Source organism: Streptomyces aurantiaciflavus, assembly GCF_049808595.1.
In the GTDB taxonomy this organism is placed as follows: domain Bacteria; phylum Actinomycetota; class Actinomycetes; order Streptomycetales; family Streptomycetaceae; genus Streptomyces.
In genome coordinates, this window is record NZ_JBNCAQ010000010.1 from 87,067 (window position 1) to 144,737 (window position 57,671).

The 57,671-nt window shown below is 68.9% G+C and carries 50 protein-coding genes, 2 tRNA genes and 1 pseudogene (1 of these 53 running past the window's edge); 19 read left to right on the top strand and 34 right to left on the bottom strand.

The window, feature by feature from the left end; all coding sequences use genetic code 11:
- Positions 1-84 precede the first annotated feature (84 nt).
- The 6 genes and pseudogenes from ACPT94_RS13865 to ACPT94_RS13890 form a co-directional block, all read right to left on the bottom strand.
- Positions 85-840, bottom strand: coding sequence for a class E sortase (locus ACPT94_RS13865; protein WP_360347278.1), 756 nt, complete (start codon positions 838-840; stop codon positions 85-87).
- A gap of 6 nt (positions 841-846) precedes the next feature.
- Positions 847-1,858 (bottom strand): annotated as a pseudogene (locus tag ACPT94_RS13870) (class E sortase).
- Entirely contained in the window at positions 1,855-2,493 is a 639-nt protein-coding gene (locus tag ACPT94_RS13875; protein WP_360347282.1) for an aminodeoxychorismate/anthranilate synthase component II, read from the bottom strand. The pseudogene ACPT94_RS13870 and the gene ACPT94_RS13875 overlap by 4 nt, the downstream one beginning before the upstream one ends.
- Entirely contained in the window at positions 2,490-2,687 is a 198-nt protein-coding gene (locus ACPT94_RS13880; protein ID WP_360347284.1) for a hypothetical protein, read from the bottom strand. The genes ACPT94_RS13875 and ACPT94_RS13880 overlap by 4 nt, the downstream gene beginning before the upstream one ends.
- A 16-nt stretch (positions 2,688-2,703) precedes the next feature.
- Positions 2,704-3,396 (bottom strand): class E sortase, encoded by a 693-nt coding sequence (locus ACPT94_RS13885; protein WP_360347286.1) that lies wholly within the window; start codon positions 3,394-3,396, stop codon positions 2,704-2,706.
- A gap of 30 nt (positions 3,397-3,426) precedes the next feature.
- Positions 3,427-4,215: a DUF881 domain-containing protein gene (locus ACPT94_RS13890; protein WP_360347288.1), complete on the bottom strand. Its 789-nt coding sequence runs from the start codon at positions 4,213-4,215 to the stop codon at positions 3,427-3,429.
- Between the two features lie 154 nt (positions 4,216-4,369).
- Between ACPT94_RS13890 and crgA the strand changes: the two genes are divergently transcribed.
- Positions 4,370-4,624, top strand: coding sequence for a cell division protein CrgA (gene crgA, locus ACPT94_RS13895; RefSeq protein ID WP_360347290.1), 255 nt, complete (start codon positions 4,370-4,372; stop codon positions 4,622-4,624).
- Positions 4,625-4,880: 256 nt separating this feature from the next.
- On the opposite strand, the gene ACPT94_RS13900 is transcribed toward crgA, so the two are convergent.
- Both ACPT94_RS13900 and ACPT94_RS13905 read right to left on the bottom strand, forming a co-directional pair.
- A complete protein-coding gene (locus ACPT94_RS13900) occupies positions 4,881-5,774 on the bottom strand; it encodes a rhomboid family intramembrane serine protease (protein ID WP_360347292.1) in 894 nt (297 codons plus the stop codon).
- Positions 5,775-5,899: 125 nt separating this feature from the next.
- Positions 5,900-6,427, bottom strand: coding sequence for a peptidylprolyl isomerase (locus ACPT94_RS13905; protein WP_360347294.1), 528 nt, complete (start codon positions 6,425-6,427; stop codon positions 5,900-5,902).
- Positions 6,428-6,762: 335 nt separating this feature from the next.
- Between ACPT94_RS13905 and ACPT94_RS13910 the strand changes: the two genes are divergently transcribed.
- Positions 6,763-7,467: a DUF5324 family protein gene (locus ACPT94_RS13910; protein WP_425245941.1), complete on the top strand. Its 705-nt coding sequence runs from the start codon at positions 6,763-6,765 to the stop codon at positions 7,465-7,467.
- Positions 7,468-7,573: 106 nt separating this feature from the next.
- On the opposite strand, the gene ACPT94_RS13915 is transcribed toward ACPT94_RS13910, so the two are convergent.
- Positions 7,574-7,646, bottom strand: a tRNA-Ala gene (locus tag ACPT94_RS13915).
- Positions 7,647-7,830: 184 nt separating this feature from the next.
- Between ACPT94_RS13915 and ACPT94_RS13920 the strand changes: the two genes are divergently transcribed.
- Both ACPT94_RS13920 and ACPT94_RS13925 read left to right on the top strand, forming a co-directional pair.
- Positions 7,831-8,379, top strand: coding sequence for a helix-turn-helix domain-containing protein (locus ACPT94_RS13920; RefSeq protein ID WP_360347298.1), 549 nt, complete (start codon positions 7,831-7,833; stop codon positions 8,377-8,379).
- A 202-nt stretch (positions 8,380-8,581) separates the two neighbouring features.
- Positions 8,582-10,132 carry a protein kinase domain-containing protein gene (locus tag ACPT94_RS13925; protein ID WP_360347300.1) on the top strand — a complete coding sequence of 517 codons (1,551 nt, stop codon included), beginning with the start codon at positions 8,582-8,584 and terminating at the stop codon, positions 10,130-10,132.
- A gap of 3 nt (positions 10,133-10,135) precedes the next feature.
- On the opposite strand, the gene ACPT94_RS13930 is transcribed toward ACPT94_RS13925, so the two are convergent.
- Positions 10,136-11,401, bottom strand: coding sequence for a hypothetical protein (locus ACPT94_RS13930; protein ID WP_425245942.1), 1,266 nt, complete (start codon positions 11,399-11,401; stop codon positions 10,136-10,138).
- Positions 11,402-11,659: 258 nt separating this feature from the next.
- Entirely contained in the window at positions 11,660-11,788 is a 129-nt protein-coding gene (locus tag ACPT94_RS13935; protein ID WP_003999697.1) for a DLW-39 family protein, read from the bottom strand.
- A gap of 349 nt (positions 11,789-12,137) precedes the next feature.
- On the opposite strand from ACPT94_RS13935, the gene ACPT94_RS13940 reads away from it, so the two are divergent.
- Entirely contained in the window at positions 12,138-12,509 is a 372-nt protein-coding gene (locus ACPT94_RS13940; protein WP_360347304.1) for a DUF6344 domain-containing protein, read from the top strand.
- 722 nt (positions 12,510-13,231) lie between these two features.
- Here the strand turns inward: ACPT94_RS13940 and ACPT94_RS13945 are convergent.
- The 9 genes from ACPT94_RS13945 to dnaA form a co-directional block, all read right to left on the bottom strand.
- Positions 13,232-13,308 (bottom strand) — tRNA-Ile (locus ACPT94_RS13945).
- A gap of 124 nt (positions 13,309-13,432) precedes the next feature.
- Positions 13,433-14,317, bottom strand: coding sequence for a DUF3566 domain-containing protein (locus tag ACPT94_RS13950; RefSeq protein WP_425245943.1), 885 nt, complete (start codon positions 14,315-14,317; stop codon positions 13,433-13,435).
- 18 nt (positions 14,318-14,335) lie between these two features.
- Complete coding sequence (gene gyrA, locus ACPT94_RS13955) at positions 14,336-16,945, bottom strand: DNA gyrase subunit A (protein ID WP_425245944.1); 2,610 nt, start codon at positions 16,943-16,945, stop codon at positions 14,336-14,338.
- Between the two features lie 42 nt (positions 16,946-16,987).
- Positions 16,988-19,048: a DNA topoisomerase (ATP-hydrolyzing) subunit B gene (gene gyrB, locus ACPT94_RS13960; protein WP_360347310.1), complete on the bottom strand. Its 2,061-nt coding sequence runs from the start codon at positions 19,046-19,048 to the stop codon at positions 16,988-16,990.
- Between the two features lie 430 nt (positions 19,049-19,478).
- Positions 19,479-20,015, bottom strand: coding sequence for a DciA family protein (locus ACPT94_RS13965; RefSeq protein WP_360347312.1), 537 nt, complete (start codon positions 20,013-20,015; stop codon positions 19,479-19,481).
- A complete protein-coding gene (recF, locus tag ACPT94_RS13970; RefSeq protein WP_360347314.1) occupies positions 20,012-21,133 on the bottom strand; it encodes a DNA replication/repair protein RecF in 1,122 nt (373 codons plus the stop codon). Before recF ends, ACPT94_RS13965 begins: the two co-directional genes overlap by 4 nt.
- 53 nt (positions 21,134-21,186) lie before the next feature.
- Entirely contained in the window at positions 21,187-22,062 is an 876-nt protein-coding gene (gnd, locus tag ACPT94_RS13975; protein ID WP_360347316.1) for a phosphogluconate dehydrogenase (NAD(+)-dependent, decarboxylating), read from the bottom strand.
- Between the two features lie 209 nt (positions 22,063-22,271).
- Complete coding sequence (gene dnaN / locus ACPT94_RS13980) at positions 22,272-23,402, bottom strand: DNA polymerase III subunit beta (protein WP_360347402.1); 1,131 nt, start codon at positions 23,400-23,402, stop codon at positions 22,272-22,274.
- A 925-nt stretch (positions 23,403-24,327) separates the two neighbouring features.
- A complete protein-coding gene (gene dnaA / locus ACPT94_RS13985; protein WP_425245945.1) occupies positions 24,328-26,274 on the bottom strand; it encodes a chromosomal replication initiator protein DnaA in 1,947 nt (648 codons plus the stop codon).
- A 377-nt stretch (positions 26,275-26,651) separates the two neighbouring features.
- Between dnaA and rpmH the strand changes: the two genes are divergently transcribed.
- The 9 genes from rpmH (at position 26,652) to ACPT94_RS14030 (ending at position 33,534) form a co-directional block, all read left to right on the top strand.
- Positions 26,652-26,789, top strand: coding sequence for a 50S ribosomal protein L34 (gene rpmH / locus ACPT94_RS13990; RefSeq protein ID WP_003956500.1), 138 nt, complete (start codon positions 26,652-26,654; stop codon positions 26,787-26,789).
- A 21-nt stretch (positions 26,790-26,810) separates the two neighbouring features.
- Positions 26,811-27,182 carry a ribonuclease P protein component gene (gene rnpA / locus ACPT94_RS13995; RefSeq protein WP_360347320.1) on the top strand — a complete coding sequence of 124 codons (372 nt, stop codon included), beginning with the start codon at positions 26,811-26,813 and terminating at the stop codon, positions 27,180-27,182.
- Complete coding sequence (gene yidD / locus ACPT94_RS14000; protein WP_189931544.1) at positions 27,179-27,532, top strand: membrane protein insertion efficiency factor YidD; 354 nt, start codon at positions 27,179-27,181, stop codon at positions 27,530-27,532. The genes rnpA and yidD overlap by 4 nt, the downstream gene beginning before the upstream one ends.
- A gap of 3 nt (positions 27,533-27,535) precedes the next feature.
- Entirely contained in the window at positions 27,536-28,795 is a 1,260-nt protein-coding gene (yidC, locus tag ACPT94_RS14005) for a membrane protein insertase YidC (protein ID WP_360347322.1), read from the top strand.
- Between the two features lie 15 nt (positions 28,796-28,810).
- Entirely contained in the window at positions 28,811-29,323 is a 513-nt protein-coding gene (locus ACPT94_RS14010) for a Jag family protein (RefSeq protein WP_360347324.1), read from the top strand.
- 117 nt (positions 29,324-29,440) lie between these two features.
- Positions 29,441-30,157 carry a 16S rRNA (guanine(527)-N(7))-methyltransferase RsmG gene (gene rsmG, locus ACPT94_RS14015; protein ID WP_360347326.1) on the top strand — a complete coding sequence of 239 codons (717 nt, stop codon included), beginning with the start codon at positions 29,441-29,443 and terminating at the stop codon, positions 30,155-30,157.
- A 264-nt stretch (positions 30,158-30,421) separates the two neighbouring features.
- Positions 30,422-31,492: a ParA family protein gene (locus tag ACPT94_RS14020; RefSeq protein WP_360347404.1), complete on the top strand. Its 1,071-nt coding sequence runs from the start codon at positions 30,422-30,424 to the stop codon at positions 31,490-31,492.
- A complete protein-coding gene (locus ACPT94_RS14025) occupies positions 31,489-32,589 on the top strand; it encodes a ParB/RepB/Spo0J family partition protein (RefSeq protein WP_360347328.1) in 1,101 nt (366 codons plus the stop codon). The genes ACPT94_RS14020 and ACPT94_RS14025 overlap by 4 nt, the downstream gene beginning before the upstream one ends.
- 327 nt (positions 32,590-32,916) lie before the next feature.
- The gene (locus tag ACPT94_RS14030) at positions 32,917-33,534 is read left to right on the top strand and encodes a GNAT family N-acetyltransferase (RefSeq protein WP_360347330.1); all 618 of its coding nucleotides are present in this window, start codon (positions 32,917-32,919) and stop codon (positions 33,532-33,534) included.
- Positions 33,535-33,663: 129 nt separating this feature from the next.
- Here the strand turns inward: ACPT94_RS14030 and trxA are convergent, their stop codons facing one another.
- The 7 genes from trxA to ACPT94_RS14065 form a co-directional block, all read right to left on the bottom strand.
- Positions 33,664-33,993 carry a thioredoxin gene (gene trxA, locus ACPT94_RS14035; protein WP_360347332.1) on the bottom strand — a complete coding sequence of 110 codons (330 nt, stop codon included), beginning with the start codon at positions 33,991-33,993 and terminating at the stop codon, positions 33,664-33,666.
- A 42-nt stretch (positions 33,994-34,035) separates the two neighbouring features.
- On the bottom strand, positions 34,036-35,004 hold the full coding sequence (gene trxB / locus ACPT94_RS14040) for a thioredoxin-disulfide reductase (protein ID WP_360347334.1): 969 nt from the start codon (positions 35,002-35,004) through the stop codon (positions 34,036-34,038).
- Positions 35,005-35,195: 191 nt separating this feature from the next.
- Entirely contained in the window at positions 35,196-36,104 is a 909-nt protein-coding gene (locus ACPT94_RS14045) for an anti-sigma factor family protein (RefSeq protein WP_425245946.1), read from the bottom strand.
- On the bottom strand, positions 36,101-36,826 hold the full coding sequence (gene sigM / locus ACPT94_RS14050) for an RNA polymerase sigma factor SigM (protein ID WP_425245947.1): 726 nt from the start codon (positions 36,824-36,826) through the stop codon (positions 36,101-36,103). The genes ACPT94_RS14045 and sigM overlap by 4 nt, the downstream gene beginning before the upstream one ends.
- A gap of 27 nt (positions 36,827-36,853) precedes the next feature.
- Positions 36,854-38,575 (bottom strand): protein kinase family protein, encoded by a 1,722-nt coding sequence (locus ACPT94_RS14055; RefSeq protein ID WP_425245948.1) that lies wholly within the window; start codon positions 38,573-38,575, stop codon positions 36,854-36,856.
- A 324-nt stretch (positions 38,576-38,899) separates the two neighbouring features.
- On the bottom strand, positions 38,900-41,170 hold the full coding sequence (murJ, locus tag ACPT94_RS14060; RefSeq protein WP_425245949.1) for a murein biosynthesis integral membrane protein MurJ: 2,271 nt from the start codon (positions 41,168-41,170) through the stop codon (positions 38,900-38,902).
- 43 nt (positions 41,171-41,213) lie between these two features.
- The gene (locus ACPT94_RS14065) at positions 41,214-43,601 is read right to left on the bottom strand and encodes a DUF6049 family protein (protein ID WP_360347344.1); all 2,388 of its coding nucleotides are present in this window, start codon (positions 43,599-43,601) and stop codon (positions 41,214-41,216) included.
- 256 nt (positions 43,602-43,857) lie between these two features.
- Between ACPT94_RS14065 and ACPT94_RS14070 the strand changes: the two genes are divergently transcribed.
- Entirely contained in the window at positions 43,858-45,324 is a 1,467-nt protein-coding gene (locus ACPT94_RS14070; protein WP_360347346.1) for a CCA tRNA nucleotidyltransferase, read from the top strand.
- Between the two features lie 105 nt (positions 45,325-45,429).
- Here ACPT94_RS14070 and ACPT94_RS14075 read toward each other — a convergent pair whose 3' ends face one another.
- The 4 genes from ACPT94_RS14075 to ACPT94_RS14090 form a co-directional block, all read right to left on the bottom strand.
- Positions 45,430-45,942 (bottom strand): LppU/SCO3897 family protein, encoded by a 513-nt coding sequence (locus tag ACPT94_RS14075; protein ID WP_360347348.1) that lies wholly within the window; start codon positions 45,940-45,942, stop codon positions 45,430-45,432.
- A 125-nt stretch (positions 45,943-46,067) separates the two neighbouring features.
- A complete protein-coding gene (locus tag ACPT94_RS14080; RefSeq protein ID WP_425245950.1) occupies positions 46,068-47,330 on the bottom strand; it encodes an MFS transporter in 1,263 nt (420 codons plus the stop codon).
- A 90-nt stretch (positions 47,331-47,420) separates the two neighbouring features.
- On the bottom strand, positions 47,421-48,503 hold the full coding sequence (locus tag ACPT94_RS14085) for an inositol-3-phosphate synthase (RefSeq protein ID WP_360347352.1): 1,083 nt from the start codon (positions 48,501-48,503) through the stop codon (positions 47,421-47,423).
- 44 nt (positions 48,504-48,547) lie between these two features.
- Positions 48,548-49,231: a PadR family transcriptional regulator gene (locus tag ACPT94_RS14090; protein WP_360347354.1), complete on the bottom strand. Its 684-nt coding sequence runs from the start codon at positions 49,229-49,231 to the stop codon at positions 48,548-48,550.
- A gap of 385 nt (positions 49,232-49,616) precedes the next feature.
- On the opposite strand from ACPT94_RS14090, the gene ACPT94_RS14095 reads away from it, so the two are divergent.
- Positions 49,617-52,301, top strand: a complete 2,685-nt coding sequence (locus ACPT94_RS14095; protein ID WP_425245951.1) for a transglycosylase domain-containing protein — start codon at positions 49,617-49,619, stop codon at positions 52,299-52,301.
- Between the two features lie 131 nt (positions 52,302-52,432).
- Positions 52,433-53,932: a glycosyltransferase family 87 protein gene (locus tag ACPT94_RS14100; RefSeq protein ID WP_425245952.1), complete on the top strand. Its 1,500-nt coding sequence runs from the start codon at positions 52,433-52,435 to the stop codon at positions 53,930-53,932.
- Positions 53,933-54,026: 94 nt separating this feature from the next.
- Here the strand turns inward: ACPT94_RS14100 and ACPT94_RS14105 are convergent, their stop codons facing one another.
- The 3 genes from ACPT94_RS14105 to ACPT94_RS14115 all read right to left on the bottom strand — a co-directional run bounded on the left by ACPT94_RS14105 (position 54,027) and on the right by ACPT94_RS14115 (position 56,787).
- Positions 54,027-55,058: an alanine racemase gene (locus ACPT94_RS14105; RefSeq protein WP_360347360.1), complete on the bottom strand. Its 1,032-nt coding sequence runs from the start codon at positions 55,056-55,058 to the stop codon at positions 54,027-54,029.
- Between the two features lie 82 nt (positions 55,059-55,140).
- A complete protein-coding gene (gene femX, locus ACPT94_RS14110) occupies positions 55,141-56,262 on the bottom strand; it encodes a peptidoglycan bridge formation glycyltransferase FemX (RefSeq protein ID WP_360347362.1) in 1,122 nt (373 codons plus the stop codon).
- Between the two features lie 210 nt (positions 56,263-56,472).
- Positions 56,473-56,787 (bottom strand): hypothetical protein, encoded by a 315-nt coding sequence (locus ACPT94_RS14115; RefSeq protein WP_360347364.1) that lies wholly within the window; start codon positions 56,785-56,787, stop codon positions 56,473-56,475.
- Positions 56,788-57,074: 287 nt separating this feature from the next.
- On the opposite strand from ACPT94_RS14115, the gene rpsF reads away from it, so the two are divergent.
- Positions 57,075-57,365 (top strand): 30S ribosomal protein S6, encoded by a 291-nt coding sequence (gene rpsF, locus ACPT94_RS14120; RefSeq protein ID WP_004950685.1) that lies wholly within the window; start codon positions 57,075-57,077, stop codon positions 57,363-57,365.
- Positions 57,366-57,446: 81 nt separating this feature from the next.
- Positions 57,447-57,671, top strand: the beginning of a protein-coding gene (locus ACPT94_RS14125; protein WP_425245953.1) for a single-stranded DNA-binding protein. It continues 354 nt past the right edge of the window; the window shows 225 of its 579 coding nt (coding positions 1-225); it begins with the start codon at positions 57,447-57,449; its stop codon lies beyond the right edge, outside the window.

A 57,671-nucleotide genomic window follows, 5' to 3' on the forward strand; every position in this document is an offset into this window, starting at 1 on the left:
GGGTCGGGGCGTCGCCCACCCCCCCACCTACTTTGTGGGGAGCGGCGTTTTCGACCGGCAGGGCCCCACGTCTTGGTGGCTTGTTCAGCCGAGTTCCTTCGGCGGCGTCCGGTCCGCGTCCACCTTCTCCACCCGCTCGAGCTCGCCCCACACCACGTAGCGGTAGCGGCTCGTGTAGACGGGCGTGCACGTGGTCAGGGTGATGTACTTGCCGGCCTTCTTCCTGCCGGACTCCTCGGGGACTGCGCCGAGGACCTCGACGTTGTACTTCGAGGTCTCGGGGAGGACGGCGTACACCGTGTAGATGTACCAGTTGTCCCGCGTCTCGAAGACGATCGGGTCGCCCTTCTTCAGTTTGTCGATGTTGTGGAACTTCGCGCCGTGGCCGTCGCGGTGGGCGGCCAGGGAGAAGTTGCCGTCCTTGCCGGTCATGGGCAGCGTGGCCTGGACGGGGTCGGTGTAGTAGCCGGCGACGCCGTCGTTGAGGACCTTCGACGAGGTGCCCTTCTCGACCAGGACCTCACCGTTTCTCATGGCGGGCACGTGCAGGAAGCCGATGCCGTTCTTGGTGTCGAGCGCTCCGGGGCCGGTGTCCTCCTGGGCCCAGGTGTCGCGGACCTTGTCACCCTGCTGGTCCGCCTTGCGGTCGGCGACGACGTTGGTCCACCACAGGGAGTAGACGACGAACAGGCCGAGCACCAGCCCGGCCGTGATGAGGAGTTCGCCGAAGACGCTGACGGCCTGGGCGATCCGGCCGCCCCGGCGCCGGGGCGGCGGGGCCGCGGGCGCGTCGGTGTGCTCTGCGTGCTCAGTGTCGTCGGTGGTCGCTGCCACGTTCATCTGCCCCTACTCGACGAGCGCATCCGGCTTGCCCTTGCTGCGCGGCCGTTCCTCGACCATCTTGCCCCAGACGATCAACCGGTACTTGCTGGTGAACTCCGGTGTGCACGTCGTGAGGGTGATGTACCGGCCGGGCCCGGTGAATCCGGAGTCCTTCGGCACGGGGTCGAGGACGCTCACGTTGCTCGGCGAGGTCACCGGCAGCATCGAGGCCATCTTGTAGACGAAGTACTCGTCCTGCGTCTCGACGACGATCGCGTCGCCCGGCTGCAGGCGGTTGATGTACCGGAACTGGTTCGCCGTGCGTGTTGCGGTGGCCCGCGAGCCCGAAGTTGCCGGTCTTCGCGTCGGGCATGGCCGTCCTGAGCGGATCCTCGCCGTAGTGCCCGACCATGCCCTTGTCGAGCACCTTCTTGTTGCTGATGCCCTCGGCGATCGGCACCACCACGTCCAGCTTGGGGATGTGCAGGATGGCGAAGCCCTGCCCGGGTGAGAAGGCGCCCGGGTTGCGCTTGCCGTTCGCCCAGTCGTCCTGGAGGCTGCTGGCCTCCTTGTCCGCCTGTGCGTGCGCCCGGACGTTCGTCCACCACAGCTGGTAGGTGACGAACAGCAGCATCAGCACGCCCGTGGTGATGAACACCTCGCCGACGGCCCGGCTGGCGACCACGGCCGCGCTCGGCTTGCGCGCGCGTGCCTGACGGCGAGCCTCCACGCGGGAGAGGGGCCGCGCCTCCTGCCCGTCCTCCCCGTCCTGACCTTCCGGCTGCCGCGTCGCCTCGGGCGGGCCGCCATGACGCCCGTGGCGACGCTTGGCGGCCTTTCTGCGGGCCGCCCGGCCGCCCGGCGTGGTTCCAGTGGCCGATGAGGCTGCCGGGGCCTCAGAAGCGGTCAGGGGCTCGCCGCCGAACACGGACTCCGGCGGCGGCGGTATCCGCAGCGCCACCGTCTCCTCGTCGATGGGAGGCTCGTACGGCGTGCCGCCGTACAAGTCCTCGCGCTCGGGGCGCAGCGCGGTCACGCCGTGGCCCTGCCCACCACCGGGGCGAGCCCCGCCGACCTCGCCACCGCACCCTGGTCGCCGCACTCCACCAGCCAGTTGGCCAGCATCCGGTGCCCGTGCTCGGTCAGCACCGACTCCGGGTGGAACTGCACGCCCTCGACGCGCAGTTCCCGGTGGCGCAGGCCCATGATGATCCCGTCGTGCGTGCGGGCGGTGATCTCCAGCTCGGCCGGGACGGTCGCCGGTTCCGCCGCCAGGGAGTGGTAGCGGGTCGCCGTGAAGGGCGAGGGCAGCCCGGCGAAAACGCCCTTGCCCTCGTGCTCCACCAGCGACGTCTTGCCGTGCAGCAGTTCCGGCGCCCGGTCCACCACACCGCCGTACGCCACCTGCATCGACTGCATGCCCAGGCAGACGCCGAACACGGGGACACCGGTCGTGGCGCAGTGGCGGACCATGTCGACGCAGACGCCGGCCTCCTCCGGGGTACCGGGGCCCGGGGAGAGCAGGACGCCGTCGAAGCCGTCCTGAGCGTGGGCCGTGGAGACCTCGTCGTTGCGCAGGACCTCGCACTCGGCGCCCAGCTGGTACAGGTACTGGACCAGGTTGAAGACGAAGCTGTCGTAGTTGTCGACGACGAGAATGCGCGCGCTCACTGGTTGTCCACCGTCACATCGTTGAAGGGAAGCAGCGGTTCGGCCCACGGAAAGACGTACTGGAACAGGACATATACGACGGCCAGAATCAGCACGATCGAGATCAGCGCCTTCACCAAGGCGTTTCCCGGCAGATGCCGCCAGATCCAGCCGTACATGCCGTCCCTTCCGTCGCACCACGGCACCAGACTCACGCCGTACCGCACCAGACTAACGGCGTAGAGCCTCAGGTTTGCCTGCCTCCACGGGCTGTGTGGAGTCCAGGTGCGCCCAGACGATCAGCCGGTGACTGTGCCCCCACTCGGGATCGCACGTCGTCAGCGTCAGATAGCGTCCGGGACGCGTATACCCCGACTTACGTGGCACAGGGTCGATCACCTCGACGTCCGTGGGCACGGTTTTGTACGGCCCTTGGTCGATCCGGTACGTGAACCAGGTCGTCCCGTCCGTCAGCACCACCGCGTCCCCGCGCCGCAGCCTCGGGAAGTCCTTGAAGGGGTCGCCGTAGGTGCGCCGATGCCCGGCGACGGAGAAGTTCCCCCTCTGCCCGAGCCGTGCGGTGCCCGCGTAGTGGCCCAGGCCCTTCTTCAGGGTGTCGGTGGCCGTCCCTTCGAGCACCGGCTTGTTCCACGTGAAACCGAGCCGCGGGATGTACATGATCGCGAAGGGCTTGCCCTGCCGGTACGGCGCCGGCGGCGCGGGGCTCGACGAGGCGCGGGCCGGCGAGGCGCCGGGCGCGGGCGGGGGCTGCTGCGCCCACTGGTGCTGGAGGCGGTCGATCTGGTCGTCCATCACATGGTCGGCCTTCACGCCCGTCCAGAACAGCACGTAGACGACGAAGAGCACGATCAGGGTGCCGACGGTGATGCACAGCTCGCTGACGGTCCGGACGATCACGCGCACCGGCGGCTCCCGTAAGGCGGCTACGTGCGGCTACTCCACTGGCTTCGCGTAGTGCAGGTCCACTGTGCCCGAGTAGCCGGGAAGAGTCACCGTCCCGTTCTCGGTGACTTTCCAGCCGAGCCCGTAGACGTTGACGTACACCATGTAGTTCTGGATCGCGGGGGAGTCCGCGAGCGCCCGCTGCAGCTTCTCCGGGTCCCCGACCGCCTGGATCTTGTACGGCGGGGAGTAGACGCGGCCCTGGAGGATCAGGGTGTTGCCCACGCAGCGCACGGCGCTGGTGGAGATCAGCCGCTGGTCCATGACCTTGATGCCCTGGGCGCCGCCCTGCCAGAGGGCGTTCACCACGGCCTGGAGGTCCTGCTGGTGGATGACCAGATAGTCGGGCTGCGGCTCGGGATAGCCGGGGAGCTTGGCGGTGGCGTTCGGCGGCGCGTCGTTGAGCGTGACCGTGATGGCCTTGCCCTTGACCGCCTGGGTGCCCGCCTTGTTCTCCAGCTGGGCGAGCTTCTCGTCCTCGGCCTGTGTGCTGCCGTCGTCGGACTCGGCCAGTGACTCGACGTCGTCGCGCAGGGCCGCGTTGGACTCGTCCAGTTCGCCGTTCTTGTGACTGCGTTCCTGAATCAGGTCGGAAAGCTTCAACAAGGACGTGTCGGTGCGGATATTGGTGCCCTTGGCCGTGTTGAAACTCGTGAAGAAAATGAGACCCGCGAGGGCGAAGACACCCGCGGTGAGCACCCGCACCGGCCGGAAACGGGGTCGGCGGGCGGGATCGGAACCCGTTGAACCCGTCCCGGGGGAGTCGGCAGAATTGCTCAACGTACCCTTATCTCCTTCGGCGCCGTAGAAGCACTACGCTAACGGACGCCCGGGGGAGCGCTGAGTGTCCCCCGATTCGTCCCCTTGGCCCACTGCTCCGAGCCCGACCCAGTACCCTGCGCGGCCACGCAGCGCATCGACAGGAGAGACCCTCGTGCCGAAGTCACGTATCCGCAAGAAGGCCGACTACACGCCTCCGCCGGCGAAGCAGGCGACCGCGATCAGGCTGAACAACCGTGCCTGGGTCGCGCCGGTGATGCTGGCCATGTTCCTCATCGGGCTCGCCTGGATCGTCGTGTTCTACGTGACCGACGGATCCCTGCCCCTCGACGCGCTCGGCAACTGGAACATCGTCGTCGGCTTCGGTTTCATCGCCGCCGGATTCGGCGTCTCCACCCAGTGGAAGTAGCCCCCGGATCACCTCTGCCCAGGGGTATCCACTGAGTTATCCACAGCCTCGGCGGATTTCCACATCTCGCCTGGGGAAAAGAAAGACGATCTGTGGATAACCCGTCGAGGGTTGACACCGATACGACTGCCACACCGGTCGCCGCAAACCTGTTCGCCCCCTGTCTGACCTGGTCAAACGCCGGGTCGATGACAGGGGGCACAGCTGTTCCCGCACGCTGTGCACAAGATCCGCCACACTGTGGAAACAGGGGTGCTCAGGTGAGCTGGCCCGTCCTCAGGAGGGTCAGCACGACGGCCGCGACGAGCACCAGGGCACAGGTACCGAACTGCACCAGCGCGCGCCGCTCACGCGGGGCGTGGACCATGCCGTAGCCGATGACGACGCCGGCGACGAGACCGCCGATGTGGGCCTGCCAGGCGATGTTGCTCCACCCGAAGGTGAAGATCAGGTTGATCACCAGCAGGGCGATGATCGGGCGCATGTCGTAGCGCATGCGGCGCATCAGGACGGCGGTGGCGCCGAAGAGGCCGAAGATGGCGCCGGAGGCGCCCAGAGAGGGCTGGTTGGGCGCGGCGAGAAGGTAGGTCAGCGCGCTGCCCGCGAGGCCGGAGACGAAGTAGAGCGCGAGGTAGCGGACGCGGCCGAGGGCCTGTTCGAGAGGGCCGCCGAGCCACCACAGGCTCATCATGTTGAACAAGATGTGGATGTAGCTGGCGTGCAGGAACATCGAGGTCAGCAGCCGGTCCCACTGGCCCTCCGCGACGCCCTCGAGTGGACCGAAGGCTGAGAACTGCGCCCTGCCGATCAGTTCGAACCGGTCGGTGAAGCTGTCGCCGACGGAGAGCTGGACCAGGAAGGCGGCCAGGCAGAGGCCGATCAGGATCTTGGTCACGAGCCGGGGGTCGGCCGTCATGGTGCCGCCCGCGAGCGTGCGCGGCCGGGACGCCGACGGCGCGTGCCCCGTGCCCGAGCCGCCCCGGACGCACTCCGGGCACTGGAAACCGACCGACGCGCTGATCATGCACTCGGGGCAGATCGGCCGCTCGCAGCGGCTACAGCGCACGCCGGTCTCACGGTCGCCGTGGCGGTAGCAGGCGGGCAGGCCGCTGTGGGCGTCGTCCTGCCGACTGCCTGGCGCCTGATCCATGAGGTCCCCCAACGTCGTCGTGTCGCAGGGCTTTGCCCCGCTCGTCCATACGGACGAGCGGGGCAATTGGTTCCCGGAGGGAACCGTCCGTCGAGCTGTCGGCCCTGCAGAGCCTGCCGGGACGGCTAGCGCTTCTCGACGACGACCGACTCGATGACGACGTCGTTGACCGGACGGTCCGTGCGCGGGTTGGTCTGGGTGCCCGCGATGGTGTCGATGACCTTCTGGCTGGCCGCGTCCGTGACCTCACCGAAGATCGTGTGCTTGCGGTTCAGCCAGGCCGTCGGGGCGACGGTGATGAAGAACTGCGAGCCGTTGGTGCCCGGACCCGCGTTGGCCATGGCCAGCAGGTAGGGCTTGTCGAAGCGCAGGTCCGGGTGGAACTCGTCCTCGAACTGGTAGCCGGGACCGCCGGTGCCGTTGCCCAGCGGGTCACCGCCCTGGATCATGAATCCGCTGATCACCCGGTGGAAGACCGTGCCGTCGTAGAGCCTGGCCGTGGATCGCTCGCCGGTGGCGGGGTGGGTCCACTCGCGCCCGCCGGTGGCGAGGCCGACGAAGTTCTCGACCGTCTTGGGGGCGTGGTCCGGGAAGAGCCGGACCTCGATGTCGCCGTGGTTGGTCTTCAGGGTGGCGTAAAGCTGCTCGGCCACGATCTGCCTTCCGTTGTCTTCCTGTGACCCCCTGATCCTCGCACGCCGGGGCCCAAACGTCGCCCGGCGACCGCTGCGGACGCCGTATCCGCCCACTTCGCGTACGGAAAAGCGCCCGACTCGTCCAGGACGGGAGCGAGCGGAGCCGATCCGTGGCATTGTCGACGACAAGCACACGTTGCCCCGTATTCACCCTCTCTTGTATCCGATCACTACGACTCGGGACGTTCGGCACCCGTATGCCCGTCCGAGCATGCCCAGGCAGCCGTCGGCAGGCATGATCCGTAAAAGGGTGGAAAGTCGAAATACCGTACGCCACCGAGGAGGAGGAACCCGTGACCCGCATCGACAGCGTGCGCGCCGCGACCGGCTCGGCGAAGGACAGCGTGCTGCACGCCGCGGAAGTGGTGGCGCCCTACGCCGACACGGCCAAGGAGAAGGCCGCGCTCTATGCGCATGAGGCCCGCGTACGGCTCGCGCCCAAGGTGTCGCAGGCGGCAGGACAGGCCCGCGTCCAGTACGGCGCCCATGTCGCCCCCCGCCTGGAGCAGGCACGGGCGCACGTGCCGCCGAAGGTCGACCATGCCGCGCATGAGGCGGCCGTCCGGACGCGGCATGCCGCTCGGCAGGCCGCCGACTATTCCCGGCCCAGGATCGAACAGGCGAAGGCCGTGGCCGGGCCCGTGAAGGACGAGGCCGCTGCCCGGGGTGTCGCCGCGCTGGCCGCGCTGCGCGGTCAGGTGACGCCGAAGGAGATCCAGAAACTGGCGCGCAAGCACCGGCGCCGGGCCAGGGCGGGCAAGCTCGCCAAGGCCCTCACCGTGCTGAGCGTCGTCGCCGTGGGCGCTTTCGCGGCCTGGAAGTGGTGGGACAAGCAGGCCAACCCGGACTGGCTGGTCGAGCCGCCCGCCGCCACGGAGGTCCCCGCCGGAGGCGGTCTGACCTCGGTGGACGCCACCAACCAGACGACCGCCCTGGACCCCGAGGTACAGGCGAAGGAGGCCGAGGAGGAAGCCGCGAACCGCGAGGACCGCAGCTGAGGCCTGGCCGAGGCCTTGACCGAGGCGCTCACGCGCTGAAGACCGTTTCACGTGAAACACCCCTCCGATCTCGTTTTCCGAGGTCGGAGGGGTGTTTCCGTTGCTGTGGAGCCTAGGGGAGTCGAACCCCTGACATCTGCCATGCAAAGACAGCGCTCTACCAACTGAGCTAAGGCCCCTCAAAGGAAGCGTCCGGCCGGACAAGCCTTGTACCGGCGGGCGCCGCAGACCAGAGTACCGGGTCACCCCCCGTATCTCGCAAAAAGATTGGGGGTCCCCGCGGATGACCACTCTCCGTAAGATGCTCGGCGTGGTTCGCTACAGCGAACCGCGGTTTTCTGGGGAAGCGATGGGGAGACGCACATGGACGCCGCACAGCAGGAAGCCACCGCGAGAGCGCGGGAACTGCAGCGGAACTGGTACGGGGAGCCGCTGGGGGCGCTCTTCCGTAAGCTCATCGACGATCTTGGTCTCAACCAGGCTCGTCTCGCGGGGGTACTGGGGCTGTCGGCGCCGATGCTGTCGCAGCTGATGAGTGGTCAACGGGCGAAGATCGGCAACCCGGCCGTGGTGCAGCGTGTACAGCTGCTCCAGGAGCTGGCGGCCCAGGTCGCGAACGGCAGCGTCAGCGCCGGCGAGGCGACCGAGCGCATGGACGAGATCAAGAGGTCGCAGGGGGGATCGGTGCTCAGCAACACCACGCAGACGACGAGCGGTTCGGGGGCGCCCACGGTCAAGCGCGTGGTCCGCGAGATCCAGTCGCTGCTGCGCTCCGTGGCCGCCGCGGGCGACATCATCGAGGCCGCCGACAGTCTCGCCCCGACCCACCCGGAACTGGCAGAGTTCCTCCGGGTGTACGGCGCCGGCCGCACCTCCGACGCGGTCGCGCACTACCAGTCCCACCAGAGCTGAGCCCGGCGCCCGGTCATCGAAGGGGGTTCGGCGACCGGGCCGACGGCAGGCAGAGGGGGCCGCGAAGAGCATGGGGTGGCTCTTCGCCGCGGGACGAGCACGCGCGGGGGATCGCGAGGGATCACGGGGGTCGTATCGCTCATCACGGGGGTAGCGAGGGGGTAGTAGGGGGAAACCGCAGGGGGAGGAGCGACGCACTGCCATGGGTGAGGTCTTCGGCGGACGGTACGAACTCGCGGACCCGATCGGCCGTGGAGGGGTCGGCGCCGTCTGGCGTGCATGGGACCACCGGCGCCGCCGCTATGTGGCCGCCAAGGTGCTCCAGCAGCGCGACGCCCACTCGCTGCTGCGCTTCGTCCGCGAACAGGCGCTGCGCATCGACCATCCACATGTGCTCGCCCCCGCCAGCTGGGCCGCCGACGACGACAAGGTCCTCTTCACGATGGACCTGGTCGCCGGCGGTTCCCTGGTCCACCTCGTCGGCGACTACGGCCCCCTGCCCCCCGCGTTCGTCTGCACGCTCCTCGACCAACTCCTGTCCGGGCTCGCCGCGGTCCACGCGGAAGGCGTCGTGCACCGCGACATCAAGCCCGCCAACGTACTGCTGGAGGCCACCGGCACGGCCCGGCCGCGGCTGCGGCTGTCCGACTTCGGCATCGCGATGCGGTTCGGCGAACCGCGCCTGACCGAGACCAACCTCGTGGTGGGCACGCCCGGTTACCTCGCCCCCGAGCAGATGCTGGGCTCCGAACCCGACTTCCCCGCCGACCTGTTCGCCGTCGGACTGGTCGCGCTGTACCTCCTGGAGGGCGCCAAGCCGGACACCAAGGCGCTCGTCCAGTACTTCGCGGAACACGGAACTCCGGGCGCTCCCCAGGGCATTCCCGAGCCGCTGTGGCAGGTCGTGGCCACGCTGCTGCAACCGGATCCCCAGGCGCGCTTCCGTACGGCCACGGGGGCGCGCAAGGCGCTGGCGGCGGCCGTCGAACTCCTGCCCGAGCCCGGCCTGGACGACGAGCAGATCGAGATCTTCGACCAACTCGGTCCGCTGCCCGAGGGATTCGGCCCCGAGGGCCCGCTGAAGCCCGCCTCGGGCATCTCGGTGAGACCGCCGGCCTCCGGGCGAACGGCCCCGGAGCAGGAGCCGGGCGCCGGCTCGGGCACGGATTCCCTTTCGGCCTGGCCCGGCACAGGGTCCGTGGCGTCAGGGGCGGCCGGCACGGGCTCCGTGGCGGCGTACGCCTCGGGGAAGAGCAGCCCTCCGGCGCCAGGCGCCGTGACCCCCACCCCGGATCCACGTCGGCCCGCACGCCAGGCGCCTCGACCAGCCGCCCCCGATGCCACTCCCGTCCCCTCCATGTCGGACACCGGCAGCTTCCACCTGCCGCCTCCGCAGGCCACAGGCTCCTTCCCCTCGGCGACCGCGCCCCCGCAGTCCCCCATGCCTCCTGCCCCCACCCACGCTCCCCCTTCTCCTCCCCATCCGCAGCACCCCGCCCCGGTCCCGGCCGTCTCCCCGTACGAGCCCACCTACGCGCTGCGCTCCCCCGAGCCCCGTGTCGACACGTCCACCGCTTCGTACACTGCTCAGGACCCGCACTCAGCCCCCGCAAAGCCGGAACAAGCCCGTAGGGGTCACCGCCGCGCCCGCTCTGCCCGCCGCCCCGGCCCGCCGGCCAAGGTCGCGCTTCCGCTCCTGCTGCTCGCGCTGGCCTGCTACGCCGTGGGCTTCTGGGCGTGGGCGCGGATCTGAGCGTCAGGCCCGGCGCCGGGCCATGACCGTCCACACGCCGAGCACCATCAGCAGCGCCGTGCCGGTGCCGAGGCCGCCCACGGCGACGGCCTTCATGGCGGTGCCGCCGCCCTCGCCACCGGACGTGCCGCCGGCTGCCGCGGCCGTCGTGCCCTGCGTGCCTTGCGCGCTTTCCGTGTCGGCCTCGAAGACGCCGCGCGGAGCCGACTGCGCCGCGTACCCCGGCCCGGAGTGGGCCGCTCCGCCGATCCCGACGCGCAGCTTCAGACCGTAGGGGCCGTCGCCGAAGCGGTCGGCGACCTTCGCCGCGAGATGCACGACGAGGTAGTGGGAGCCGGCGAACCGCAGGCTCTTCGTCGGGTTGGTGAGGGCGTACCGGTTGGCGTACCGGACCGGCGGCAGCGGGGGCAGCGCGGTCGACGTCTGCCGGCCGCCGTAGCCGATGCTCGTTTCGTCGACCTCGGCGCGCACGGGGTTGTAGAGGGTCAGGTCGAGCGCGGGGACCACGAAGCCGGTGTCCTGCTCGGCGCTGTCCAGGTCGACGGTGGCGTACAGCTGCTGCCCCCAGCCGACGGGCACCTTGTAGAAGAGGGTCTGCCCGGGAGCGATGTCGTCGCGCCAGACGCCCTGGGCCAACGGGGTCGCCCGGGCGAAGCCCGCGCCTCCCGGGCGGCGTACGGGCTCGGCCACGGGCGGCGCGGGGGTGGCGGAGTTCCATGTCTCGGGCACGCTCGTGGCGCCGGCCTTCTCCAGGGGCGGCTCGGTGACGGGCGTGAGCTCGAGCTCCCAGGGCTGGTCGGACTCGTCGCCGCCCGTGCCGGCGCGGTCGACGACGACGTAGTACGTACCGGGCCCCTGGCACAGCTTCTTGCCGGGCCGGATCTCACGTGCCGCCCAGGCCGTGAGCGGGCGCGGGCTCCGGGAGGCCCCGACGGTCACGGAGTCCTGGGAGCAGCCGGTGCCGTCGGCGTCCTGCACGGAGATCTTGATCCCGTCGCCGCTCGTGAGTGTGGCGTCGGCGCGGGGGACGGCCGTCACGGAGACGTACGTGTTCGAGGCGCCGTCGAGTTCGAGGCGGTAGTAGGTCTTCCCACGGCTCGTGAAGGAACTGCGGTAGGTCGTGCCGGGTTCCAGGCGTACGGCGTCCTGGGTGCCCGGCGCGGCGGTGACGCTCCGGGCGTCGGCGTCGAAGCCGTAGGAGGGCACGTCCGCCGCCACGGCGACGGCCCCCGGCAGGACCGCCGGTGCCGCACAGATCACAGCGGCCACGACCGTCACTCGCCGTACGGCACTCCGCACGGCGGCCGTCCACCTCGCACGCCGGCCCACCACACGCCCCCTCGCCCTCGGCACCCGATCCTGCCCGGATCCGACCGTGGGCCATCCTGCCCCGCCGGCCCGCGCACCACCCGCGCATTCCGTACGAGCGTCCGAAACGCCCGCCTCTATCCCGGGCCGGCGTTCCCCGCAACACAAAACCCCGACCGCGGAGGCGGCCGGGGTCTGCTCAGTTTCCGGTGTCGGTACTCACGAACCCGTGGGCACGGAGTCAGTCGCCTCCGTCCACAGATCCTGCTCGGCGCGATCCGCCTGGATCTGGCGGTACACGAGGAGCCCGCCGATGGCGGCCAGTGCGACCAGGAGAAGCTTCTTCACCGCGCGACCTCGTCTTTCCTTGACGTAGGGGACCTCTGGCGCCCGACTATACACACCGACCGATATCAATCGGTGACCTGCGCCGATCCCCGGCTCTCGCCCTCAACTGCGCGCCAGGAGACGGTGACCGGAGCGGATCACGGCCTCCGGCCGGAGGGTGATCACACGCCCACGGAGGGCGATTCACGCCGGGCCTGTCCTCATTTCCATTTTTTCTCCGGGTTTGCGCCCATTCGAGTGGTACTCATCGGAACACAGCCGCGCCACGAGCGTCGGTCCACCACTTCCGAGCCCCCATACACATCATGAGGAAAGTACGCAAATCGCCCGCCTCCGAAAGTGAGGGGACATGGCCGAGAACCGAGTCATGAAGCTGTGGACCGCCATCATCACCGCCTTCCTCGCGCTGTGCACGGCGCTCGGATTCGTCACGACGACCGCCACGACGGCGGTAGCGCAGACCGAGCCGACGCGCAACACCGGCAAGAGCGGCACCACCGCCCACCCGACCGTGTCGACGATGTCCCCCTGGTCCTGGCTCCACGCCCGGTCACTGCCCCCCACGATGAAGCAACGCATCCGCGCCGAGGCCCACGGAAAGTCCCCCAACTGCCGCCACCGCTCCCTCAAGGACGCGGAGCCCGCCGACCACCTCCCGGCGCCCTGCGACCCGGAATCGACCCCACCGGACCCCACGCCGCCGATCCCCCGCCAGCGCTGACCCCGCGCTCCTCCTCTCCCCCCAGCACCACGACGTCCCGCGGCACTGCGACATCCCGCAGCACTGCGACGTCCCGCACCACCACGACGACGTAACGGCGACTTGCGTACAGCCCATACGAAGCAGGCCCGGCAGCTCCCCTGGAGCCCCGGGCCCTCGCCGTGGTCCGACATGACCCATGACCCATGGATGGGCCCCCCGTGGCCTACTGCCGGCACCCTGCCCAGCGTCGCAGCTTCCTGACGGCGCCTGCCTTGTGAAGCCGTGTGTCCGGGATCTCGCCGGAGCTCGCCATGAGGGCTGTGACGGGGGTCCATCTCGTCCGTCCTGTGGGAGCCGTCCATCTGACTGCCGGGAGGTCCGTGATCCCGGTGATGCGGTCCCGGGCGATCACCCGAGTGCGCAGGAAACCTCGTATCACCAGCCTCGAATGCTCGCAGGTCACTCCGAGTCGGTATCCACGCACGGCGAGGACCACGAACCCGATCACGGCGACACAAGCCGTGAGCCGTGCGACGCCTGTACGGGCCTGTGCCGCGTAGGCAAGGCCGGCAGCCGCGGGGACGGCCCCGAGGCTGCTGTTCGCGAGGCGGTTGAGCGCCGACGGCGAGAGTTCCATGAGGCTCCTCGTCCGTCACGGGGCCGACCACAGCCGTTCACCGCTGTTGGTGTCCGACGATGTCAAAAGACCCCCGGTCCTGGTGGACCGGGGGTCTTCTCGCTGGTGGGGCTAACAGGATTTGAACCTGTGGCCTCATCCTTATCAGGGATGCGCTCTAACCAACTGAGCTATAGCCCCGCCGCGCTCTGCGGTGTGTGTCCCGCGCGCTGACTCCTGAAGATTAGCGCACGACGTGGGCAGTCCCAAAATCGGTTCCCGGAGGACCCTCGGCGGAGGTTTGGAACGACCGCCGAGGCTGATGTCACTCGTCCTCGGCCAGCGTCAGCTCGATGCCGCCGACGAAGCCGGCGGACAGGTTGTAGATGAAGGCGCCGAGCGTCGCGAGAGCCGTCGCGAGGACGACGTCGATGACCGCGATGATCGACGTGAACATCAGGACGTGGGGGAGGGAGAGGAACGACTGGAGGTCGAAGCCGTTCGACTCGTTCGAGCCGGTCGCCTCCGAGATCGTGCCACCGACCGTCGAGAAGACGCCCATCGCGTCCATCACCATCCACAGGACGGCCGCCGCGACGATCGTGCAGATGCCGAGCGCGATGGAGAGCAGGAAGCTGACCTTCATCACCGACCACGGGTCGGCCTTCGCCACACGCAGCCGCGCCTTGCGCACCCGGGGCGTGGTGCGGGCGCCGGTGCGCGGACGGCGTACCGCGCCCGCCGGGGCGGCCTGGGTCTGGTAGGCCTGCGGCGGGTGGTAGGGCCCGGAGGGCTGCTGCGGCTGGCGCTCCCCGGGCAGCGGGGAGGCCTGCGCCTCCGCGGCGGCCTGCGGCTGCGCCTGGGCGCCCGGAGCGGCCGGGCCCGCTCCAGCCGCGTGCTGGGTCTGCGGGCCTCGGGTGTCCGTCACAGTTCCCCCCTGGGATCCATGAGTGTCGGGCGAGGGCGAGTCCTTCGCGCCCTTCACGGGCGCCTTGATCGCCTGCAGCCTGGTCGTGTGCTGGTCCGTCACACGGGCGTCGGCCCCGCCGGCGCCCGCCCCCCGCGCGTCGGTCACACGCGCGTCCTTCGCCCCCGCGGCGGAGCCACGGTCTCCGTCGTCCGTTTCCTTACCGGCAGTAGGACCGGTAGAAGGGCCGGAAGAGGTGCCGGCCGACGTACCGACCGAACCGGCGCCCGTGGCTCCGCTCACGATGACTCACTCCTCGTGCTACTCGGCCGAGGGCGCCTCGCCCTCGTCCGTGCCGCTGGTCGTGGCGTCCTCCGCGGACTCGTCCACGGCGATGTCGCCGTCGACCTCCTCCGCCTCACGCCCCGCCTCGGCGTTACGTGCGATGCCGACGACGGCATCGCGCTTGCCCAGGTTGATCAGTTGGACGCCCATGGTGTCACGGCCCGTCTCCCTGACCTCATTGACTCGCGTACGAATCACACCGCCACCGAGCGTGATGGCGAGGATCTCGTCCGTCTCCTCGACCACCAGCGCGCCGACGAGCGAGCCCCGATCCTCGACGATCTTGGCGGCCTTGATGCCGAGGCCGCCGCGACCCTGAACGCGGTACTCGTCGACGGCGGTTCGCTTCGCGTACCCGCCGTCCGTGGCAGTGAACACGAACGTACCGGGTCGAACAACATTCATCGAGAGCAGCTCGTCGCCCTCGCGGAAACTCATGCCCTTGACGCCCGAGGTGGCGCGGCCCATGGGGCGCAGAGTGTCGTCCGATGCAGTGAACCTGATCGACTGCGCCTTCTTGCTGATCAGAAGCAGATCATCGTCGGCCGAGACCAGTTCGGCACCGATCAGTTCGTCGTCGGAACCGTCCTCCCGCTCACGGAGGTTGATCGCGATCACACCGCCGGAGCGGGGCGAATCGTAATCCTTCAGCGGCGTCTTCTTGACCAAGCCGGCCTTGGTGGCCAGCACCAGGTAGGGCGCCGCGTCGTAGTCGCGGATCGCGAGGATCTCGGCGATCGCCTCGTCCGGCTGGAAGGCCAGCAGGTTCGCCACGTGCTGGCCCCGCGCGTCACGGCCGGCGTCGGGCAGCTCGTACGCCTTGGCCCGGTAGACCCGGCCCTTGTTGGTGAAGAACAGCAGCCAGTGGTGCGTGGTCGAGACGAAGAAGTGGTCGACGATGTCGTCTTCCTTGAGCTTCGTGCCGCGCACGCCCTTGCCGCCGCGCTTCTGCGCGCGGTAGTCGTCCGTCTTCGTCCGCTTCACATAGCCACCGCGTGTGACGGTGACGACGATGTCCTCCTCGGCGATCAGGTCCTCGATGGACATGTCACCGTCGTAGGGCACCAGCTTGGTCTTGCGGTCGTCGCCGTACTTCTCGACGATCGCGGCCAGCTCCTCGCTGACGATGCCGCGCTGGCGGACCGGGGAGGCGAGGATCTCGTTGTACTCGTTGATCTTCGCCTGGAGTTCGTCGTGCTCCTGGACGATCTTCTGGCGCTCCAGTGCGGCCAGACGGCGCAGCTGCATCTCGAGGATGGCGTTGGCCTGGATCTCGTCGATCTCCAGGAGCTCCATCAGCCCGGTGCGCGCGACGTCGACGGTCTCACTGCGCCGGATCAGCGCGATGACCTCGTCGATGGCGTCCAGGGCCTTCAGCAGACCGCGCAGGATGTGCGCCCGCTCCTCGGCCTTGCGCAGGCGGAAGCGCGTACGGCGGACGATGACCTCGATTTGGTGCGTCACCCAGTGGCGGATGAACGCGTCCAGCGACAGCGTGCGCGGCACGCCGTCGACCAGCGCCAGCATGTTGGCGCCGAAGTTCGTCTGCAGGTCGGTGTGCTTGTAGAGGTTGTTCAGGACGACCTTGGCGACCGCGTCCCTCTTGAGCACGATGACCAGGCGCTGGCCCGTACGCGACGACGTCTCGTCACGGACGTCCGCGATGCCGCCGATCTTGCCGTCCTTCACCAGGTCGGCGATCTTCTGCGCGAGGTTGTCGGGGTTGACCTGGTAGGGCAGCTCCGTGACCACCAGGCACTGGCGGTTCTGGATCTCCTCGACCTCGACGACGGCGCGCATGGTGATCGAGCCGCGGCCGGTGCGGTACGCCTCCTCGATGCCCTTGCGGCCCACCACCAGGGCGCCGGTCGGGAAGTCCGGGCCCTTGATGCGCTCGATGAGGGCGTCCAGCAGCTCCTCGTGCGAGGCCTCCGGGTTCTCCAGGTACCACTGGGCGCCGGCCGCGACCTCGCGCAGGTTGTGCGGCGGGATGTTCGTCGCCATGCCGACCGCGATACCTGCGGAGCCGTTGATCAGCAGGTTCGGGAAGCGGGCGGGCAGGACGGTCGGCTCCTGGGAGCGGCCGTCGTAGTTGTCCGTGAAGTCGACGGTCTCCTCGTCGATGTCACGGACCATCTCCATCGACAGCGGCGCCAGCTTGCACTCGGTGTAGCGCATCGCCGCCGCCGGGTCGTTGCCCGGGGAGCCGAAGTTGCCGTTGGAGTCCACCAGCGGCATCCGCATCGACCACGGCTGCGCGAGGCGCACCAGCGCGTCGTAGATCGAGGAGTCGCCGTGGGGGTGGTAGTTGCCCATGACGTCGCCGACCACGCGGGCGCACTTGTAGAAGCCGCGCTCGGGGCGGTACCCGCCGTCGTACATGGCGTACAGGACGCGGCGGTGGACGGGCTTGAGACCGTCACGGACGTCGGGCAGCGCACGGGACACGATGACGGACATCGCGTAGTCCAGGTAAGAACGCTGCATCTCCGTCTCGAGCCCGACGGGCTCGACGCGCATCGCGAGTTCGCCGCCCTGTTCAGGGGTGGCTGGGCCAGAGGAAATGTTCGGGGTCTCGTCGGCCATTGCTGGTGAAGATCCTTCCTGGTGCGGTCAGCTGAGACCGACTCAGATGTCGAGGAAGCGGACGTCCTTGGCGTTGCGCTGGATGAACGCGCGGCGGGCCTCGACGTCCTCGCCCATCAGGACCGAGAACAGGTCGTCGGCCTGGGCGGCGTCGTCGAGGGTGACCTGGCCGAGGACCCGGTGCTCCTGGTCCATCGTGGTCACGCGCAGCTCCTCGGCGTTCATCTCGCCGAGACCCTTGAAGCGCTGGATCGAGTCCTCGCGGACGCGCTTGCCGCGCTGCCGGCCCATCTCGATCAGCGCGTCGCGCTCGCGGTCCGAGTAGGCGTACTCGATGTCGTCCCGGCCCCACTTGATCTTGTACAGCGGGGGACGGGAGAGGTACACGTGCCCGGCCTCGACCAGCGGCCGCATGAAGCGGAACAGGAAGGTCAGCAGCAGGGTGCTGATGTGCTGGCCGTCGACGTCGGCGTCCGCCATCAGGATGATCTTGTGGTAGCGGAGCTTCTCGATGTCGAAGTCCTCGTGCACGCCGGTGCCGAAGGCGGAGATCAGCGCCTGGATCTCCTGGTTCTGCAGGATCTTGTCGATCCTGGCCTTCTCGACGTTGAGGATCTTGCCGCGGATCGGGAGGATCGCCTGGTACTGCGGGTTACGGCCGGACTTGGCCGAGCCGCCGGCGGAGTCACCCTCGACGATGAAGATCTCGCACTTGGTGGGGTCGTTCGACTGGCAGTCGGAGAGCTTGCCCGGCAGCGACGCCGACTCCAGCAGGCCCTTACGACGCGTCAGGTCACGCGCCTTGCGGGCCGCCACCCGCGCGGTGGCCGCCTGGATGCCCTTGCGGACGATGTCCGCCGCCTCGACCGGGTTGCGGTCCAGCCAGTCGTTGAGGTGCTCGTAGACCGCCTTCTGGACGAAGGTCTTCGCCTCCGTGTTGCCCAGCTTGGTCTTCGTCTGGCCCTCGAACTGCGGCTCGCTCAGCTTGACCGAGATGATCGCGGTCAGACCCTCGCGGATGTCGTCACCCGTGAGGTTGTCGTCCTTCTCCCGCAGCAGCTTCTTGTCGCGCGCGTACTTGTTGATCAGGTTCGTCAGCGCCGCGCGGAAGCCCTCTTCGTGCGTACCGCCCTCGTGCGTGTGGATGATGTTGGCGAAGGAGTAGACACCCTCGGTGTAGCCGCCGTTCCACTGCATCGCGACCTCGAGGGACAGGCTCCGGTCCTTGTCCTCGGCCTCCAGGTCGATGACGGAGGGGTGCACCACGTCTCCCTTGCGGGAGTTGAGGTACTTCACGAAGTCGACGATGCCGCCCTCGTAGTGGTACGTGACGGTCTTGACCTCGTCCTTCTCGTCCGCACCGGCCTCGTCGGCACCCGTCACGGCCTTCGCCGACTCGCGCTCGTCAGTGAGTTTGATCGTCAAACCCTTGTTGAGGAACGCCATCTCCTGGAAGCGCCGCGAGAGCGTCTCGAAGGAGTACTCGGTGGTCTCGAAGATGTCGCCGTCGGCCCAGAAGGTGACCGACGTGCCAGTCTCCTCCGTGGCCTCGTGCTGGGCGAGCGGGGCGGTCGGGACGCCCATCTTGTAGTCCTGCGTCCAGCGGTGACCGTCGGTCCTGACCTCGACGGAGACCTTGCTGGACAGGGCGTTCACGACCGAGACACCGACGCCGTGCAGACCACCGGAGACCGCGTAGCCGCCGCCGCCGAACTTGCCGCCCGCGTGAAGCACGGTCAGCACGACCTCGACGGCCGGCTTGCCCTCGGACGGGACGATGCCCACCGGGATGCCACGGCCGTTGTCGACGACGCGGACACCGCCGTCGGCGAGGATCGTCACCTCGATCGTGTCCGCGTGCCCGGCCAGCGCCTCGTCGACGGAGTTGTCGACCACCTCGTACACGAGGTGGTGCAGGCCGCGCTCACCGGTGGAGCCGATGTACATACCGGGTCGCTTGCGGACCGCGTCCAGACCCTCGAGGACGGTGATGGCACTGGCGTCGTACGAGGCGGTGACCTCGCCATTGGAGGTGATCGCCTCGCTGTTCACGCCAGTGTCGGTGGACGGGATGTTCTCGTTGGGGTTGCCGGAATCGGCCACGAAGCGCCCTTTCTGGCACAGCACGAGCCGGGCTCGTCGGCGGGTTGCCGGAGCGGCTGCGGCATGTTGCGTTGGTAAGCCTTGATCAGCGTTGCTCAGCTTTTCCCGGACGGTCCCCACGTTTGGGGCGGGATTGGCTTCCAGTCTACCGGTAGCGCCGACAGTGATGGGGGTTTGCCGGTACCTGAGTCCTCATGTGCCGCCCTCAACCGGTCTCGGCCGGGTCCCCATATGCGGAGCGGGGCTCCAAGAGGCTCACAGAGGCACTCAGCGCTTCCGGGTGTCAACCCTTGGCTACCGGGGAGTCACGGCCGGATTCGCAACCGCGTGCGGGCCGTTCACGACGCGCACGCGGGCCGTCCACGGGCCCGTACGACAACGGCCGGGACGGTACGACAGGCCCGTCCCGGCCGAAGATACGTGATGCACATCACCCGTAGGTGTCGCCGGGACCCGTGCTGCCGGGGGCCCGCAGGGGGCCGTAGCGGCGGGCGGGGCCACCGGGGCCCTGCACCCTGATCTGCTTGACCCTGCCGTGGCCCAGGTCCTCGTTGAGACGGGCGACCAGCGTCGGCGCGAGCAGCCGCAGGTTCGTCGCCCAGGCCGTGGAGTCGCAGCGCACGACCAGCACGCGCTCGTCCTCGTCGTACCGCTCGGGCACACAGTGCTTGGCCACGTCCTCGCCGACGATCTGCGGCCAGCGGCCCATCACCCCGCCCACCGCGGCCGGCGCCTCCCAGCCGCGCTCGGTCAGCAGCCGGTTGATCGCGGCGCCGAGCGCCATCGGGTCGCGGCCGTCCGCGCGGGCACCGGAGCGCAGGCCGCCTCCGCGCCGGGCCTGCTTCTTCTGCCGCGCCGCGTCCCCACGCGCGCGTGCCTGCTCGCGCGCCGCCCGCAGCGCCACGCGCGCGAGGTCGACACCGGAGGGCTCGGGGGTCTTCTCCGGACCGGGCTCGTCCGCGCTCATACGCGCTGCACCGTCCCCTCCGACACCGTGTACCGCGCGCCGGTGAGCACATGCGGTACGTCGTCGTCGACCGCGGCCGTCACCAGCACCTGCTCACCGGGCGCGACCAGCTCCGCCAGCCGCTCGCGGCGCCGGGCGTCCAGCTCGGCGAAGACGTCGTCGAGAACCAGCACCGGCTCGTTGCCCTCGGCCCGCAGCAGGTCGTAGGAGGCCAGCCGCAACGCGAGCGCGTAGGACCAGGACTCGCCGTGCGAGGCGTATCCCTTGGCGGGCAGCTGACCGAGTTTGAGCATCAGATCGTCCCGGTGCGGGCCTACGAGGGTGACGCCCCGCTCGATCTCCTGCTTGCGGACGTCCGCGAGCGCCGCCATCAACTGCTCGTAGAGGTCCTCGCGCGTGTGCGCCTCACCCGGCGCCGACGGCCTGTACTCCAGGGCGACCGGGCCGCCGCCGGGGGCCAGCTGCTCGTACGCCTTGTCGGCGAGCGGCTGGATCGCGGCCACCAGGTCGAGGCGCTGGGCGAGCAGCTCGGCGCCCACGCGCGCGAGGTGCTGGTCCCACACGTCGAGCGTGGACAGGTCCATGGAGCGTCCCCCATGGCGACGGGCCAGCGCGGCCGACTTCAGAAGGGTGTTGCGCTGCTTGAGGACGCGCTCGTAGTCGGAGCGCACACCGGCCATGCGCGGGGAGCGCGCGGTGATCAGCTCGTCCAGGAAGCGGCGCCGCTCCCCGGGGTCGCCCTTCACGAGGGCGAGGTCCTCGGGCGCGAACAGCACGGTCCGGACGATCCCCAGCACATCACGGGGCCTGACCTGCGAGGACCTGTTGATGCGGGCGCGGTTGGCCTTGCCCGGGTTCAGCTCCAGCTCGACCAGCTGCTGCCGCTCGCCCTGGCGGACCTGCGCCCGGATGACCGCGCGGTCGGCGCCCATGCGCACCAGCGGCGCGTCGGAGGCGACGCGGTGGCTGCCGAGGGTGGCGAGATAGCCGACGGCCTCGACGAGGTTGGTCTTGCCCTGACCGTTCGGGCCCACGAAGGCCGTGACGCCCGGGTCGAGCGGGACTTCGACCCGGGCGTAGGAGCGGAAGTCGGCCAGCGACAGATGCGTGACGTGCATGGTCGTTTCGCCGACCTCCCCCAGCGTTGTGGACCGACGGACGGCCCTGTGGACTACTTCTTCTCGACCGCGTGCCCGCCGAACTGGTTGCGCAGCGCCGCGATCATCTTCATCTGCGGCGAGTCCTCCTGACGGGAGGCGAACCGCGCGAACAGGGACGCGGTGATCGCCGGAAGCGGTACCGCGTTGTCGATGGCGGCCTCCACGGTCCAGCGTCCCTCGCCGGAGTCCTGTGCGTAACCGCGCAGCTTGTCCAGGTGCTCGTCCTCGTCGAGGGCGTTGACCGCCAGGTCGAGCAGCCAGGAACGGATGACCGTGCCCTCCTGCCAGGAACGGAAGACCTCACGGACGTCGGTGACCGAGTCGACCTTCTCCAGCAGCTCCCAGCCCTCGGCGTAGGCCTGCATCATCGCGTACTCGATGCCGTTGTGGACCATCTTCGCGAAGTGGCCGGCGCCGACCTTGCCGGCGTGCACCGAGCCGAAGTCGCCCTCGGGCTTGAGGGCGTCGAAGATCGGCTGCACCTTGGCGACGTTCTCCGCGTCTCCGCCGTACATCAGCGCGTAGCCGTTCTCCAGGCCCCAGACACCGCCGGAGACACCGCAGTCGACGAAGCCGATGCCCTTGGCGGCGAGCTCCTCGGCGTGCTTCTCGTCGTCGGTCCAGCGGGAGTTGCCGCCGTCCACGACGACGTCACCCGGCTCCAGCAGCTCGGCGAGCTCGTCGATCGTCGACTGGGTGGGGGCTCCGGCCGGGACCATCACCCACACGACGCGCGGGCCCCTGAGCTTGCCCACAAGCTCAGAGAGGCTGTGGACATCGGCGAGGTCCGGGTTGCGGTCGTATCCGATGACGGTGTGGCCTGCGCGGCGAATCCGCTCGCGCATGTTGCCGCCCATCTTGCCGAGGCCGACGAGACCGAGCTCCATCAGTTGTTCCTTAGGTCGCTGTGTGGCGTGTGGGGCACCTTCGTACCCGTGTCCGAGCCTAAACCCGGACGGTCACGCACACCTGTGGGCATACGCGCTCATCCGTACACCCCCGACGCCCGCTCTCACCTGCGGGTTTCCCCAACGACCGGGCCGGTTGTCCACCGACTGTGGACAACCGGCGAGAGCGCGGCACCGGCGTCAGTCGATCAGCCGCTCAGCCGGACCGGCATGATCAGGTACTTGTAGGCCTCGTCCGCCTCGGCGTCCATCGCCGGCTTGCCGCTGAGCAGCGCGGGCTTGGTGGACGTCGTGAAGGACAGCTGGGCGACCGGGGAGTCGATGGCGCTCAGGCCGTCCAGCAGGAAGGTCGGGTTGAAGGCGATGGAGATGTCGTCGCCCTCGAGCTGGGCGTCGACCCTTTCCACAGCCTGTGCGTCGTCGCTGGAGCCGGCCTCCAGGATGAGCACGCCCTTCTCGAAGCTGAGCCGCACCGGGGTGTTGCGCTCGGCGACCAGGGCCACACGCTTGACGGCCTCCACGAAGGGGGCGGTCTCGATGACGGCGATGCTGTTGAACTCGGTCGGGAACAGCGTGCGGTACTTCGGGAGGTCGCCCTCCAGCAGTCGCGTCGTCGTCCGCCGGCCGGCGCCCTCGAAACCGATCAGGCCCTCACCCGCGCCCGAGCCGGACAGCGCCAGCGTGACGCTGTCACCGCTGGTCAGTGCCTTGGCGGTGTCCAGGAGCGTCTTGGCGGGCACCAGGGCGACCGCGGAGGCGTCCGGGTTCTCCGGCTTCCACAGGAACTCGCGGACCGCGAAGCGGTAGCGGTCGGTGGAGGCCAGCGTGACGGTGTCGCCCTCGATCTCGATGCGCACACCCGTGAGGACGGGCAGCGTGTCGTCACGGCCGGCGGCGATGGCGACCTGGGCGGCCGCCGAGGCGAAGACCTCGCCGGGGACCGTGCCCGTCGCGTTCGGCATCTGCGGCAGCGACGGGTACTCCTCCACAGGCAGTGTGTGGAGGGTGAAGCGCGAGGAGCCGCAGACCACCGTCGCCCGTACACCGTCTGTGGAAATCTCCACCGGCCGGTTGGGGAGGGCGCGGCAGATGTCCGCGAGCAGGCGGCCGGAGACGAGCACCGTGCCCTCCTCCTCCACCTCGGCCTCCACCGACACACGCGCGGAGACCTCGTAGTCGAAGCTGGAGAGGCTGAGGGCACCGTCCTCGGCCTTCAGCAGGAGGCCGGCGAGGACAGGCGCCGGCGGACGGGCCGGGAGGCTGCGCGCCGCCCAGGCCACTGCCTCCGCGAGTACGTCGCGTTCCACCCGGATCTTCACTGTTGCCGCCTCCTGCTGTTGCCGGCGCTTCTCGCCCTGCCTGGCCTTCGTCGTCTGTCTCGGTGTCGTCGGTCCCGGTGTGGGGAAGGACCACCGGGGACCAGTCTGACGCACCGCACTGACAGTAGGTGCCTCTCGGGGTCAAGTCGTGACGAGAGGCAGCCGGGCCGCGAAGAGCGAGTTGTGCACAGGGCCCCCTTCGAAACGGATTCCGGGCTCTCTCTAGTCGGGAGTAGTAGTAGGGCCTGTGGATACCGTGGATAACCGCGTTGTCGCAGCTCAGAGGCGAGATTTTGTCCACGGGCCCTGTGGGCGGAGGCGGTGGACAACCGGGGTCCTCTGTGGAGAACGGAAAGTTCTGCACACCCCGTACACAGGCAGGGGCGACTTCTCCCCAGAGCCGTCCCCAGGTTTACCCGTCTTTCCCACAGCCCAACCCGGCAGCTTCGTGTGACGGCTTTCACTCGAGCCGGTGAGGAGGCGCGCCGGGTTGCCGAACAGTGGACAGGGATGTGGAGAAGCGGGCGATCGCTGGGGACAACCGGCGAGATCCTGTGGGTTGCCCGTGGACAACTTCGTGCACAGGGTGTGGATCGGCGCGCTGTCCACAGTCTGTGGAGATCCTTCGTCCACGAATCCACAACCAGGTGACCTGGCCTGATGGCCTTTCAACAGAGGGGCCTGTGGACACGATCTGGACAACGCGGCAGTCCCCAGGCTGTGGAGGGGAAAAAGTCGGCGAATCTGTGGAGAGTGGCCGTAACGCGGCGGCTAATCGAACAGCGGATGACCGGCGGGCTTCCGCGCGGCGCCCGGTCCGCCCCTCCGCGGCACGGAAAAGGGCGCCTCCGGATCCCTCCGGAAGCGCCCTCGGGCGTCTCTGCGGTGCCTCAGCCGTCGTTGTCGGCCGGTCTTTCTGCCGTCCTCAGCCGGCCTTGATGCGGTTGGTGAGCTCGGTCACCTGGTTGTAGATGGAGCGCCGCTCGGCCATCAGATTGCGGATCTTGCGGTCGGCGTGCATCACCGTCGTGTGGTCGCGGCCGCCGAACAGCGCGCCGATCTTCGGCAGCGACAGGTCCGTCAGCTCGCGGCACAGGTACATGGCGATCTGGCGGGCCGTGACGAGCTGGCGGCCGCGCGAGCTGCCGCACAGATCCTCGACTGTGAGGCCGAAGTAGTCGGCGGTCGCACTCATGATCGCCGTGGAGGTGATCTCGGGTGCCGAATCCTCGCCGCCGGGGATCAGGTCCTTCAGGACGATCTCCGTCAGGCCCAGGTCCACCGGCTGCCGGTTGAGCGACGCGAAGGCCGTCACCCGGATCAGCGCGCCCTCCAGCTCGCGGATGTTGCGCGAGATGCGGGAGGCGATGAACTCCAGCACCTCCGGCGGCGCGTTCAGCTGCTCCTGCACCGCCTTCTTCCGAAGGATGGCGATACGGGTCTCCAGCTCGGGCGGCTGGACGTCGGTGATCAGACCCCACTCGAAACGGTTCCGCAGCCGGTCCTCCAGCGTCACCAGCTGCTTCGGCGGCCGGTCGCTGGACAGCACGATCTGCTTGTTCGCGTTGTGGAGCGTGTTGAACGTGTGGAAGAACTCCTCCTGCGTCGACTCCTTGTCCGCCAGGAACTGGATGTCGTCGACGAGCAGGATGTCCATCTCGCGGTAGCGCTTGCGGAAGCTGTCGCCCTTGCCGTCGCGGATGGAGTTGATGAACTCGTTGGTGAACTCCTCCGAGCTCACGTAGCGCACGCGCGTGCCCGGGTACAGGCTGCGCGCGTAGTGCCCGATCGCGTGCAGCAGGTGCGTCTTGCCGAGCCCCGACTCCCCATAGATGAAGAGCGGGTTGTACGCCTTCGCGGGCGCCTCGGCGACGGCGACCGCGGCCGCGTGCGCGAAGCGGTTGGAGGCGCCGATGACGAAGGTGTCGAAGAGGTACTTCGGGTTCAGCCGCGCCGTCGGCTCACCGGGACCGCTCGCCGACGCGGGCTGCGGGCCGGGCGCGCCGGCGCCGGGCTGACCGGGACCACCTGGACCGCCGCGGTGCGGATGTCCTTCCGCCGTCGGCTCGGGCAGCTCACGACGAGCCGGGTCGCGCTGGTCGTACTCGGGGCGCGAGGGCTCGTAGTCGGAGCGCTTGGGGGCGTACGGCGACGGGTCGTAGGACGGCCGGTCCATCGCCTGGGGGCGGTAGTCCTGGGAGGGCGGTCCGTAGGCGTCCTGGGCGGGAGAGCCGTAGGAGTCCGGTCCGGACGGGCCGCCGTAGGTGTCCTGGGAGGGCGACGCGTACGGGTCGCGCTCGGGGAAGCCGAGGCGTTGCTGCTGCCAGCCGTACTCGTCCTGCGTGGGCCGCGGCCAGGCGCCGGGCTCGGGGCGCTGGTACTCCGACGGGTACGCGGGCCGGGCGGTCGGCAGCTGGTCCTGGCGGGAGCCCTGGTCGCCGGAGGGCCCCGGACGCTGCTCGGCGCGGTGCCGGCCGTAGCCGTCGTACTGGCTCTCGTAGGGCTTGTCGTACGGGCTGTCGTACTGGCCGGAGGGGAGCTCGGGCTCCTCGTAGCGCGGCTGGGCGGGGGGTGCGGGCGGGGCCGGCGGCTCGCCCGCGGACTCGTCGACGGTGATCGCGATACGGATCGGGCGGCCGCACTCACGGCTGAGGGTCTCGCTGACGATCGGGGCGAGCCGGCCCTCGAGTACGCCCTTCGCGAATTCGTTCGGTACGGCGAGCAGGGCGGTGTCGGCGACCAGCGCCAGCGGCTGGCAGCGCCGGATCCAGCGCTCGTCCTTCGCCTCGACGCCCTGTCCGCGGCCCTCTCCGAGGAGATGCTCCAGTACGCGTGGCCACACTGCGGCAAGATCGGCAGGTACGTCAGCCACAGGGCACGCTCTCTCACAGGTCCCACGAACGTGTGACGGTGGGACGGGTCGGTTTCACATCGGGTGGGGGCAGGGACAAGGGAACGAATCGGAGTTCAGCCACGGTAGTCAGCGCGGCGGGTACGGTTCAAGTTGTTGTCCCCAGGCTGTGGACAGTGTCTCCCAGTGGCCGCCGGTTTGACCGGATGGCGTAGCCCCGCGTACCGTAACCAGGTCGAGTTGTCGATGGCTGCTGCCGCCTGCCTCCGATGGGCACAGATCGCGTCAAGGTGATCGGGAAGCGGTGCACTCGGGCGCTGAACGCGAGCTACTCGTGGGCGCACGGTGACAGCCAGGACGGCACCCCGCCACTACCGATTGATTTCTGGAGCCCCCGAGTGAGCAAGCGCACCTTCCAGCCGAACAACCGTCGTCGCGCGAAGACCCACGGCTTCCGGCTGCGTATGCGCACCCGTGCCGGCCGCGCGATTCTCGCGTCCCGCCGTAGCAAGGGTCGCGCCCGTCTGTCCGCCTGATCCCGGTCAGGTCATGCCGTCGTGCTGCCCACCGAGAACCGGCTGAGGCGGCGCGAGGACTTCGCGACCGCGGTACGACGGGGCCGTCGGGCCGGACGCCCGACTCTCGTCGTCCACCTTCGAAGCGGTGCCACGGACCCGCACGCGCCTGGGGAGAGCGCTCCCCCGACGCGTGCGGGTTTCGTCGTGAGCAAGGCCGTGGGTGGTGCGGTCGTGCGCAACACGGTCAAACGCAGACTGCGCCATCTGATGCGCGATCGAGTCGCCCTGTTTCCCCCCGGTAGCCTGGTAGTCGTACGGGCGCTGCCCGGTGCGGGTGACGCCGACCACGCACAGCTGGCCCAAGACCTGGATGCCGCCCTTCAACGGCTGCTGGGAGGGGGCGCGCGATGAAGTACCCGCTGCTGGCCCTGATCAAGCTCTACCAGTGGACGATCAGTCCGCTGCTCGGGCCGGTGTGCAAGTACTACCCGTCGTGCTCCCACTACGGCTACACGGCCATCGACCGGCACGGTGCGATCAAGGGCACGGCTCTCACCGCCTGGCGCATCCTGCGGTGCAACCCGTGGTCGCTGGGAGGCGTGGACCATGTCCCGCCGCGCAAGCGCCCGCGGTGGCACGAGATGCTGCGCGACGCCTGGCGCGCACGCAAGGGCGGGCCCTCCGCCGCCGAAACGGCCACCGAGGAGAATCGTCCTTCGAGCCCGGCCGCAGAGACCCCGTCCCATGCCCAAGGAGCATGATTAGTGGACACGATTGCAAGCCTCTTCAGTTTCATCACGACACCTGTCTCCTGGGTCATCGTCCAGTTCCACACGGTGTACGGCGCGATCTTCGGCCCTGACACCGGATGGGCCTGGGGCCTGTCCATCGTGTCCCTGGTGATCCTGATCCGTATCTGCCTGATCCCGCTCTTCGTGAAGCAGATCAAGTCGACGCGGGCCATGCAGACGCTCCAGCCGGAGATGAAAAAGATCCAGGAGCGCTACAAGAACGACCGGCAGCGTCAGTCCGAAGAGATGATGAAGCTGTACAAGGAGACGGGCACCAACCCGCTCTCCTCGTGCCTTCCCATCCTGGCGCAGTCCCCGTTCTTCTTCGCCCTGTACCACGTGCTCAACGGCATCGCGACGGGCGACACCATCGGCGTGATCAACAAGAGCCTGCTGGAGAGCGCGCAGAAGGCGCACATCTTCGGCGCTCCGCTGGCCGCGAAGTTCACCGACAGCTCGTCGAAGGTGGAGGCGCTCGGTGCCTCCCTCACCGATGTCCGCATCGTCACCGCGGTCATGATCGTCCTGATGTCGGCGTCGCAGTTCTACACGCAGCGCCAGCTGATGACGAAGAACGTCGACACCACCGTGAAGACGCCGTTCATGCAGCAGCAGAAGATGCTGATGTACGTCTTCCCCATCATGTTCGCCGTCTTCGGCATCAACTTCCCGGTCGGTGTACTCGTCTACTGGCTGACCACCAACGTGTGGACCATGGGCCAGCAGATGTACGTCATCCACAACAACCCGACCCCGGGTTCCAAGGCCCAGGCCGCCTACCTGGAGCGCCTGCACAAGCGGGTCACGCACCACGGCAAGACGCGCGGCCGCGGCGAGAAGGCCATCGTCAAGGCCATCGTGGCCAAGGGCCGTGACCGCAACGAGTCCGAGCGCAAGTTCATCAACGGTCTGAGCAAGGCGGGCCTCGCGGCCCAGGCCGACGGCACCGTCGTGAAGGGCGAGGCCCAGACCGCCACCCTCACCGAGGACGGTGCGCCCACGACGGCCGCGGCCAAGCGGCAGCAGCCCAAGCGCCAGAGCAAGGCCCAGCGCCAGTCCGGAAGCCCGAAGGCGGCCGGCGAGACCACCTCGCTGAGCAAGTCCGACGAGCCCCAGGACACCAAGCCGGCCGGCTCCGCCAACCCGAAGTCCGGTGCCGGTGGCCGCAGCAGGGCCCAGTCCGGGCAGCGCAAGGGCGGCCCGCAGCGCCCCAAGTCCCCGTCCAAGAAGTAAGAAGGAGCCCATCCCGTGACGGAAGGCACCACCTCCGCCGCCGCCGAGGGTGCAGACACCCTGACCCGCCTGGAGCAGGAGGGCGAGATCGCGGCGGACTACCTCGAGGGTCTGCTGGACATCGCCGACCTCGACGGCGACATCGACATGGACGTCGAGGCCGACCGTGCCTCTGTGTCGATCATCAGCGACACGGGCAGCCGCGACCTGCAGAAGCTGGTAGGCCGGGACGGCGAGGTGCTGGAGGCACTGCAGGAGCTGACGCGCCTGGCCGTGCACCGGGAGACCGGCGACCGCAGCCGGCTGATGCTGGACATCGCGGGCTACCGCGCCAAGAAGCGCACCGAGCTCTCCGAGTTGGGTGCCAAGGCCGCGGCCGACGCGAAGAACAGCGGTGAGCCGGTGAGGCTGAAGCCGATGACGCCCTTCGAGCGCAAGGTCGTCCACGACGCGGTCAAGGCGGCCGGCCTGCGCAGCGAGTCGGAGGGCGAGGAGCCGCAGCGCTTCGTCGTCGTGCTCCCCGACTGATTCGGTACGTACGTTCCTCCGGCCCCGTCTGTTGCGCAGGCGGGGCCGGTCTTTGTCAGCCTGTAGTTCTGGTGGTCGGCGCCGAACGCGCCGATGCGGTACGGAAGGACGGTCCCCGTGACGGAGGCAGCGGAGCTCCCCCCTGCGCCCGAGCAGGCACGCGAGGTATTCGGTGGTCGCTTCGCGGATGCGGTGCGGTACGCCGAGCTCCTGGCCGAGGCCGGTGTGCAGCGTGGGCTCATCGGTCCACGGGAGGTGCCCCGCCTCTGGGAACGGCATCTGCTGAACTGCGCGGTGCTCTCCGAGGTGGTGCCCGAGGGGGTGACGGTGTGCGACGTCGGCTCTGGTGCCGGCCTGCCCGGTATCCCCCTGGCCCTGGTACGCGAGGATCTCAAGATCACCCTGCTGGAGCCGCTCCTTCGGCGCACCAATTTCCTGACCGAGGTCGTCGAGCTCCTCGGTCTGGATCATGTGACTGTCGTCCGTGGCCGCGCCGAGGAGGTCATGGGCAAGCTGCCGCCGGTCCATGTCGTGACCGCCCGTGCGGTGGCACCGCTGGACCGCCTGGCCACCTGGGGCATCCCGTTGCTGCGTCCCTACGGTGAGATGCTCGCGCTCAAGGGCGACACCGCGGAGGAGGAGCTGAAGAGCGCGGCCACCGCGCTGAGTAAGCTGGGCGCGGTCGGCACCTCGATCCTTCACGTCGGGGAGGGCATCGTCGATCCGCTCTCCACGGTCGTGCGAGTGGAGGTCGGGGAGAGCCCCGGTGGTGTGCGGTTCGCGGCCAAGCGGGCCAAGGCAGCCCGGACGGGCCGCACACGTCGCCGTCGCTGATCCGGCCCGAAGACCGGCCTACTCCACACAAGCTGCCAAACCTACGCACGACGGAGTGTCGCGACAGTTCGGCCGCGGGCGCTGTGCATCGTGTTTCACGTGAAACGTCGCTCACTGCTCCACGGCATCATCAGTCGGGGCCGCGCCGCGGCCGAACCCCGTGACCGGAAGCCTCGCGGCTCACTCGACAAGGGATCGGAGTTGTCCACAGAGGTGGATTTCTCCACAGAACGCCAGGCCTCACTGGTTCGCGACCCCGAAGACATGGGAGGCTCTGTTCATTGCGAGCTTGAAGTCGAGGAGAGTGAATCCTTGCGGTCCGACGCCAACATCGCGGGACCGATGACCGATCCGGTCCCCGGTCCCCGTACCGAGTCGATGGGGGAGGATGTTTCACGTGAAACACCGCCCCCGATGGACGACACTCCGATCGGTCGTGCGGCCCAACTGGCGGTGGAGGCTCTGGGCCGCGCCGGCGAGGGCCTGCCACGGCCCGAGCAGACCCGTGTCATCGTGGTCGCCAACCAGAAGGGTGGCGTGGGCAAGACGACGACGACCGTCAATCTTGCCGCTTCCCTGGCCTTGCACGGTAGCCGCGTCCTGGTGGTCGACCTCGACCCGCAGGGCAACGCGTCCACTGCCCTGGGGATCGACCATCACGCCGAAGTCCCGTCCATCTACGACGTGTTGGTCGAGAGCCGCCCGCTCGCGGAAGTCGTTCAGCCGGTTCCCGATGTCGAGGGACTCTTCTGTGCTCCCGCCACGATCGATCTCGCCGGTGCGGAGATCGAGCTTGTGTCCCTGGTGGCACGCGAGAGCCGACTGCAGCGAGCGATCCAGGCCTATGAGCAGCCGCTGGACTACGTCCTGATCGACTGCCCGCCCTCCCTCGGCCTGCTGACGGTCAACGCGTTGGTGGCGGGCCAGGAAGTCCTCATCCCGATCCAGTGCGAGTACTACGCGCTGGAGGGACTGGGCCAGCTGCTGCGCAATGTCGACCTGGTGCGGGGACACCTCAATCCCACACTGCATGTGTCGACCATCCTGCTCACCATGTACGACGGCCGGACGCGTCTCGCGTCGCAGGTCGCGGAGGAGGTGCGCACCCACTTCGGCGACGAGGTGCTGCGGACGAGCATTCCCCGCTCGGTCCGTATCTCCGAGGCGCCGAGCTATGGGCAGACGGTGCTGACTTACGATCCTGGATCGAGTGGTGCCCTCTCCTACCTTGAGGCGGCACGAGAGATCGCGCTGAAGGGCCTCGGTGTCAGCTACGACGCCACCCACGCCCATATCGGCGCACAGAACAACCCGAGCATGGAGGGGATTCAGTGAGTGAGCGACGGAGGGGGCTGGGGCGTGGTCTCGGTGCACTGATCCCTGCTGCTCCGACCGAGAAGTCGCCGGCTTCGGCCGCGGTGGGAGGTGGGGCATCCACGTCCCCTGCAGCGGTCCCGCTGCTGGCGTCCGACCGCGGGGTGGCCGCAGCGAAGGTGGCGACGCTGCCGTCTGTTTCACGTGAAACCGAGGAGCCGTCGGCAATCGGCGCTGAGGAGACGCCCGCTCCCCCCTTGGGCGCTCACTTCGCTGAGATTCCCCTCGATGCCATCACACCGAACCCCCGGCAGCCGCGTGAGGTCTTCGACGAGGACGCGCTGCAGGAGCTGATCACCTCCATCAAGGAAGTCGGTCTTCTCCAGCCGGTCGTGGTCCGGCAACTCGGCCCCGCGCGTTACGAGCTCATCATGGGCGAGCGACGCTGGCGTGCCTGCCGTGAGGCGGGCCTGGAGGCGATCCCCGCGATCGTGCGGGCCACGGAGGACGAGAAGCTTCTTCTGGACGCTCTGCTGGAGAACCTCCACCGGGCGCAGCTGAACCCGCTTGAGGAGGCAGCTGCCTATGACCAGCTGCTGAAGGACTTCAACTGCACGCACGACCAGTTGGCGGACCGCATCGGCCGGTCCCGTCCGCAGGTCTCCAACACCCTGCGCCTGTTGAAGCTCTCTCCGGCGGTCCAGCGTCGCGTCGCGGCCGGGGTTCTCTCCGCCGGCCACGCCCGGGCACTGCTGTCCGTAGAGGACTCGGAGGAGCAGGACCGGCTGGCCCATCGGATCGTGGCCGAGGGGCTCTCGGTGCGGGCCGTCGAGGAGATCGTGACCCTCATGGGCTCCCGGCCTCAGACGCCGCAGCGCTCCAAGGGGCCTCGTGCCGGGGGCCGGGTCTCCCCGGCGCTGTCCGACCTCGCCACGCGGCTCTCCGACCGCTTCGAGACACGCGTGAAGGTCGACCTGGGGCAGAAGAAAGGCAAGATCACCGTCGAGTTCGCCTCCATGGAGGACCTCGAGCGCATCCTCGACACGCTTGCCCCCGGTGAGGCCCCCGTCCTCCAGAAGGGCCTTGTGGAAGGCGAGTCCGCGGAAGCGGAAAGCTGACCCGCCCAGCGGCCGGGGTGCTCCCACCCTGCCGACCGCACGAGCGAGCCGTGTCCGGTGAGTACCGGAACACGGCTCGCTCTTTGCTTTCATGCAGTGTCGATGGAATCGCATGGTGGATACGATGCGTTCGGGTATGGCACATCCACCTGGCAGCACCTCGGAGTGGGAGGCGGGGGCCATGCGAACGATGAGCCGGGCCGGTCTGGTGAGTGCGGGACTGGGGGTGGGCGCGGTCGGAGGCTTCGTCGGCAGCCTGCTCAGGGAACGGAGTGCTCTGACAGCCGCTCGTGATGCCGCGGGCGAAGGAAGCGAGGAACAGCCTTCATGGGGCGTCGGCTCGTACCGCTCACGCTGGACAACCTTCAGGACCTTCCCCAGCGCTGCCGCTCGTGCGTCTTCTGGGAGCTGGACCCCGTCAGCGGTGAGGCCGCGGTAAGAGCGGGCACGGCGGCCCTCGAGAAGGAGGCCTGGATCTCCGCCGTCCTTCTGGATTGGGGTTCCTGCGGCAGGGTCGTCTATGTCGACGACGTCCCCGTGGGCTTCGTGCTCTATGCCCCGCCCGCGTATGTGCCTCGCTCGACGGCGTTCCCCACCAGCCCGGTGGCTCCGGACGCGGTGCAGCTGATGACGGGGTTCATCATGCCGGGGTATCAGGGCCAGGGGCTCGGCCGGGTGATGGTGCAGACGGTCGCCAAAGATCTGCTGCGCCGGGGGTTCAAGGCGATCGAGGCATTCGGCGACGCCCGCTGGAAGGAGCCGGCCTGTCTGCTACCCGCCGACCATCTCCTGGCGGTGGGCTTCAAAACGGTGCGGCCGCACCACTCCCACCCTCGGCTGAGACTGGAGCTGCGCACCACACTCTCCTGGAAGGAAGACGTGGAGATGGCGCTCGACCGGCTTCTGGGGGCGGTACAGAAGGAGCCGGCGCTGCGACCGCTGTGAGCGGTGCTGTGGCCACTTGAAGGACTCGGGCCCGCACCCGCTCCGGCAGCACGAACGGGCCAGCCCGGAAGGACTGACCCGTTCGTGTTTCACGTGAAACATCGGCCGCCGCAGCGACGGCTCGCATCGTCACTCAGCGATGAAGTCCTCAAGGTCGCGCACGATCGCGGCCTTCGGCTTGGCGCCGACGATGGTCTTGGCGACCTCGCCGTTCTGGTAGACGTTCAGGGTAGGGATGGACATGACGCCGTACTTGGCGGCCGTACCCGGGTTCTCGTCGATGTTGAGCTTGACGACCTCGATCTTGTCACCGTACTCGCTGGCGATCGCCTCGAGGGACGGAGCGATCTGGCGGCACGGACCGCACCAGGCGGCCCAGAAGTCCACCAGGACGGGCTTGTCGCTCTTGAGGACTTCCTGCTCGAAGGAGTCGTCGGTCACGTTCTTCAGGTCGGCCACGGCGGGCTCCTTTAACTGGTGTGCGGTGGGGGCGGGAGGAGGTCAGACGGCGGTCTTCTCGGGCTCGGCCTGCTCCTCGTCCGCCAGGGCGGCGAGGAAGCGCTCGGCGTCCAGAGCGGCGGAACAGCCGGTACCGGCCGCGGTGATCGCCTGGCGATAGGTGTGGTCGACCACGTCACCGGCGGCGAAGACTCCGGTCAAGTTCGTCCGGGTGGAGGGCGCGGCGACCTTCAGGTAGCCCTCCTCGTCCAGGTCGAGCTGACCCTTGAAGAGCTCGGTGCGCGGGTCGTGGCCGATCGCGATGAACAGGCCGGTCACCGGCAGGTCGGAGAGCTCACCGGTCTTGAGGTTGCGCAGCTTCAGGCCGGCCAGCTTCTGGTCGCCCTGGATCTCGGCGACCTCGCTGTCCCAGACGAACTTGACCTTCGGGTCGGCGAAGGCGCGCTCCTGCATCGCCTTGGAGGCGCGCAGGGTGTCCCGGCGGTGGACGATCGTCACGGACTTGGCGAAGCGGGAGAGGAAGGTGGCCTCCTCCATCGCGGTGTCGCCGCCGCCGATCACGGCGATGTCCTGGTCCTTGAAGAAGAAGCCGTCGCAGGTGGCGCACCACGAGACGCCCCGGCCGGAGAGGGCGTCCTCGTTCGGCAGGCCGAGCTTGCGGTGCTGCGAGCCCGTGGCGACGATGACGGCCTTGGCCTGGTGGACGGTGCCGGCGGTGTCCGTGACGGTCTTGATCTCACCGGAGAGATCGACGGAGACGATGTCGTCCGGAACGAGCTCGGCGCCGAACCGCTCCGCCTGGGCGCGCATGTTGTCCATGAGCTCGGGGCCCATGATGCCGTCCTGGAAGCCGGGGAAGTTCTCCACCTCGGTCGTGTTCATCAGCGCGCCGCCCGCAGTGACGGCACCTTCGAACACCAGCGGCTTCAGCGACGCTCGCGCGGTGTACAGCGCCGCCGTGTAGCCGGCGGGCCCGGAGCCGATGATGATCACGTTACGGACGTCGCTCACGGCTTGATTCCTCGTCTCTGGTCTGCGTCGTTCGACCGGTGGGAGCCTCTCTGAACTCTCACCCCACCCAACGGATCCTAAGGGGCGTGCATTCCCGGTGTGTCCGGGCACACGGAGGGGTCGGCACCGGACGGGATACCACGCAGGACGGAGACGAAGCCTGAGCTGCAGAGGTGCGCTTGCCTGGGCCGTCAGCGACGCGTGTAGGAATCCTTCAATAGGACCTTGGCGGGGCCCACCGACCGGTTCGCCACACAGGTTGCGTCCATGAGGTAGGCGTTGACGCGGGTGCTGTCGGACGGGTTGGGCAGCACGACCAGCAACGCGTCCTTCCCTTCGTAGGTGCCCTGCTCGGTGGCGAGGGCCGCGTCGCTCTGACCGATCCCCTTCTGGACGCAGGGTGGGACCACCGGTACCCGCAAGGTCTTGGTGGGGCTTCCGGGTTCGCTCGCTGTCCCCACAGTGTCCCGGCTCCTGGAATGCGGCGCCTTGGCGAGGAGATCCGTGACCTGCCGCTCCAAGGTGGATGCGGCGAAGGTGTCGACGGCGGGAGACTTCTGCTTGTGCGCCGAGGTGCCGGATCCTTCGTCGTCCGTCAGCGACGACACCACGACGGAGCCGAGCCCCAGTGCGGCGACAGCGAAGACGGTTCCCAGGACGGCGACCTTGCGGCGGCCACTGCGCCTGCGCTCTTTACGGCCCGGACCGGTGGTGGAGCTGCGGGCGCGCCCCATGGGGCGGACCGTTCCTGTCGATGTTTCACGTGAAACATCCGCGGCACGGTCCGGATCGGACTCGGACACCGTGGAGTCCTTCGCAGCGGCCGCCGTGGTCTCTGGTGCCGTGGCATGGAGAAGGGCCTCAGCGGCGAGTGCGGCGTCGATGCGGTGGGCGACGTCGTCCGGCATTCGCGGCGGTCCGGACAGGGTGCCCAGGAGACCGCGGATCTCCTCCAGCGACGCGTGAACGTCCGCGCAGAGCTCGCATCCGTCCAGATGCCGACGTACATCGGCGCTGCGGGAGGGCGGAAGCAGGCCCTCGGTGAGGTCGGAGATCTCCGCGACGTCCGGGTGCCCGGTCATGTCCGTCGTCGATGTCACGCTCGCCCACCTCCGCCCTTCACAGCAGCTGAATCGCCCGTCCCGGCGCCGTCCGGTCCCCGTTTCTGAGGTCCCGCTGCGGGTGGGACGGATGTCCCCAGCGCTTGGTTCCGTCCCGCCACGTTTTGTCTCTCTTCGCCGGTGTTCTCCGGCCGAAGATGGGTGAGCAGGGGCAGTAGCTTGGCTCTGCCCCGGGCACAGCGGCTCTTCACCGTCCCGGTCGGCACGTCGAGCATCCGGGCGGCCTCGGCGACGGGGTAGCCCTGCATGTCCACCAGGACGAGCGCGGCGCGCTGGTCGGCCGGGAGCGTCCCCAGCGCCTCGAGGAGCTGGCGGTGCAGATCGGCGCGCTCCGCGGGGGCCGAGGCCGACTCGTGCGGCTCCAGCAGCTGCTCCAGACGCTCGGTGTCGTCGACCGGTGAGGTCTTGCGGGAGGCCGCCTTCCGGGCCCGGTCCAGGCAGGCGTTCACGGTGATGCGGTGCAGCCACGTCGTGACGGCGGACTGGCCGCGGAAGGTGTGGGCGGCCCGATAGGCGGAGACGAGGGCGTCCTGGACCGCGTCAGCGGCCTCCTCACGGTCTCCCAACGTCCGCAGGGCCACCGCCCACAGCCGGTCGCGGTGACGCCGCACAAGCTCACCGAAGGCGTCGGGATCGCCCTCCACATGACGGGCGAGGAGGTCCTGATCGCTTGCGTCGCCATAGGCGGTGCCTTCTGCCATCGGACCCCCTCCCCCTTCGCTGAGACGTCAGCCCATGAACTTCAGGTCGGTGATGGCCTGCTTGTAGCCGGGGTCGCTGTACTCGTCGCCGGGTGCCTTCGGCAGAGCCGTGAGCCAGACGAGCACGTACTGCGTCTTCACCGGCTTGGTGACCTTCACCGTGGCGGTGGTTCCGGTTGTCGTGATGGTGCCGAGCTTCTGCATCGACGTCAGCGCGCTCGCCGGCGGCGTCAGCGAGTTCGCGGCGTACAGGTTGACGGTTGTGTGATCGCCGCCGTAGTAGAGCCCTATGGTCGCCGCGGAGATCTCCTTGGCCGAACCGAGGTCGTAGACGATCCCCACGCCTGGCTTGTACGGCGCCAGCACGGGGCCGCCTCGGAAGCTCGAGGTCCGCCAGTACGTCGAGCTGTCCCCGTCGTACGTCTTGTCGACATCGTCGGGGTGCTGGGAGTCGCCGCTCACGACGTACTCCTCCGCGCCCTGGATCTTCAGCTGCTGGACCGGCTTCGGCGCGGCGCTGTTCTTGTCGCCCTCGTCGGTCGTCTGCGTCTGGTTGGAGTCCTCGGACTTGTTGCCCTGGTCCATCAGGGCGTCCGCGAGCTGCCAGCTGCCCAGGCCGAGGGCGGTGATGAGCAGGGCGGAGACCGCCCACTTCAGTGCCTTGCCGGTCCGGCTCTGCAGCGGGGGCGGCGGGGCCGGGACGGGCTGGGTGACGCCCGGGTGCGGGGCGGGGCGGCCGTAGGTGCCCTGTTGGTACGTCGTGCGCTGGTACTCCGGGGGAGCGGTGAACGCGGGCTCCGGCGGGCGGATGCGCGGCATCTCGCCGATCGCCTTCACGAGCTCCTCGGGCGTGGTGCACGCGGACTCGTGCCGCGAGGCGGTCGCCCCGTCATTGGCGAGAGCACGCATGGCCAGCTCCGACAGACCCCGGTGGATGCCGGCACGGACCTGGTCGGGAGCGATCAGCCCGATGTCCTTGGGCAGTCCGGACAGACCGTAGGCGTCGCTCTCGTACGGCCAGCGCTGGGTGAGCGCCGCGTACAGCAGGGCGCCGATCGCTTCGGTGTCGGTGCGCTGCGGGGTGTCGGAGCCGATGCCGCGCAGCGCCGCGTTCACGGCGAGGCCGCGGATGCGCCACTGGCCCGTGGAGGTGCGCAGCACGGCGTTGGGATTCAGGCGCAGATGCGCGAGGCCTTCACGGTGGGCTGCGGCCATGGCGGAGGCGATCTGGCTGACCATCTGGTAGGCCTCGTGCGGCTCCAGCGGCCCGGAGGCGAGGAGCGTGGTCAGCTCGGTGGCGTCCGGCAGCCACTCGTGGACGACGTAGACGAGGTCGTTCTCCTCGACGGCGTCCAGGACCTGGACGAACCGAGGATCGCCGAGGAGTGCGGAGGAACGGGCCGCGGCCAGCACCGAACGCGCCCGGGTGTGATCCGCGGGCAGGACATGGACGCCGACGGCGCGACGGAGTTTCTCGTCGACCGCGCGCCAGCTGCTGAAACCGTCCAGACGGGTAACGCAGTCCTCGAGGCGGTAGCGTCTGGCGAGCTTGTGACCGCTGTGCAGTTCCGGCGCCGAGGTCTTTCCGGGACGCTCCGCCCCGCCACTCCCCTGTGCCTCGTCGCTGTCCGTGTCCCGCTCCCGGTTCTTGGCCACCCCGTCGGCCGTGGACTGGTCCGCCTGTGCGGTCAGCGGCTCGTCACCGCTGTTGTCTGCCACGTCGACGGCAGCCGTACTCCGTTCCGCCACCGTCGTCCCTGCCTCCCCATTCGTTGCGCGCCGTCCGACCTCGTGCGCGCCGTCCGACGCCGAAACCAATTGTGCCCACAGTCCGCCGCTATGCACGACACGCGGCGGCCGACGATGGTTGTGCGCCTACCCCCCGCCCTGGGGCCTGTTCAGCGGATCATGCCGCAGACGCGGGGTTGGGCACACACATCTGCGGCGTTGCCGTCGGTTCCCGCGGCTCCGCATCGACGCCTTCCTCCGCCTCGCGACTGCAGGCACCGGACCCCGCTCACCCTCGTTCATCAGGTGCTGCTCCTTTCCTGCGACCTGGTCCGCCGGACAGGCCTAGCGACCCAGGCGTCCGCGCACCATGCCGACGAGCGAGTTGAGCTCCTCGATGCGCATGCGGCGCGCCGCGACGTAGAAGATGCCGAGCAGAACGGCCCCACCGACGAGCAGCGCGGCGAAGGAACCGAGGACGCCCTGGCCGAGGCTGTGGCCGATGCCGTAGCAGGCCGCGCCGCTGAGCAGGGCGGCCGGCACGGCGGCGATGGCCAGCCGTGCGTACGTCCGCAGGACGCGGGACCCGTCGAGGTCGCCACCGAGCCGCTTGCGCAGCCGGTTCCAGGCGACGCCGACGCCGATGGCGTAGGCGAGGCCGTAGGAGGCGGCCATGCCGACCACAGCCCAGCGTGAGGGGAGCACGAAGTAGCACACCGCCGAGGCGCCCGCGTTGACCGCGGCCACGATGACCGTGTTGTAGAAGGGGGTGCGGGTGTCCTCGTAGGCGTAGAAGGCGCGCAGGACGACGTACTGCACGGAGTACGGGATCAGGCCGAGGCCGAAGGCCATCAGCATGAAACCCATGTTGGTGGCTTCGCTGGTGCCGGAGGAACCGAAGATCAGGGTGCACATCGGGATGCCGAGTGCGAGGAATCCGAAGGCGATGGGCACGATCGCGACGGCCGTGGTGCGCAGCCCCTGGGAGATGTCGTCGCGGACCGCGCCGCCGTCGCCCTCGGCCGCCGAGCGGGAGAGGCGGGGCAGCAGGGCGGCCATCAGGGAGACGGTGATGATGGCCTGCGGCAGGCCCCAGATCAGCTGGGCGTTGGCGTACGCGGCGAAGCCGGTGCCGTCGACGGGCGAGTCCTTGCCGGCCGCGGTGGACAGCTGGGAGACGACGATCGCGCCGGCCTGGTTGGCCAGGACGAACAGGAAGGTCCACTTGGCGAGCGTCACGGCCTTGCCGAGGCCGTGGCCCTTCCAGTCGAAGCGCAGCCGCGGCCGGAAGCCGGTCTCGCGCAGGTAGGGAATCATCGCCAGGGCCTGCACGACCAGGCCGAGCAGCACGCCGATGCCGAGGAGTCGCTGGCCCTCCGGCGGGATGGTCGTGACCTTCATGCCGGAGTCGGCGGCGGTGCCGTAGACCCACATGAACATGCCCAGCGTCACGATGATGACGATGTTGTTCAGGACCGGCGTCCACATCATCGCGCCGAACTTGCCGCGCGCGTTGAGGATCTGCCCCATCACGACGTGGATGCCCATGAAGAAGATCGAGGGCAGGAAGTAGCGGAGGAAGGTGATGCCGACCTCGTTGGCCGCCGGGTCGCTGGCCACCGAGTCGGACAGGAGGCGGATCAGGACGGGAGCCGCGGCGATCGAGGCGAACGTGAGCACGCCGAGCGCCACCATGACCAGCGTCAGCAGCCGGTTGGCGTAGGCCTCGCCGCCGTCCTCGTCCTCCTTCATGGCCCGCACCAGCTGCGGCACGAAGACGGAGTTGAGGCCGCCGCCGACGGTGAGGATGTAGATCATCGTCGGCAGCTGGTAGGCGACCTGGAAGGTGTCACCGAGGAGGCCGACGCCGAGCGCCGAGACGATCAGCGCGGAGCGGATGAAGCCGGTGAGGCGCGAGACCATCGTGCCCGCCGCCATCACGGCACTGGACTTCAGCAGGCCGGCGGCCCGCCCGCCCTTCTTCGCGGCGGGCGCGGGGGCCGGTTCGGGGGTGGTGGGCTCGGCGGCCGGCGCCTCGTACTGCGCAGGGGCCTGGTACTGCGGCGTCTGGTAGGGGGACGCGGCTTCCTCGCCGCCCGGTGCCCGGGTCGGTCCCGGCACCGCCGGGTGCTGCGTCGTCGGACGGCCGACGCCCTGCTGCTGGTCCCGGAAGAGGTGTGCGAAGGCGTCGGGCTCGTGCCGCTCCTCGCCGGAGTGCGCGACCAGGTCGTCCACGCCCACGAACTGGGTCGTCCGGGGATCGTCGCCGTACGGCAGGTACTGGGTCGGGCCCTCCGGCTCGGGCGGCGGCGTCTGGGCCCACACCCGCGGGTCCGGGGCGTACGGGGACTGCTGCGGCTGGCCGTACAGCGGCTGCTGCGGCTGGTAGGTGCCTGGGGGCGGCGGGGGGTGCGCGGCACGGTCGTAGAGCGCCTCGGCGACCGGGTCCTGCGCGGTGAGGTCCTGGGACCGGTAGGGGTCCTGGTCGTAGGCGTCCTGGAGGTACATGTCCGCGGGGTGCTGCGGCGGCACCTGGCCGTGCTCGGGCGGCGGGCCCTCGGGATAGCCCGAGCTGCCCGCGGCCTGGCCGCGGTCACCGTCGTACGGCGCGTTCATGGTTACCCCACCTCATCGTCCCGGGCCCACGGCCACGACATCCTCAACGGTCCACTCTCTCACCCGTCCCGGACGGGTCGGCGCTTTCCGCTGCGGTGTCCGGGGTCTCGTCACTCGGCTGCACCGGGTCGTCTGCCCCGGACCGGGCACCGGATTCTTCGGCGAGACGGTCCGTGGAACGCTGGGGGGCCACCGGGGTGTCGGCGGTCTCACCCGCCTCGTCACAGGCGTCCTGCCCGGCCTCGCGGGCCGCGGCACGCTTGCGCTGGGTGTACATGCGGAAACCGGCCAGCACCAGGAGCAGGACACCGCCGCCGATGACCAGCATGACGGTTGCCGTGATCTCGGTGACCTTCACGTCGAACGTGACGGGTGCGCCGTACGCCCGCCCGTCCTCCGTGTACAGCTGGGCGACCACGGTCGTCTGACCGTTGACGTTGGCGGACGTGGTGAACTTCACCGTCGTGCTGTGCCCGCCGGAGACCGCGATGCGCTGCTCGGCGAAGTTGTGGCCGCCGATCTCGAGACGGGTCTCGTTGGTCGAGGTGAGTCGCAGCACCAGGTGGTCGACGCCCTGCACGAGGTTGTTCTGCACGGTCACGGGGATCATGGCACTGCGCCCGGAGAGCTTGGTCTCCGACTTCTGGATCAGTTTGACCTGGGCGGCGAGGGTGTCGATGTGGTCCTGCACGCCCTGGCGGAAGGAGCTCGCCGCAGTGTTCCGGCCCCGCCACGACGTGGACATCTCACGGTTGATCGCCCGCCCGAAGGGGGTCACCACCCGGGATTCGTCGGTGAGGATCACCTTGAAGTTGTCCAGCTTGTCCTGCGTGGTCGCGATCTTCTGGAAGGCCGACCGGGGCAGCTCCCGCTTGGTCAGCGAGGAGGGGTACTCGGACCGCGACGGCACCTTGGTGGTGGCGCCGGGGTCGGGCTTGGCCGTGGCGGCCGCCGTGAGCTGCTGGGTCTGCGACCAGGTGCTGGTCTGGAGGGCGGTGACCGCCTCGGCCATCACCTGGGCCTGGTCGGCGGTCGGCATCCGCTGCGGAGCGACGACGATGCTGCGTTGCCTGCCCGTCTGCAGGTTCAGCGCCAGGCTCTGCGCGAGGAACTCCTGGACGGCGAGCGTGGACGCGGAAGCCTTCGTCAGATCCCCCTGAAACGCCGTCGACAGCCGTGAGTCCGCGACCACCGCCGTGGTGCCACCGCCGATCGGGCGTGGTGCGGAGGGCGTGTACGACAGGTCGCCGGTCTCCTGCAGGCTGTCGCTGCGTGCGATCACCTTGTCGGCTCCGGCGGAGGTGGCGACCTTCACGATCGACGGGTCGACGGCGCCCTCCACCGGCCAGGCGAAGTCGGTGTTCGGGGTGACATGGAGCACCGTCTCCACCGTGGTGGCGGCGACGTCGGTGGCCGCCTTGAGCTGGCTGAGCGAGCCGGTGACACCGGTGCCGTTGTGGGCGAGGGAGGCCAGGTCGGGATCGGCGAAGGGCAGGGCGACGACCTCCTTGCCCTGGACCGCCTGCTGCAGCTCGGCGAGCCACTGCTTGGCGACCGCCTGATGCGTTCCGGCCGTGGTGGTGCCGCCGTCGCCCCGGACGTCGTAGCGGCCGGCCATGGCATCTACGGACGCCAGCAGGTCCGGGTCGATCACCCAGGTGACGTCGAGTGCGTCGCCGAGGCTCACCAACTGGTCGAGGCGGCCGCCGGGGGAGATCTCCTCGGCGAGGTCGTCATTGAGGAAGACAGGCGTCTGCTGCTCGTTGGAACCGGTCTCGGCCGTCATGTGGACGGTGGAGACCAGGGGCCACAGCACGGTCGTCTTCGTCGCGGTGTCCGCCTCCTCGGGCTGCCACGGCAGGAACGTCCGCTGGATGCCCAGCACCTGCTCCCACGGCTTGGCGGCGGTCTCGCCCGAGAGGGAGACACCCACGGGGTAGACCCCGCCGTCCCCGAGGTCGAGCTCGGCGACCGGTACGGAGATGCTGAACTGCTGGGCGACGCCCGGCGTGAGCTTGGCGAACTTGGCGACGTACTTGCCGCCCACCGCGTCGCCCACGGAGCCGGAGAGATCGTCGGCCCGCTTGGCCACGCCGTCGATCGCCGAGCGGGTCGTCAGCTCCGCGCCCACCCGTAGATCCACGCGCGCGTCGGTGACCGCCTGCTTGCCGTTGTTGGTGACCGTGCCGGACACGGTCAGCGTGTCGCCGTCGGTCGGAGCACTGGGGCTGAGCGAGTCGACCGCGACGGCCACCGTGCCCGCGCCGGAGGCCTCCCTGGCGGAGGCCTGGCCGACGGCTTGCGCCGAGGAGGTGGGCAGCTGGAGCAGACCGGCCAGCAGAGGCGCTCCCGCGAGCAGTGCTCCGGTGCGCCGCAGCCACCGGCGGGCAGGTGAGGGAGTCATCCCCGGGGTGTCTGCCGCCTCGGCCACGCGTTCGTCCGTCCCTCGTCGTCGTCAGTGGTCGTCGGAATGTGCGTCCACGCATGGTAACGATGCGCGCTGAGGGTAAGTGCCGCGGACTGCTCCACAAGATCGGGGGAGCTGCCGGGCCGTCCTCTATGTGTACCTGTGAAGGGGAGCGTTCGCGTACGTCACGAGCGCTGATCTTCAGCCGCTGTCGGGGCAGGTGTCGGCCCGCCTTAATCGGCGCGCCCGCGGTTCGCCGGGCCACGTACTCTCTTCTGTTGTGCCGAACGCCAACGAAGACAACCTCAGTGCCCTGAGCCAGGTGCAGCACCGCGCGGTGAGCGAACTCCTGCGGGTCGCCCCTGTCGCCGACGACCTCGCCCGCCGCTTCCAGGAGGCCGGGTTCTCCCTCGCCCTGGTCGGCGGCTCGGTCCGGGACGCGCTGCTCGGCCGGCTCGGCAACGACCTCGACTTCACGACGGACGCCCGCCCCGAGGACGTCCTGAAGATCATCCGGCCCTGGGCGGACGCCGTGTGGGAGGTCGGGATCGCCTTCGGCACCGTCGGAGCGCAGAAGGATGCCCGCGTCGGCGACGTCGACAGGTGCTTTCAGATCGAGGTGACGACCTACCGGTCGGAGGCCTACGACCGGACCTCGCGCAAGCCTGAGGTGTCGTACGGCGACTCCATCGAGCAGGACCTCGTCCGGCGTGACTTCACCGTGAACGCGATGGCCGTGGCGCTCCCGGAGAAGGAGTTCATCGACCCGCACGGTGGCCTCGAGGACCTCGCGGCGCGGGTGCTGCGGACCCCGGGCACGCCCGAGGAGTCCTTCTCGGACGACCCGCTGCGGATGATGCGCGCCGCCCGCTTCGCCGCCCAGCTCGACTTCGAGGTCGCCCCCGAGGTCGTCACAGCGATGACGGAGATGGCCGGCCGCCTGGAGATCGTCTCCGCCGAGCGGATCCGGGACGAGCTGAACAAGCTGCTCCTGTCCGCTCACCCGCGCAAGGGCCTGACGCTGCTCGTCGAGACCGGCCTCGCCCAGCATGTCCTGCCGGAGCTGCCCGCCCTGCGGCTGGAGAGTGACGAGCACCACCGGCACAAGGACGTCTACGAGCACACGCTGATCGTTCTGGAGCAGGCGATCGCGCTGGAGGAGAACGGCCCCGATCTCACGCTCCGCCTGGCCGCGCTGCTGCATGACATCGGCAAGCCGCGGACCCGCCGCTTCGAGAAGGACGGCCGGGTCTCGTTCCACCACCACGAAGTGGTCGGCGCGAAGATGACGAAGAAGCGCATGACGGCGTTGAAGTACTCCAACGAGCTGGTGAAGGACGTCTCACGGCTGGTCGAACTCCACCTGCGCTTCCATGGGTACGGCACCGGCGAATGGACCGACTCCGCCGTTCGCCGCTATGTGCGGGACGCGGGACCGCTCCTTGAGCGGCTGCACAAGCTGACCCGGTCGGACTGCACGACGCGGAACAAGCGCAAGGCGGCCGCGCTCTCGCGCGCGTACGACGGGCTGGAGACGCGCATCGCTCAGCTGAAGGAGCAGGAGGAGCTGGACGCGATCCGTCCCGACCTCGACGGCAACCAGATCATGGAGATCCTGGGTGTCGGCCCCGGCCCCGTCATCGGCAAGGCGTACAAGCATTTGCTGGAGCTGCGGCTGGAGAACGGGCCGATGGCGTACGACGTGGCGGTGGCGGCGCTCAAGGAGTGGTGGGCCGAGCAGAGCTGAGGCCGTGAAACGCGGGGCATGTTTCACGTGAAACATGCCCCGTTCGCATACGCCGAGGGGCGATGTTTCACGTGAAACACCGCCCCTCGAAGCAGTTGGGTCAGATCAGACGTCCTTGAGGCACAGCAGGAACTCGTCGCCGTCGCCCGTCTCGGCGTAGTAGCTGGTGGCTCCGCTGACCTTGCGGCACTCGGTCTCGGCGGTGAGCTCCGTGTAGTGGCCCTTGACCTTCTTGAGGACCTTGACCTCGGCGCCGGACGAGGAGCAGTCCACGACCTCCAGGACGTCGTCGGAAGCCGACGACGACGGGGACTTCAGGCAGTCGCCCACCTCGGCCCGCTTGGCGTCGTCCTGGCTGGTTATGTAACCGACGATGGCCATGACGGCGACGGCCACGACGAGCAGGATGTTCTTGATCGTCTTGAAGCTGACCTTGCGGCGCGGCTGCTGCGGCGGTACCGGAGCGTACGGAGCCGCCCCCTGCGGGGGAAAGCCCGGCTGGCCAGGCTGCTGCGGGTAACCGCCCTGGGGCGGGTACGGGACCTGGGCCTGGGGCTGGCCGTAGGGCTGCTGACCCTGGGCGAACGGGTTCTGGCCCTGGGGCGGCGGAGTAGTCACTTGGGGGTCCCCCTAGAAGAGCATGCGTGAGTGCGCGCATAAGGAGCGCGTAAGACCCAGGTAAGTTATCGGTCCCCACTGACAAGCCTGTAGCCAGGAGTGACTCTGTGTCCTTGATGTGACACTTATCGGCGCTCGAATCGGGCCATAGCCGTAGCAATCACCGCGTAGATCACGGCGACCGTGATCACCAGGGCCGCGGAACGACCGTCAGGCGGCAGCATCAGGGCGGCGACCGCCGCGGCGCCGACGAAGGCGATGTTGAAGAGCACGTCGTAGACGGAGAAGATCCGGCCGCGGAAGCCGTCGTCGACCGAGGACTGCACGATCGTGTCCGTGGCGATCTTCGCCCCTTGAGTGGTCAGACCGAGGACGAACGTCGCGACCAGCAGAGGAGCGGCGGCGAACGGCAGGCCGAGGGCGGGCTCCAGTACGGCGGCGGCCGCGGCACACACGACGATCCAGCGGCCGGGCCCGAGCCGTCCCACCGCCCACGGTGTCACGACGGCCGCGGTGAAGAAACCGGCGCTGGAGATGCCCAACGCCAGCCCCAGCAGGGCGAGTCCGTCGCCGGGGTCGGAGGTCAGGGCGTATCGGCACAGCATCAGCAGCATGACCAGCAGGGCGCCGTAGCAGAACCGCATCAGCGTCATCGCGCCGAGCGCCCAGGCGGCCTCGCGGCGCGCCGGCTCGGCGAGATGCCGTACGCCCGCCACCAGGTCGCGGGCGGTGCCCGTGAGCGCTGTCATGAGCCGGGGCTGCACCATCACCTCGTCGGGTCCCAGCAGTTCCCGCGCCATGCGCAGTGACGCGAGCGCCCCGCAGAGGTACAGGGTGGCGCCCAGCACGACGACGGTCGCGTCGGAGTCCGCGCCCACCAGCCGTACGGCGAAGGCGAGGCCGCCGCCCGCGGCCGCGGCCAGTGTTCCGGCGGTCGGAGAGAGGGAGTTGGCCATCACCAGCCGCTCGGCGTCGACCACGCGTGGCAGAGCGGCGGAGAGGCCCGCGAGGACGAAGCGGTTGACCGCAGTGACGCACAGCGCGGAGACGTAGAAGAGCCAGTCGGGGACGTGGCTGATCATCAGGACGGCCGTCGCCGACGCCAGCAGGGCGCGCAGCAGGTTGCCGTAGAGGAAGACCTGACGGCGGCGCCAGCGGTCCAGCAGGACGCCGGCGAAGGGGCCGACCAGGGAGTAGGGCAGCAGCAGGACCGTCATCGCGGAGGCGATCGCGGCGGCAGAGGTCTGTCTCTCCGGGGAGAAGACGACGTACGTGGCGAGCGCGACCTGGTAGACGCCGTCGGCGCACTGCGAGAGCAGCCGTACGGCGAGCAGGCGCCGGAAGTTGCCGAAGCGCAGCAGGACGCGCAGATCGCGGACGACGGGCATGAGGCACAGCCTCACATACGGAGAGAACCCCCGGGTCATGCGACCCGGGGGCCCTCTTCAGCCCTGGCAGGAGCGACTCAGCGACGAGCTCTAGCGCTCGACCTCACCCTTGATGAACTTCTCGACGTTCTCGCGGGCCTCGTCGTCGAAGTACTGGACCGGCGGGGACTTCATGAAGTAGCTCGACGCCGACAGGATCGGGCCGCCGATGCCGCGGTCCTTGGCGATCTTCGCGGCGCGCAGGGCGTCGATGATGACACCTGCGGAGTTCGGGGAGTCCCAGACCTCGAGCTTGTACTCCAGGTTCAGCGGAACGTCACCGAAGGCGCGGCCCTCGAGGCGGACGTACGCCCACTTGCGGTCGTCGAGCCAGGCCACGTAGTCGGACGGGCCGATGTGGACGTTCTTCTCGCCGAGGTCCCGGTCGGGGATCTGGGAGGTGACGGCCTGCGTCTTGGAGATCTTCTTGGACTCCAGGCGCTCGCGCTCGAGCATGTTCTTGAAGTCCATGTTGCCGCCGACGTTCAGCTGCATGGTGCGGTCCAGGATGACACCGCGGTCCTCGAACAGCTTGGCCATGACGCGGTGCGTGATGGTGGCGCCGACCTGGGACTTGATGTCGTCACCGACGATCGGGACGCCCGCCTCGGTGAACTTGTCCGCCCACTCCTTGGTGCCGGCGATGAAGACCGGGAGGGCGTTGACGAACGCGACCTTGGCGTCGATGGCGCACTGGGCGTAGAACTTCGCCGCGTCCTCGGAGCCGACGGGCAGGTAGCAGACGAGGACGTCGACCTGCCGGTCCTTGAGGATCTGGACGACGTCGACCGGCTCCTCGGCGGACTCCTCGATGGTCTGGCGGTAGTACTTGCCGAGGCCGTCGAGGGTGTGGCCGCGCTGGACCGTGACACCGGTGGTGGGCACGTCGCAGATCTTGATGGTGTTGTTCTCGGACGCGCCGATGGCGTCCGCCAGGTCGAGGCCGACCTTCTTCGCGTCCACGTCGAACGCGGCGACGAACTCGACGTCACGGACGTGGTAGTCGCCGAACTGCACGTGCATCAGGCCCGGGACCTTGGACGCCGGGTCGGCGTCCTTGTAGTACTCCACGCCCTGTACCAGCGATGCGGCGCAGTTGCCCACGCCGACGATGGCTACGCGAACCGAACCCATTCCGGTTGCTCCCTGTGTGTACGAGTGAGGCCCTGAATGGGCGCTCACGTGGCGGTGTCGTCGGGCGTATCCGTCCCGGGAGTGTCCCCGGGACGGGGCAGGCCGCCCGTCGCTCCAGATGTGGTGTCCTGCTGAGCGGGCCCCCCGGACGCGGAACCCCTCAGGTCCCGTCCGGCCCGCTCGCTCTCGATGAGCTCGTTCAGCCAGCGCACTTCGCGCTCCACGGACTCCATCCCGTGGCGCTGGAGCTCAAGCGTGTAGTCGTCGAGGCGCTCCCGGGTGCGCGCCAGGGAGGCGCGCATCTTCTCCAGGCGCTCCTCCAGCCGGCTGCGGCGGCCTTCGAGGACTCGCATACGGACGTCGCGCGAGGTCTGCCCGAAGAAGGCGAAACGAGCGGCGAAGTGCTCGTCCTCGTACGCGTCGGGCCCCGTCTGCGAGAGCAGGTCCTCGAAGTGCTCCTTACCTTCCGCCGTCAGCCGATAGACGATCTTGGCGCGGCGGCCCGTGAGGGGAGCGGTGAGGGCTTCCTCCGGACTGTTCCCCGCTTCTTCGATCAACCAGCCGTTGGCGACCAGCGTCTTGAGGCAGGGGTAGAGCGTCCCGTAGCTGAACGCACGGAACACACCCAGTGACGTATTGAGTCGTTTGCGCAGCTCATAGCCGTGCATCGGGGACTCGCGGAGCAGGCCGAGTACGGCGAACTCGAGGATCCCGGAACGCCGGCTCATAGGTCGCCTCCTCTCTGCCACGACCCGTGGTGGCGGGTGCCCTGACGGTTTTATGTCGCGCTGATGTATCGACTCGATACATCACGACGATAGAACGGCCTTCCGGACGGAACAAGGGCGGGGTGGGTGAACGGGATCACATCACCGATTCATCACAAGCGAGTTGTCCGGTTTGAGGTGAACTTGGGGGCTCGATGGGTTTTGGCGGTGCGTAGTCTGTGCGCCATGCAGACCACCGGGACTCGCGTGACGCCGGGGGGCGTCGAGGCCCTCGGTGCCGTACGGGTGAATGCGCGACCGACCGCATCCGTACTTCGGGGGGACAGGGAACCAGCCGCCGTTTCCAGGCGCGCACGGATGCGCCTGCCCGAGGAGTAGTCGTTCGATGAGCGAGCACCGTCGCAAACCGCCGCAGCCGCAGGGAGGCGGACGTGCCGCGGCCCGGCGCGGCCAGTCCGGCTCGTCCTCCGGCCGCCGTGCGGCACCGCGAGGCGCCACCGGGTCTCCTTCCGACTCGTACGGGTCGGGTTTCTACGGGTTGGGAAGCGAGGAGCGGTCGCCCGGCGGCCGCGCCGAGGCCCGGCGTGCGGCACAGGGCGGCCGGCGCAGAGCGGCCGAACCCACGGGTGGCCGCCGCGGCGGCTCGTCAGGTCCCCCCGGCCGGGGCAGAGGGCGTCCCGCACCCGGCAGCAAGCGCCTGATCGACTATCCGCGCGCCCACAAGTTCGGCTGGCGCCGCTGGGTGCCCTCGTGGAAGCTCGTCACCGGCCTGTTCGTCGGCTTCGTCGGCAGCCTTGTCGCGGTGGCGGGGATCGGGTACGCCATGGTGGGCATCCCGAAGGTCGACGAGACCGCCGAGGCGCAGAACAACGTCTACTACTGGAAGGACGGCAGCCAGATGGTTGCCTCCGGTGGTGAGACGAACCGTCAGATCATCCCTCTGGCAGAGATCCCCGAGGCGATGCGCTATGCGGTGATCTCGCAGGAGAACAAGACCTTCTACCAGGACAGCGGCATCGACCCCAAGGGCATCGCGCGCGCCGTCTTCAACATGGCGAGGGGCGGCCAGACACAGGGTGGCTCGACCATCACCCAGCAGTACGTCAAGAACGCCATGCTGAACGACCAGTCGCAGACGATCTCCCGTAAGTTCAAGGAGATCTTCGTCGCGATCAAGGTGGGGGCCGAGGAGGACAAGGACGACATCATCGCCGGCTACCTGAACTCCTCGTACTACGGGCGCAACGCCTACGGGATTCAGGCCGCCGCCCGCGCGTACTTCGACAAGGACGCCATCAAACTCAACCCGGGCGAGTGCGCGTTCCTGGCCGCCATGCTGAAGGGCGCCACGTACTACGACCCCGCGGGTGCCACCTCCATCGACACCTCTGCCACGCCGCAGGCCAACCAGAGGCGAGCGTTCCGCCAGATGCAGGACACGCTCAACAAGATGGTCGAGTACAACCACCTGGACCCTGTGGAGCGGGCCAAGTACACCAAGCTCCCCGCCTGGAAGAACCCGCGCTCCAACACCCAGCTGAGCGGCCAGATCGGCTACCTCGTCGACCTCGCCAACAGCTACGTGATCACCCACAGCAAGGAAACCGGGATCACTGAGGACAAGCTGCGGCGGGGTGGCTACTCGATCTACACGACCTTCGACAAGAACAAGGTCAAGGAGCTCGAGACCGCGGTCACGAAGGTCCGGAAGGCCAACATCAAGCCGAAGGAGCGCCCCAAGACGGACACGCACGTCCAGTTCGGCGGCGCGTCCGTGAATCCGGCGACCGGCGCCATCGAGGCGATCTACGGCGGCGAGGACGCGACCAAGCACTTCACCAACAACGCCGACCAGACCGGTGCCCAGGTCGGCTCGACGTTCAAGCCGTTCGTCCTCGCGGCCGCGATGACCTGGGGCGTTCGCAACCCCGAGCTGGGCTCGTCGCAGGCCCAGGACGAGCGGACCATCGTCTCCCCCAAGAGCCTGTTCAGCGGCAAGAACAAGCTGAAGATCAAGGACTACGACGGGTCGATCTGGAAGAACGAGAAGGGTGAGGAGTGGCTGCAGACCAATGACGGCCAGGCCTCCTACGGCAGTCCGCCCAAGTTCAAGATCGATCTGCGGGAGGCGATGCGCGAGTCGGTGAACTCCGCCTTCGTGCAGCTCGGTATGGACGTCGGCCTGGACAAGGTGAAGGAGGCCGCCGTCAGCGCCGGGGTGAAGGAGGGCACTCTCGCCGGTACCACCTTCCCGTCGTTCTCGATCGGCATCTCCGACCCGAGCGCGATCCGCATGGCGGGTGCGTACGCCACCTTCGCGGCCAGTGGCAAGCAGCGGGACCCGTACTCCGTCGAGAGGGTCACGAGCAAGGACGGCGAGATCTACAAGCACAAGGCGGACACGAGGCAGGCGTTCACCTCGAAGGTCGCCGACAACGTCACGGACGTGCTGAAGACCGTGGTCGAGAAGGGCACCGGTACCGCGGCTCAGCTGGACGGCCGTGAGGTGGCCGGCAAGACCGGTACCACCGACGGCAACAAGTCGGCCTGGTTCGTCGGCTACACCCCGCAGCTGTCGACCGCGATCAGCATGTTCCGCTACCCGGACGACGAGACGCTGAAGAACCGCACGTTCCTCGAGATGTTCGGCACGGGTGGCCAGGAGAAGATCCACGGCGCCTCGTTCCCTGCGGAGATCTGGCACGACTACATGGACGAGGCCATGAAGGATCTGCCGGTCGAGAGGTTCCCGGCCCCTGAGCCCATCGGTAAGGTGCTCAACGAGGACCCGGCCCCCACCCCGACCCCCTCGGCCTCCGAGACCGAGGAGTCGAGCCCCTCGCCGTCCCCGAGCCCCAGCGAGACGGAGCCCGAGCCGTCGCCCTCCCCGAGTGAGACGTGCACCAACTTCTTCGACTGCGGCGACACCACGGGCGGCGCGAACAGCGGAGGCACGGACGGCGGTACGGGCGAGATCAGTCCGTCGCCGACGCCCACAGAGACGGACGGCAACAGCAGAGGCAACAGCAACGGCAACGGCGGAGGCTTCTTCGGAGGCGGGACCGGTTAGCCGTCTCCTCGCCCGACACGGGTGTTTCACGTGAAACATGCGCATGTTTCACGTGAAACGAGGGTCGTCCCACCACACCTGGTGGGGCGGCCCTCGGTGTTTTCCTAGGTCCGTACGGCAGGATGAGGCCCATGCCCAGTGCAGAATCGACGCCAGAGCGCCTACACGAGCCGGATCCGGTACGGCCCACCAGGGAGGACGAGGTCGCCGCCGCCGGCAGTGAGCTGATCGGCGGTCCCCTTGGACGGCGGGCCCTGACCGGGACCTCCTGGCTGACTCCCGTACGGGTCATCGTGCTGGTGGCGATCGGGATGTTCGCCCTCGGACTGGTCCAGAAGGCGCCCTGCTACAACGGTGCCTGGTTCTTCGGCGCCAGCTCCCAGTACACGCATGCCTGCTACTCGGACATCCCGCACCTCTATCAGGGGCGCGGATTCGCCGACGGGCTCGTGCCGTACTTCGACAAGCTCTCCGGTGACATGGAGTACCTCGAATATCCGGTGCTCACCGGCGTGTTCATGGAGGTCGCCAGCTGGCTGACACCGGGCAGCGGCAGCATCCAGGACCAGGAGCAGTGGTACTGGATGGTCAACGCCGGGATGCTGATGGCGTGCGCGGCCGTCATCGCCGTCTGCGTGACCCGCACGCACGCCCGGCGCCCCTGGGACGGCCTGCTGGTCGCCCTGGCGCCCGCCTTCGCGCTGACGGCCACCATCAACTGGGACCTGCTGGCGGTCGCTCTGACGGCCGCGGCGATGCTGATGTGGTCGCGGGGCCGGCCGCTCGCCTTCGGAGTCCTCCTGGGGCTCGCCACGGCCGCCAAGCTCTACCCCGTCTTCCTGCTCGGGCCGCTCTTCGTGCTGTGCTGGCGGGCCGGGAAGTGGCGGCCCTTCGCCATCGCCGTGGGCGGCGCCCTCACCGCCTGGCTGGTGGTCAACCTGCCGGTGATGCTCTTCGCCTTCGAGGGCTGGTCGAAGTTCTACACGTTCAGCCAGGAACGGGGCGTCGACTTCGGCTCCTTCTGGCTGATCCTCGCCCAGAACTCCAGCGATCCCCTCACCACCGACAGCGTCAACACCCTGGCCACGCTCCTGGTGGTGCTGTGCTTCATGGGCATCGCGGGGCTGACGCTCACCGCTCCGCGCCGCCCCCGCTTCGCCCAACTCGCCTTCCTGATGGTGGCGGCCTTCATCCTCACCAACAAGGTCTACTCGCCGCAGTACGTCCTGTGGCTGGTCCCGCTGGCGGTGCTGGCCCGGCCGAAGTGGCGTGACTTCCTGATCTGGCAGGCGAGCGAGGTGGCGTACTTCCTGGGCATCTGGATGTACCTCGCGTACACCACCAGCGGAGACGCCCACAAAGGCCTGCCGACCGACGGCTATCACTGGGCCATCGGCGTCCACCTGCTGGGCACGCTGTATCTGTGCGTCATGGTCGTCCGGGACATCCTGATGCCGGAACGGGACGTGGTGCGGCAGGCCGGCGACGACGACCCCTCAGGAGGCGTGCTCGACGGCGCGGAGGACGTCTTCGTCCTCGGCGCGGCGGCCCGTCCCCCGCAGGACGAGACCCACTTCGACGGGCCGCAGGTGGAGTGGGGCAAGCAAGGCGCGACCGACGGTTCGTTCTGAGCGAACAGGCTCTGCCCGGCCGTACGAAAGGCCGTACACGGAAGTCCCGTGTACGGCCTTCGCGCGTTGCCGTCGTGCTCGGATCCCCGCCTGCTCAGCGGTCCACGATCCGGTCGAACTGCGTGGTGGTGTGCCGCAGATGGGCCACCAGCTCGTCGCCGACCGTCGGCTCCGGGGCGTCCGAGGGCACGAACAGGATGGACACCTGCATGTGCGGCGGTTCGGCGAACCAGCGCTGCTTGCCGCCCCAGACGAACGGCGAGAGGTTGCGGTTCACCGTGGCGAGCCCGGCCCGGGCGACGCCCTTGGCACGCGGCATGACGCCGTGCAGGGCCTTGGGGGCCTCCAGGCCCACCCCGTGCGACGTTCCTCCCGCCACGACCACCAGGAAGCCGTCCGAGGCGGCCTTCTGCTGCCGGTAGCCGAACCGGTCGCCCTTGGCGACACGCGTGACGTCCAGGACGGCTCCGCGGTACTCGGTGGCCTCGTGGTCGCCCAGCCACAGCCGCGTGCCGATACGGGCGCGGAAACGGGTCTGCGGGAACTGCTGCTGCAGCCGGGCGAGTTCCTCGGCCTTGAGGTGGCTGACGAACATCGTGTGCAGCGGCAGCCGGGCCGCGCGCAGCCGGTCCATCCAGCCGATGACCTCCTCGACGGCGTCGGAGCCGTCGGTGCGGTCCAGCGGCAGGTGGATGGCGAAGCCCTCCAGCCGGACGTTCTCGATGGCGGCGTGCAGCTGCGGCAGGTCCTGCTCGCTGATGCCGTGCCGCTTCATCGAGGACATCACCTCGATCACCACGCGGGCGCCCACGAGGCCGTACACGCCGTCGACCGACGACACCGAGCGAACGACCCGGTCGGGCAGCGGCACGGGCTCCTCGCCGCGCCGGTACGGCGTCAGCACCAGCAGGTCACCGCCGAAGAAGTCCTTGATGCGCGCGGCCTCGTACGTGGTGCCGACGGCGAGGATGTCCGAGCCCAGCCGGGTGGCCTCCTCCGCCAGCCGTTCGTGCCCGAAGCCGTAGCCGTTGCCCTTGCAGACCGGGACGAGCCCGGGGAACTGCTCCTGCACGTGCTTGTGGTGCGCCCGCCAGCGCGCGGTGTCGACGTAGAGCGTGAGCGCCATGGCCGGACCTGGAACCTTTCTCGTGGCTGGGTGTGTCAGAGGGAGGGGAGCTGGTGACCTTGTCGAAGCGGCGAACGCGAGCTCAGCGGCGCGACATGTAGATGTCGAGCGCCTTGTGGAGCAGCTTGTTCAGCGGGAAGTCCCACTCGCCGAGGTACTCGGCGGCCTGCCCGCCGGTGCCGACCTTGAACTGGATCAGACCGAACAGGTGGTCCGACTCGTCCAGCGAGTCGGAGATGCCGCGCAGGTCGTAGACGGTGGCTCCGAGCGCGTAGGCGTCGCGCAGCATCCGCCACTGCATCGCGTTCGAGGGGCGGAACTCCCGGCCGATGTTGTCGGAGGCGCCGTAGGAGTACCAGACGTGCCCGCCGACGATCAGCATCGTCGCCGCCGACAGGTTCACGCCGTTGTGGCGGGCGAAGTACAGCCGCATGCGGTTGGGGTCCTCGGTGTTGAGGGCCGTCCACATGCGCTGGAAGTACGACAGCGGCCGCGGCCGGAAGTGGTCGCGCACGGCCGTGATCTCGTACAGCCGCTGCCACTCCTCGAGGTCGTGATAGCCGCCCTGGACGACCTCGACGCCGGCCTTCTCGGCCTTCTTGATGTTGCGGCGCCACAGCTGGTTGAAGTTCTTGTGGACCTCTTCAAGGGAACGGTTCGCCAGCGGCACCTGGTAGACGTAACGCGGCTGGACGTCGCCGAAGCCGGCGCCGCCGTCCTCGCCCTGCTGCCAGCCCATGCGGCGCAGCTTGTCGGCCACCTCGAAGGCGCGCGGCTCGATGAAGTCGGCCTCGATGTCGCGCAGTCGCTTCACGTCCGGGTTCTGGATGCCGGCCTTGATGGAGCCGGCCTCCCAGCGCCGGATGATCACCGGCGGGCCCATCTTCACGGAGAACGCGCCCTGTTGCTTGAGGTGCGCGAGCATCGGTTCCAGCCAGTCGGTCAGATTTGGCGCATACCAGTTGATGACCGGGCCCTCGGGCAGATAGGCCAAGTACCGCTTGATCTTGGGGAGCTGACGGTAGAGAACCAGGCCGACACCGACGAGCTCGCCGGTCCTGCCGTCGAACCAGCCGAGGTTCTCCGAACGCCACTCCGCCTTGACGTCTGCCCAGGCCGGAACCTGCATGTGGCTCGCCGACGGCAGGCTCTGGATGTATGCCAGATGCTGCTCGCGACTGATCGTCCTCAGGGTCAGGCTCATTCGGGGCGCTCCTCGGGCTGGTGTGTCCCCATGGGTACAGGGGCTCCGGCTCTCGCGCCGAAGCCTACTGCGCCTTGCGGGCAGCCCGACTGGACGTACGGCTGCTTCGCCCCGGCCCATGGACGGCCGGAGCGGTCCGCCGGGGCTCAGCAGCCTCTACGCGTGTTGGTCGTGGACGGTGTCCGGGGTGCCGGATCGCCGTCGGTCAGGTCACCAGAGTCCGCCGAAGAGGCCGCCGTGCGCCATGCCGAGGAAGAAGCCGACGCCGGAGGCACCGAGGCCCAGGATAAGACCGAAGCGCTCCCGGGTGGTCTCGGAGATCCACTGTCCGTACGCGCCGGTTCCGATCCCCACCAGACCGGTCCAGGAACTGATCAGATGCAGGTTGTCGAACTGCGCCGTCACGAACGACGCCACACCGAGCACCAGGGTCACCGCGAGCAGGGTGTCCTGGACTGGGTGGGACTTTCCGTCCGTGGCGAAGAGGGAGCCGATTCCGGTGTTGGGTCGCAATGCCTGTGCCATAGGGCACCTCCTGCGGAAGGCGGCGCATCGTAGCGCCATACACACCCGATGCGTACAGATTGGCGGTCCGGTCGGCCGGATTTCAACCGGAAGCCGGTATGCAGGTAGTCTGTATCTTCTGCACCGGTGTCTGCCCAGGCACAGCCAGGGACTTCGCCCAGCTCAGAGCGGGAACGTCGCAAGCCGACCCCCGATTGTCAGTGGCGGCCGATACCGTTGCGTACGCATCACAACCCTCCTGCCACGGATCGACCGTGGCCGCTGAGTCCAAAGGAGGTGGGTTCCACATGCGTCACTACGAGGTGATGGTCATCCTCGACCCCGATCTCGAGGAGCGCGCTGTCTCCCCGCTGATCGAGAACTTCCTCTCCGTCGTCCGTGAGGGCAACGGGAAGGTGGAGAAGGTCGACACCTGGGGCCGTCGTCGTCTCGCGTACGAGATCAAGAAGAAGCCCGAGGGCATCTACTCGGTCATCGACCTGCAGGCCGAGCCTGCGGTCGTCAAGGAGCTCGACCGCCAGATGAACCTGAACGAGTCGGTCCTCCGGACCAAGGTCCTCCGCCCCGAGACCCACTGAGCTCTCCCGCTCAGCTGATCTCGGGAATCTGAGTAGCAGCACAAGCAGCCAGCAGCAGCAAACCCGCCGAGAGGTTCCCCCATGGCAGGCGAGACCGTCATCACGGTCATCGGCAATCTTGTCGACGACCCCGAGCTGCGCTTCACCCCCTCCGGTGCGGCGGTCGCGAAGTTCCGTGTCGCTTCCACTCCCCGCACCTTCGACCGTCAGACGAACGAGTGGAAGGACGGCGAAAGCCTCTTCCTGACCTGCTCGGTCTGGCGCCAGGCGGCGGAGAACGTCGCCGAGTCGCTCCAGCGAGGCATG

Excerpts from the sequence above, each read along its gene's own strand:
- ACPT94_RS14020 (WP_360347404.1), top strand. The coding sequence starts at position 30,422 with ATGGGAGGCTCTGTTCATTGCGAGCTTGAAGTCGAGGAGAGTGAATCC.
- gnd (WP_360347316.1), bottom strand. The coding sequence starts at position 22,062 with ATGGAGCTCGGTCTCGTCGGCCTCGGCAAGATGGGCGGCAACATGCGC.
- ACPT94_RS14090 (WP_360347354.1), bottom strand. The coding sequence starts at position 49,231 with ATGAGCCGGCGTTCCGGGATCCTCGAGTTCGCCGTACTCGGCCTGCTC.
- yidD (WP_189931544.1), top strand. The coding sequence starts at position 27,179 with ATGAAGTACCCGCTGCTGGCCCTGATCAAGCTCTACCAGTGGACGATC.
- recF (WP_360347314.1), bottom strand. The coding sequence starts at position 21,133 with ATGCACGTCACGCATCTGTCGCTGGCCGACTTCCGCTCCTACGCCCGG.
- ACPT94_RS14115 (WP_360347364.1), bottom strand. The coding sequence starts at position 56,787 with ATGGCACAGGCATTGCGACCCAACACCGGAATCGGCTCCCTCTTCGCC.
- ACPT94_RS14095 (WP_425245951.1), top strand. The coding sequence starts at position 49,617 with ATGAGCGAGCACCGTCGCAAACCGCCGCAGCCGCAGGGAGGCGGACGT.
- ACPT94_RS13865 (WP_360347278.1), bottom strand. The coding sequence starts at position 840 with ATGAACGTGGCAGCGACCACCGACGACACTGAGCACGCAGAGCACACC.
- ACPT94_RS13920 (WP_360347298.1), top strand. The coding sequence starts at position 7,831 with ATGGACGCCGCACAGCAGGAAGCCACCGCGAGAGCGCGGGAACTGCAG.
- gyrA (WP_425245944.1), bottom strand. The coding sequence starts at position 16,945 with ATGGCCGACGAGACCCCGAACATTTCCTCTGGCCCAGCCACCCCTGAA.
- ACPT94_RS14085 (WP_360347352.1), bottom strand. The coding sequence starts at position 48,503 with ATGGGTTCGGTTCGCGTAGCCATCGTCGGCGTGGGCAACTGCGCCGCA.
- sigM (WP_425245947.1), bottom strand. The coding sequence starts at position 36,826 with ATGGCAGAAGGCACCGCCTATGGCGACGCAAGCGATCAGGACCTCCTC.
- murJ (WP_425245949.1), bottom strand. The coding sequence starts at position 41,170 with ATGAACGCGCCGTACGACGGTGACCGCGGCCAGGCCGCGGGCAGCTCG.
- rpsF (WP_004950685.1), top strand. The coding sequence starts at position 57,075 with ATGCGTCACTACGAGGTGATGGTCATCCTCGACCCCGATCTCGAGGAG.
- ACPT94_RS14100 (WP_425245952.1), top strand. The coding sequence starts at position 52,433 with ATGCCCAGTGCAGAATCGACGCCAGAGCGCCTACACGAGCCGGATCCG.
- ACPT94_RS14080 (WP_425245950.1), bottom strand. The coding sequence starts at position 47,330 with ATGCCCGTCGTCCGCGATCTGCGCGTCCTGCTGCGCTTCGGCAACTTC.
- ACPT94_RS13925 (WP_360347300.1), top strand. The coding sequence starts at position 8,582 with ATGGGTGAGGTCTTCGGCGGACGGTACGAACTCGCGGACCCGATCGGC.
- ACPT94_RS14030 (WP_360347330.1), top strand. The coding sequence starts at position 32,917 with ATGGGGCGTCGGCTCGTACCGCTCACGCTGGACAACCTTCAGGACCTT.
- ACPT94_RS13965 (WP_360347312.1), bottom strand. The coding sequence starts at position 20,015 with ATGAGCGCGGACGAGCCCGGTCCGGAGAAGACCCCCGAGCCCTCCGGT.
- femX (WP_360347362.1), bottom strand. The coding sequence starts at position 56,262 with ATGAGCCTGACCCTGAGGACGATCAGTCGCGAGCAGCATCTGGCATAC.
- ACPT94_RS13940 (WP_360347304.1), top strand. The coding sequence starts at position 12,138 with ATGGCCGAGAACCGAGTCATGAAGCTGTGGACCGCCATCATCACCGCC.
- ACPT94_RS14105 (WP_360347360.1), bottom strand. The coding sequence starts at position 55,058 with ATGGCGCTCACGCTCTACGTCGACACCGCGCGCTGGCGGGCGCACCAC.
- ACPT94_RS13900 (WP_360347292.1), bottom strand. The coding sequence starts at position 5,774 with ATGGATCAGGCGCCAGGCAGTCGGCAGGACGACGCCCACAGCGGCCTG.